This window comes from Panacibacter microcysteis, from assembly GCF_015831355.1.
Taxonomy (GTDB): Bacteria; Bacteroidota; Bacteroidia; order Chitinophagales; family Chitinophagaceae; genus Panacibacter; species Panacibacter microcysteis.
The window spans coordinates 346,027-403,697 of sequence record NZ_JADWYR010000003.1 but is presented as its reverse complement, the minus strand read 5'-3'; the positions used below and the strand labels follow the sequence as shown (position 1 = coordinate 403,697).

The window sequence follows — 57,671 nt, the reverse complement described above, 5'->3', positions numbered from 1 at the left end:
TTGGCTTTGTAAACAAAATGGACCGCAGCGGTGCTGACTTCCTGATGGTAGTTGCACAGGTTAAAGAAATGCTGGGTGCGAAAGCAGTTCCATTGCAGTTACCTATTGGTGCAGAAGACAACTTTAAAGGTGTTGTTGACCTTATTACCATGAAAGGTATTATATGGGATGATGCTACAGAGGGTATGACTTACAAAGAAATTCCTATTCCGGCAGATATGCAGGCTGAAGCTGAAGAGTGGAGGCAAAACCTGATAGAAGCAGTAGCTGAATATGATGATAAATTATTAGAGAAATTCTTTGATGACCCAACATCTATTTCTGAGAATGAAGTGCATGAGGCGATACGCAAAGCGTGTATCGACCTTAGCATTGTACCAATGATGTGCGGTTCATCTTTCAAGAATAAAGGTGTACAAACTGCACTGGATGCTGTTTGCCGCTACCTGCCTTCTCCTGTTGATATTGAAGCCATTAAAGGTACAGATCCTTCTACAGGTGAAGAACTGGTACGCAAGCCAGATCCCAAAGAACCATTCGCAGCGTTGGCGTTTAAAATTATGACCGATCCTTTCGTTGGTCGTTTGGCGTTCTTTCGTTGTTATAGCGGTCACCTTGATGCCGGTTCTTATGTATTGAACGTAAGAAGTGGCAAGAAAGAGCGTATCAGCCGTATCATGAAAATGTTTGCCAACAAGCAAAACCCGATCGATTTCATCGAAGCTGGTGATATTGCAGCAGCAGTAGGTTTTAAAGAAATCAAAACCGGTGATACATTGTGTGATGAAAACCATCCTATCACGCTGGAAAACATGTTTATTCCTGAGCCGGTAATTGCTATCGCCGTTGAGCCTAAAACACAGGCAGACGTTGACAGAATGGGTATGGCCATTGCAAAGCTGGTAGAAGAAGATCCTACACTGCGTGTAAATACAGATGAAGATACCGGTCAAACAATTTTACGTGGTATGGGTGAGCTTCACCTGGAGATCATCGTAGACCGTATGAGACGTGAGTTTAAAGTAGAAGTGAACCAAGGTGCGCCACAGGTTGCTTATAAAGAAGCATTTGCCAATACCATAACGCACCGTGAGATCCTGAAAAAACAATCTGGTGGTCGCGGTAAATTCGCCGACATACAGTTTGAAATAGGACCTGCTGATGCTGAGTGGCTGAAAGAAAATGAAGGCAAGCACTTCCAATTTATAAACGACATCTTTGGTGGTTCTATACCTAAAGAGTTCATTCCTGCGATCATGAAAGGTTTTGAAACTTCTATGAGTACAGGTGTGCTTGCAGGTTACCCTGTAAGAGATATGAAGATCCGCATATTTGATGGTAGCTACCATGATGTGGATTCTGACTCTATGTCTTTTGAACTTTGTGCAAAATCTGGTTTCCGTGAAGCTGGCCGTAAAGCAAAACCAACTTTGCTTGAACCGATCATGAAAGTAGAAGTTATCACTCCAGACCAATACATGGGTGATGTAACAGGTGACCTTAACCGTCGTCGTGGTATGCTGGAAGGCATGGATAGCCGTGGTAATGCACAGGTTATTAAAGCCAAAGTTCCATTGAGTGAAATGTTTGGTTATGTAACACAGTTACGTTCGCTTTCTTCAGGCCGTGCAACTTCTACCATGGAGTTTAGCCACTATTCACCTGCACCAAACAACATTGCAGAAGAAGTGATGGCAAAGAACAAAGGCAAAGTGAAGATTGAAGACTAGCGTGTAGTAATAAGTTTTAAGTAATAAGTGATAGGAAGCCCCGTTCAGTAATGAGCGGGGTTTTTGTTTAATGGTCTGACGGAGACCGTCAGACCATTTTTTATTCTTAGTTTTTGGATACCAGCAGTAGTATTTCATGGCATCGCCGGTTGTGTCACTCACTTGTACGTTCGGTTTTCATGGCGACTGCAGCGATGCGGATCGAAGGTGTTACATCTGCAATCTTCCAGCGGCACAAACAAATAAAACCAAACTGTAAATGTGTTGAATAAAGTTATTCAGCACAAGAGTGCGATGCAACGAAAGCTTCATAGTAGTAATACAGCCTGGCTCATAAAATCTATCAAACGATTGCATAAAGATTTGCCTGTGAAAAAGAGTAGCTTACAGCAATCAATACATGCTTATGAAAAGATGTTTATTGTTTTGCTTACTTGCCTCTATGACGCACATAACCGTGGCGCAACAACCTTCAGTGATTAGAGAATACAATAAGCCATTTATCACATATCCTTTCTCAGATCCCAATCCTATACCGCTGCTGTCTCCGGTTTATCCATATTTCAGGTTTGATGGTTTTACAGACACGCCTGTACAAAAACAATGGAAAGTAATTGAACTGGAAAATGATTATATCAAGCTGATGATTCTGCCGGAAATAGGCGGTAAAATCTGGAGCGCAACCGAAAAGAAAACGGGCAAAGAATTTTTATATAACAATCATGTTATTAAATTCAGGGATGTTGCCATGCGCGGGCCATGGACAAGCGGCGGACTGGAAGCCAACTTTGGTATAATTGGCCACACGCCCAACTGCGCAACGCCTGTAGACTACATTACAAAAACCAACAGCGATGGCAGTGTAAGCTGCATTATTGGCGTGCTTGATCTGTTGACACGCAGCAACTGGCGCATGGAAGTAAATTTACCCAAAGACAAGGCATATTTTACCACGAATGTAAACTGGTACAATTCCACACCAACAGAACAACCTTATTACCACTGGATGAATGCCGGCCTGAAAGCAGCAGGCAATCTGGAATTTGTTTACCCCGGCACAAAGTATATTGGCCATGAAGGCGAATACGCCAATTGGCCCATTAATAAAACAAACGGAAAAAAGATTTCCTGGTACGAAGAGAACAACTTCGGCGGCTACAAATCTTACCATGTGTTTGGCAAATACACAAACTTCTTTGGTGCTTACTGGCACAACGATGATTATGGAATGGCCCGGGTAGGTAATCATGATGATAAAGCCGGCAAGAAAATATGGATCTGGGGCTTGTCGCGCCAGGGTATGATTTGGGATAAACTACTTACTGACACAGACGGACAATATGTGGAAGTACAGTCTGGCAGGTTGTTCAATCAGAACTCGGCCGGCAGCACATTTACACCATTTAAACATTTAAGCTTTGCACCTTATGCAACGGATACATGGACCGAGTACTGGTACCCGGTAATGAAAATAAACGGCTTTGTAGAGGCTAATGAATATGGGGCGTTGAATGTTACTTATGAAGATGGTTGGTTGAAGGTTTACTTCTCCCCTGTTGCCATGATTGATGATGTTATAAACATAAAACAGGCGGGCAATGTTATATATTCAAAACAAATTAAACTACAACCTTTACAGGTATTTGCAGATTCAATTAAACTAACTGCCGATGCAGATAAATTAATAGCAACACTGGGGAAAACAAAAATGGTGCACGAAAGTGATCCTGTTGCAAATAACTTAAGCAGGCCTGTAGAAACGCCAAAAGACTTTGACTGGAACTCAACGTATGGTTTATGCTTACAGGGTAAAGAATACATAGATCAAAAATATTACGCAGATGCAGAGGAAAAGTTATTGGCGAGTCTTGAAAAAGACCACAACTATTTTCCATCTCTGGTAAACATGACAGCGTTGATGTATCGTAGTATGCGTTATAAAGAAGCGCTTGAATATGCACGTAAGGCATTAAGTATCGATACACATGCCGGTGACGCAAACTACTATTATGGACTTGCAAATGCAGCATTAGGCCACACAGCAGATGCCAAAGATGGTTTTGACATAGCCACCCTTTCAAGTGAATACAGAAGCGCTGCTTACACTGCACTCAGCAGGCTTCATCTAAAAGAGCAAAACGTTGAGAAAAGTCTCTGGTATGCCACCAGAGCTATTGACTATAACCGCTACAATATGGATGCCTTACAACTACAGGCGCTGGCATACAGAAAGGAGGGTAACCGTGAAAAAGCCATGCAACAACTCAATACGATCCTTATCCTCGATCCATTGAATCATTTTGCAGGTTTTGAAAAATACCTCTGGTTTGGCAATGAAAACGACAGACAACAATTTTTACAATCTGTGAAAAATGAACTACCACACGAAACCTATGCAGAGCTAGGTATATGGTATTACAATGCAGGCTTTACAGAAGACGCCGGCAAAGTGTTTTCATTAAGTACTGCAAACGCCGAAAGCAGTTACTGGCTCGCATTCTTAAGCAATTCAAAGGTTGACTGCAGCACGATCAATGCAAATCTTGCATTTCCCTTCAGATCGGAAACCGGTGCAGTGCTGGAGCAGTTATTAAAGCAACAGCAGGACTGGATATTAAAATACCACCTTGCACTTATTTACAAAGACAGAAACAGGGTGGCCGAATGTAAAAAACTGTTACAGGAGTGCGGCAATGAAAGCACCTTTGCTCCGTTGTATGCAACACGTGCCGCGATATTTAAAGACGATACGGTGCAAAGCCTGCAAGACCTGCAAAAAGCATTATCGCTGGATAAACACTGGCGCTATTATAAACTGGTCGGAGAATATTACATAACACACAATAAACCGGCAGAAGCATTGAGCCTGGTTGAACCGTACTACAAATCACACCCTGGTAATTATATCATCGGTATGCTTTACGCCAAAACATTACTACTGAATAAAAAGTATAAAGAAGTTGATGTATTGTTGAGCAAACTAAATATCATTCCCTTTGAAGGCGCTACAGACGGACGGGAACTGTACAGGGAAGCAAAACTGATGCAGGCAATAGCGGCTATGAATCAACACGCATACACAAAGGCACTGACTTTTATCAATGATGCAAGAAAATGGCCTGAGAATCTCGGTGTGGGTAAACCTTACGATGATGATATAGACACCCGGCTGGAAGACTGGATGCAGTACATATGTTATACTAAAAACCATGCAAAAGACACAGCTGCATTATTGCAAAAAATAATTGCATTTATGCCGCTTGTAGACAATACTGTCCGCAACTTTTTACCCGCCAATGCCCTGGTTACTGCATGGGCTTATGAAAAAAAAGGCGACCATACAAAAGCGGTACAATGGCTGAATGAGCAGGTAAAAAAATATCCCGGTAATAAAAGCCTTGCCTGGGCTGCACAAACTTTTGAAGGCCAAACAACGAACGATGCTGATTTGCCAGCAAAGGATGCCAACATAAGAATACTGCAACAGCTTATGTTGCCGAAAGATTAACCAAAATGCGCCTGCATCGTTTTTGCATAATCTGCAATGGCAATCTCCGGAGCATCAATTTCAGGATGCCAGAGTTTCTCCCATTCAAAGCTGTAGTAACCTTTATAATCGTCTTTGTGCAACAGGTCTATTGCTTCAAAAATGGGCACTACACCTTTTCCCATGAGTGTGTACGAAATCTTATCATTATCAAGTGTATTGTCTTTAATATGCGTGTGCTTTATATAGGGTTTTAGTTTAGGATATACTTCTGCAGGCGGTTCTTTGGTAATATTCCACATATTCGCTACATCCCAGATAAGTGCTGCATGTGCACCTGATGCATTTTTCATTATGCTTAGAATATCTGCAACCCACACCATATCTCCATGTGTTTCCATAAGTACCGTAACGTTGCTGCCTTTGGCGTAAGTAGCAAGTGTTGCCAAGCCATCTGTAATAAGTTCTATGGTCTCCTGCTTCTCCTGCTCTTTTGGAAAGTTATTCGGAAATACACGTATGTAAGGGCAATCTATTGCATGCGCAAGATCTATAAACCGTTTGCCCTCGTCTATATTTTTCTGCCTGTCTGCTGCCGCTTTAAAATGCAGTGTGGCAGATGAGCCAAGGTTTACAAACCGCAGGTTTTTATCCTGCATTATTGTCTTTGTTGCAGCAATATTGGCCTTGCTGAAAACAGGGCTTTTGGTAAGATCCATCTCCCTGAGTATGCCTCTTACTTCAAGGCCGTTGAAACTGTTGCTCTGGGCAAAGTTGGTAATTTGTTCAAACCCCCAGTCGGGACAGCCGAGTGTAGAAAAAGAAAGTAAGATGTCTTTTGCTGTAAAACCCATAAGAGAACCTGCAAATGCGGCGCCCAACAAACCTGTTGTTTGCTGTATAAATTTTCTACGGTTGTATTGTTGCATGATGTTTGTGTTTGAGGTGCAGGATAAAGTATGGTGCAAAGGTGCCAACCTGCTTCGTAAAGCTGCATAAAGCTTCTGCAGTACAAGTGAGTGACACAACAACAGCCCCATACTTATTCAACAGCCGGTTAACAAAAAAAAATTCCGGTACCAAATCTTATACACATTAAAACTATTGATTCTTTATCTTGTAACCGAATAAAATTGATGGCTATGGCAGATTTGTTTAACCGGGTAGAATGGATGTATGGCAGTAACATTTACGAGGTTAATATCAGGCAATATACACCTGAAGGCACATTCACGGCATTTGAAAAACATATACCACGCTTACAGGATATGGGCGTAAAGATTTTATGGCTGATGCCTGTTACGCCCATCAGTAAAGAAAAAAGACAAGGCACGCTTGGCAGTTATTATGCATGCAGCAGTTACACAACCATCAATCCTGAATTTGGTACACTTGATGATTTTAAACATCTTGTACACGCTGCACACAATGCAGGTATGAAGCTGATCATAGACTGGGTGGCCAACCATACAGGCTGGGATCATCACTGGTCTAAAGAACACCCTGACTGGTATTTAAAAGATGAACTTGGCAGATTTTACGACCCTAATGGATGGGAAGATGTGATAGACCTTGATTACCGGAATAACGACATGCGTAAAGCGTTAAAAGATGCCATGCTTTACTGGATAAAAGAATGCGACATTGATGGCTTTCGATGCGATATGGCACACCTCGTACCGCTTGATTTCTGGGTTGATGCACGGCTTGCATGCGATGCTGTAAAACCATTGTTCTGGCTTGCGGAATGTGATGTAATGGAATACCATAAAGTATTTGATGTGTCTTATGCCTGGGAATGGATGCGCATTACCGAAGAAATGGTAAAAAGAAGTTTATCGCTGCAAACAAAACGCGATGTGTTGCTGAAATACTCCCAATACCCCAAAGGCGCCAATAAATTGTTTTTTACTTCTAACCATGATGAAAATAGCTGGAATGGCACAGAGTATGAAAAATATGGTGCTGCTGCAAAAGCCATGGCTGTTTTTACTGTAACGTGGCCCGGCATGCCGTTGCTGTACAGCGGCCAGGAATTACCCAACCACAAGCGGTTAAAATTCTTTGAGAAAGACTGCATAGAATGGCAACCCAATATACTGCTGCACGACTTTTACAAAAAACTCTTTCACCTGCTGTATGTTAACCCCGCATTGCACAACCATGCACAGCTATACACATTGCAAACCGGTGCCGATGATAAAGTGCTTGCTTACCTGCTTGTAAGCAATGCATCTAAAGTGCTTGTGATACTTAATTTATCGGCCAATGACAAAGTAATATGCGCAGTACAGCATGAATTATTGCATGCGGATTATATCAATCTCTTTTCTGGTTTGCAGCACACACTCAACAACGCAGAGCGGTTCGAACTGCAGGCATGGGAATATGTGGTATACGCTACCGATATGTAAGAAATGATGATGGGCCAGGCTGCAGCATAAGCATTCACCTCCTGTTGCGTCGCACTCTTGTACTGTATATCGCTATGCAGCAACGATGCGGCTGTATTAACAACCAGCGGTACATACATTTTCAGAAAATCATAGAGACTTTACACTTACATCAACTTACATGAGTAACGATATAGCAAAACAAAAGGCCGGCGAATACGCTGCTACCCTGGTGGAAGACGGAATGACCATTGGTATCGGCACTGGGTCCACCGTTTATTATTTTATACATACCCTGGCCAATAAAACAAAGGAAGGTTTGCACATAACAGGCGTGCCAACTTCTGCGCAAACTGCGCAACTGGCACGTTCATTAAACATTCCGCTTGTAGACCTGAATGATGTGGCGCAACTGGATCTGACAATAGACGGCGCAGATGAAATTGACCCTTCGCTAAATCTTATCAAAGGCGGTGGAGGTGCATTGTTGCAGGAAAAAATTGTTGCAGCAGCTTCCGTACAAAACATCATCATTGCAGATGAAAGCAAGCTTGTACAAAACCTGGGTAAATTTCCGCTACCTGTTGAAGTGATAACATTTGCCTGGCGGCAAACCCAAAAACATATTGCACAACTTGGTTGCAGTAATATTGTTTTGCGCCAAAAACAGGACGGTATTTTTATATCCGATCATGGGCATTACATTCTTGATTGCCACTTTGAACAAATTGACAACCCCGCATTGTTGCAACAGCAATTGAATAATATTCCCGGTGTAGTGGAAAATGGTTTGTTTATCAACATGGCTGCCAAAGCCATAGTTGCTTATAGTGATGGCAGTGTGAAGGAGTTTGTAAAACCGTAGTAGCGCGACTCGGGTGTGACCGGGACGGTCAGACCGAAGCCCCCACCACTTCCTCGGCCAGCCCGAAACTCAGTGTCATACCATTACCGCCAAGGCCGTTTACAATGGTCACACCGTTTTCAGGTGAAAAAACAAAATCAATTGCTCCATTGGTACGTTTGGGATAAATGCCATGCCAGCTCTGTATCATCGTCCAGTCTTTAAACACCGCAAACTGTTTCATATAATCAATGATCAGGTTATTGATAAAGGCTTTATCAAAAGGGTCAAACACCAAACCATACTCGTGGCTGTCACCTATCGTAAGTTCACCTTCGGCGTTTTGAGAAACCATTACGTGAACACCCCATTTTATATAATCGGGAAGATTAGCTTCATAGAAAGCCTTTAACGCAGGTAACGATGGTGCGGACTGAAAACCTTTGTAGTGTATGAGTGATAATCCACCGCATAAAGACGGGCCAATGCGCCAGCCGTCCGGCTGCATGGTCAGCCGCATCATTTGTAGTTTGCTTTTGGTAAAATAATTGGCAGCAAATACATCAGGGTATAATGTTTCCAGGTCAGGCCCGCTGCATACGTAAATAATATCTGCTTTCCATTGCTTTTTGCCTGCGTACACTGCAGGATATTCTATACGGTTAACAGCCGTATTAAAATGGAAAGTGATGCGATATTTTTCGGAGAGGTATGCCGGCAGTTTCTCGATAGCAACCCTTGATTCGACAATCATTTCATCTGCACTCCACAACGCGCCTTTTAAATTAACCGGGTTTACTGCATCACTTTTTTTGAGTGTTGCGGGCACATCGATCGCAGTAACCGGTCTTGCATTGTTCTCTACGGCTGCAAACTGTTGCAAAACATCCCATTCAAGATCATTATAGGCAAGGTGCAGGCTGCCAACTTCATTATGCCATAAACCAGCACCTTTACAAACTGCTTTCCATATTGACCTGGATCTTAATGCCCGCTCGTACAAAGCACCAGTAGGCTGGCCGATGGGCCAAACCATTCCAAAGTTTCTTACAGATGCGCCAACTGCTTTTTCATTACGCTCAAATACGTCTACTGTATATCCTTTTTCGGCCAGGCTTCGGGCCATTGCAAGACCAACTATGCCTGCACCAATGACAATTGCGTTTTTGCTAGCCATAAATCTTTTGGGTATGTTGTATAGATAAATATTTTCTTTTGAAATAAACAGCCGCAATAGCAGTACCTGCTATGCCTGCCAGGGTAACTACAATAACAGCATTGGTAAAAAAGCTCGTCCATGAAAGTTGAACACCAATAAACTCTTTGGCAATTAAAATCAACACGCTGCCCAGGTAACCAAATGCATCTGCGATATACATAATAAAACCTACATTACTTCTTATCCTGTATGTGGCAATCATGCGCTCAAAATACAATGCATTGAAGGGCACATAACTAAGATACAGGCCTGTACCGATCATAGTCATCCAAACAATCGGGTCTAAATGATGTGCCATAAACAACAGGGTTGAAATAAGCGCTGTTGCATAACCACCCATCACGATGTAATGATTTACCAAAAATGCCCTGAAGTTGTTTTTCACGAGTATCAGTAAGCTCATGCAAAGCAGCACGATCAACGAAACAGGAATCTCTGTTTTGGTAAATATGGAGGCATCGTTGCCATACCCCAGCTCTTTGTAAAGTTCGTTGGCAAAATTATCCCTGAAATCCCGCAGAATGGTAAGCAGCACATACGTGGTTACTATGATGATTATACCAGGCAAAAAAGTTGCAAGAAAAGTTTTACGCTCTTCTTTCGTCATGGGTGGTCTTACACTTCTGTGGCGTTCGTCTTCTTTGTCAGGCGGCGGAATATGATTCAATAGCCATACCGACAAAAGCATGGGCAGCACAAATAACCCACCTGTTAAAAAAGGCATCCATGTTTCTTTTATATGCCAGTTGATGAGTAAAGATTTACCGCCAGACTTTACAACACCAGAAGAAAAGATAAAACTGATAGATAGCACTGCCCCCATAAATTCTGTAGCCTTCCGGCCTTCCACGAAGCTAAAAACCAAGCCCCAAACCATGCCTAAAGGAAACCCATTGAGCAATAAAAAAACGATGTTATAAGGTGCAGGCACAAGAGCAAACAATAGCAGCGCTGCCCATGCGCTAAGAATGAGTTTAATAATTGTTATGGCCCGCTTCTCTCCTTTCATAGCAGAAATAAAACGGATGCCATAGAATTTACTAAGCATGTAGCCAATAACCTGTGCCGTTACAAGCCACACCTTATAGTTGATATGCCAGTATGTGATACCTTCAAAACCGGCGGCTGTAAAAGGTTTCCGGAATGCATACATACAGAAATAAACACAAAACGCTGTTAATGCTGCATACAATGACAAAGCCCATGCGGGTGTACTGGCAAGTTTTTTTTGAAGGTATGCTGATGTGTACATGGATTGCTTTTGAGTACCGGTAAGAATGATGACGGTGTAGATGGGACGGCTTCGAACATTGCTGCGTTACATGTTGCAGTACAAGAGTGCGACGCAACAAAAGCTACATAGCAGCAATGCAGTCCGGCTCAAAATTTTACTGTATTATCTCAATCAGCTCTATAAGATCGTCTATTATAAAATCGGGATCATAAGGCTGCAGTGCTGCTCTTGTAAACGCGCCGGTAGTTATACCAATTGTATAGAGGCAACCTGCATTTTTACCCTCGTTTATATCGACTTCTGTATCGCCAATCTTAATGACCTGTTTTGCATCAGCAATTCCTGCCGCCTTCATCATTTTTTGAATCATGTAAGGCTGTGGCCTGCCTGCGGCTACTTCATTACTACAAACAACATAGTCGATCTTGTTGTCTTTTAGCCACCCAAGTCTTTCGATGATGATACTGGTAATATCTGTTGAGAATCCGGTATCTAGCCCAATCCTGATGTCATGCTTTTTCAGCCAGGCAAAGACCTCTTCTGCATGTGGCAATGCCTGTAACTGATCTGTTGACCGGTAGTATGCAACCATTAGAGCAATAAACCTGTCGTGAATAGCATTGATATAAGCTGTTGTTATTGCAGCCACATCAGATTCATATTCTTCGAGCATCATTCTTATTGCTTCGGGTTTCTTGTAACCCATTAACGGGTAAATTTTTTCATGCGGTATATCGTAACCGCTTTCTTTCATTGCATCGTGAAAAGCGGTAGCTATTTCTCCATGATCTTTTACCGTTGTTCCTGCAATATCAAACACTACAAGCTTAATATCTTTCATCAGTTTCTTTCTTTTAAATATTCATTGATCAGGTTGCGAAAATGACCAAGCGGCAGCATGACCATATCATGGTCTTTGCCGCCTTCATCCCATAAACGCACTTTTATAATATCATCGAAGTAAGGGTGTTGTTTAAACAATGCCGCTTCTGCATCGCTCATAGGCCCACCCTGCCACATATTGAGCGTTTGCCAACTGGCTTCTGACAATTTATTTTTGTAACCGGGGTCTGTAGCAACAAGGTAGCGTTTTGCATCTACATGTTTTTCCACCATTGCGCACACTCTTTCTGTAAAACCTTTACGGCGCAGGTATTCGCCGCCTATGCCTTCATGGTTCACTGCACCGAGACCACCCATTTCTTCCACCGCATGCTCGTGCCTTAGCAGGTGACCAACATCGTGCAGGAATGCACCGAGTATAAGTTCCATATCGCCGCCTTCTGCCATGGCCTGCATAGCACACTGTATCATGTGCGATGTTTGCGATACAGGCTCGCCATCATAGTCTTCATTACCATATTTTTCAAAAAGCGTGATGATCTCATTTGTTGTTGTTTCTGGTTTGTTCATGCCATCTATTTTAAAAGCGTTTGTAATGGTTGCATAACAGGGTGTGCAGGTTTAAACTCAAGCCCGAGCAAAGCGGCCATGGTTGTTGCAAGCTGGGCCTGGTAAAACAATTCGTCTGTTGCTGCTTCACCAGTAGGCTTTATATGCGGCCCAATGGCTGCAAACCATATCTGGCCTGCATCCTGGATCTTATCGCCGTGAGAAGTCCATTCTTCTTTTACAGCGTCTCCGCGGCCATGATCGCAGGTGATGATCAGTGTAGTATTATTTTTATAACCGGGCATCGATTGTATCGTTTGCCACAGGTCTGCAATCATAGCATCTTCTGCATGCGCACTTTTTAAATATTGATCGTACATACCCGAATGTGCAAAATCATCTGTTTCATCAAAGGCTATATACAACACTTTTGGCTTATGCTCCTGCAGGTAAGTCCTGGCAGCAAGATAAGTATTTACGTCAAGGCGTACATCGATGGGTTTGGCAGAAAGAAACTGCATATCGTTCAGCAACTTAAAAGAAGGTGATGTAAAGTGAAAACTGTCTACACCTGCATTCACATACACTTTACTTCTTTCGCTGTTGAGTATGTATGGAAAAACGTCCCATGTTGCAAAAGCAGCCACCTTACCGTTATAGCCTTTCTGCCTGTTGATAAATTCTAAAACATTTTCGTTTTTATTGGCAATTTTATCATTCGAGTTTACAGCAGTATCAGGGTAGCCGGTAAAGATTTCATTGTAACCAGGGTAAGAAAACCAGTAAGGGTTGGCATTGTTTACTTTACTGCCTTTAGTGCGGTTGCCATGCAATTGCCCGTGCCTGGCTACGGTGTTCCATAAAAAAGGAAACAGTTTTTGCCTGCGCCCCTCGGCATCGGCACTCCAAAAATTTTTTATCACCTGTTCAGAATCGCTGGTAAACTTTTTGTTTGCAATGATTGCAGAGTCTACGCCTTTAAAAACTTCCTGCCAGCGCAGACCGTCAAGCGTTACAATAACAAGGTTGTCGGTTTTGCTTTGCGCGTATGTATTGAACAGTACGGTAATAAACAATAACAGTGCTGATAATTTTTTCATGGTATAAATTTTATGAGCCAATCTTTTGTACTTTACTGATCGCCTGTTGCGTCGCACTCTTGTACGCCATAACAATATTGAGCAGTTGCCAGCCCCCGGCGAAATATCTTATAGCTGTTGCCTCTATAGTTAAGAAAAGCTATTGCTTACAAACACCGTTTGCATATGCTGAAGTGCATACTGCCGTACAAGTGAGTGACACAACGATGCTTCATAGTAGTAATGCAGCCGGTTCAATATTATTAATTATAAAAAGGCAAAGCCTCTCGGCTTTGCCAGGTTTAAGAGAACACAACACTTATTTTATGATCCACATTTCGCCATTGATGTCGTCATTACCACCAAACTGGTTTTGCAATGCTGCTTCGTAGTGGGCGGTATTTGCGGTTCTTTCATCATAAGGATATTGAAAGCGTAGCGCTATCCTGTTACTGTTTCCTGTACCGGGTCCAGTGGTAAATTCAGGCACTCCTGTTCTGCGCCATGTGTAATACGACTCGAGGCCGGAGTGACGAAACAAGGCAAGATAACGCTGCTGTAAAACCTGTGCAAGCCCTGTTGAACCGCCTGCATATTTTACGGTAGCCTGGTTGTAGTAATTATCGAAATTAACGGTAACAGTATAAGTGGTGTATTTAACATCTCCACCACCCGGACTGCCTGATTCGTAAACATGTGTAGTAATTTCTCCTGTTTCAGGAATATCGTAAAAAGCCATTGATGCTTTTATACCGGCTTTGTAATAATCTTCTGCGCCACCAAGTTTACCTGAACTGATCCAGCCGCGGTTTATTGCTTCTGCAATGTTGAAACATAATTCAGGAAAGCCAAGCTGTATAGATGGTTCTGCTGTATATGTCTGGTAATAGCGCCAGCGGTTTAATTGCGAATATTGACCATTGCCGGCTTTGTTGAACATGATACCCAGATCTTCACCGGGGCTTGCGCCAACAAAAGCATCGTAACTGGTAGGGCTTTTACCGCCGTCTACCAAAGCCGTTGCGGGCTCTGATACTATGAATGTACGTGGGTCTTTGAGCGAAGTAAGCAAGCCAAGATATGTTGCAGACATATTGTAACGCAAACCATCAAAACCATAACTATCAGGGCTGTTGGGGTAGTCATTTGTTGGATGCGTGTAAATAAACTGCAAGTTATCATCTGCACCTTCCATTACAGGGTATTTTTCACTGTCGTTTACAATTGCACCGAACTGGCCTTTGATATTTAATTCAGCATCATCGGCTTTTTTGCTTAAGGCGATGAGTAACCTGATGTGTAATGTATTGACAGCTTTCTGCCACTTTGTAAGATTATTACCGAAGTAAATATCACCGGACATTGTTTCGCCTGTGGCAATCATTGAAGCGAGCTCATTGTTTGCACTATCGAGCCATGCAAACGATTTTTGAAATACGACCTTTTGTGCATCATATGCCGGCGTAAGGTTATTTAAACCCTGCAATGCTTCAGTCATGGGTATATCTCCCATTTCAAGACTCATTTTTGTAAAGAGATAAGCCTTGAAAAATTTAGCCATTGCACCGTATGGGTTAACCTCAGGAAGACCTGCACTCAATGCTTCCTGCTCCATTTTCGTTACGTTTTTTAGCGTGGCATAATAGTCTGCACCAGAGCCAAAATCGTAACGGTTATTGCCGTAATAATCATAGTTAATGCAATAGTATTGGCACCAACGTTCGTACATGCTACCCGGTCCGTCATACATATCGTTCAAGATGCCATTCAGCAACAATGATGCAGGAACGGATGTGGGTTTATTCGGGTTTTGATACAGATCATCAAAACTTTTTTTACAACCGGTTAGTGCAAGCTGTATAATTAAAGCTGTAACCAGTATATTCAAATATTTTTTCATTGTATTATTCGTTTTCGAATGAATCAGGTTTTTTGGTATTTGCTTTTAACGACTGCAGGTAATTAAAATACTACGTTGATATTTAAACCATACCTGCGCATTGTGGGCGATTGAAGGTCTGTACCACCAGTACTGTAATTATATTGGTCTAGATCAACATCTTTGAATCTTTTGTCTTTGTAGAAGTATAAAAGATTACGGCCTACAAGCGAAACACTTAATCTGCTGATAAAACTCTTCTGCAGCCATTGTTGTGGGAAATTGTAAGTGATCGTAACCTCACGCAGCTTGGCATATGTTTTACTCATAAGGTTGGCTTCACTTACATTGTAATATTTACTTATGTAATCCTGCACAAGAGAAACCTGCGAATTAGGTGCAAATTGAAGGTCTTTATAATTCAATATTTCACCTGTTTCGGAATCAAAATTGATAGCGGTATTGTTGCTTACAGTTACACCCTCTCCTACGTAAATACCAAGATAGTCGGGGTTGCCTGCATTGTTATCATCTGATAATCTTGCCGCGCCAAAAGCACCTTGTATAGTTTCGATATTTCTTCCGCCACGCATGGTTTTGTTGTGCATGTAGTCTGTAGTTACACCACCCACACGACCATCAAACTGGAAACCAACTGAAAGATTTTTCCAGCTTACACTGTTGTAAAAACTCCAGCTAAAATCTGCATTCAGGTAACCCAGGAACTGTGATACAGGGTTAACCAGTGGCTTACCAGCCTGGTCAAATATGATTTGTCCATCTGCGGTTTTTACAAATGCGCTGCTATAAAATGCATCTACCCTATCGCCCTCGCGAAAGAATGTATTATAGGTGGTTTGTCCGGGTGGCAGCTCTGCGTATTTGTCCTGGTAGGTGCTCCAGTTTATCAATGTATTCCAGGTGAAATTCTTGGTTTTTACAGGTGTACCTGTTAAAGAAATTTCGTAACCGGTCTTCTTTGTTGTTAACGCATTCAGGTAGTAATAACTGTAGCCGGTTGAAGATGAAATAGGATTCTGCAATATTCTCGGACCGTCAACATATTGGAAGTAAGTACCGGAAAGACCGAGACGGTTTTTTAAAAACTTCATGTCCACACCACCTTCATAACTTACACGGTTGAAAGTTTTAATATTAGGATCATAAAGGTTACCTGTATAGTATGCGGCAGTTTGATTATTATATGGTTTACTGGTATTATATAAAGCAACAAGCGAATAATCCGGGCCACCGTAAGGTGACGTGTAATTATTACCATAGTCCAGCGGATAATCATACAAAGAGTTACCGGATGGGCTCGTACCAAAGGCTGTTATAGAATTAAATGGTGCAGTACCAACAGTTGCGGAAGTTGCATCGCCATGTACCGCAGCATAAGAACCTCTTACCTTTAAGAAAGAAATAACCTCAGGCATTTTCACATAATCGGATATTACAGAAGAAACAGATACGCTCGGGTAAAAATAACTGTTGTTGCCTTTAGGTAAAGCAGAAGACTTATCTACACGGCCGGTAACAGAAATTGTAGCATATTTCCCCAGCGATGCATCCAGGGAATAATAGGCGCTGTATACCCGCATATCAGCGTTGAAACTACTGGCCTGTATAGGGTTTAGAGAGTTACTAAAGCTGTACACATTGGGAATGTTCAGGTAGTCAGTTGAAGCCCAGTTTGAATTGTAACTAAACAATCTTGCATTACCGCCCACAAGGCCTGAGAGGTTTAAAAAGTTTGCAACAGTATAATTGTAGTTTAACTGCAGGTCTGTATTGTTTTCAAACAGGTCTCTCCTATCTTCCCTGTAATCTCCCATATTGCCTTCTCTGCCATAAGGGTGTGCGGAAAAGGGCATTTTTTCTGTACGCAACAGGTTGTAAGTTGAAATCTGTGTGCGCAGGTTTACATTCAGGTGGTCGTCTATTTTATAATTACCAGATACATATCCGTAGATATCACTCTTATAGTGTCCACGCAACCATTCATTAACCATAAACCATGGATTGTGATAACGCTGGTATTCTGCAAACACAGACTGTGTACCAACTTTACCAGCCTGCCACATGCCTTTAATATCAGGCGCGGTTACGTCCCAATCGGCACCCGTCCAAATTGCGACATTGTAGATCAGGCTGTTTGGACCATAATCCACATCCGGGTAGTTGGGCGTATACTGTTTATTAAAGTTTAGGTTTGCATCTATTTTTAAACGCTTGCTTACATTGTACGACCCATACATATTAAAGTTGGTTATGTTTAATTCCATATTTGGAATCATGCTCTGCTGGTAAGAGTGCGACAATGAAAAACGAAGATTATAATTATCGCCTGTAGCGCTTAATGCTACATTGTTAGTTGTTTGAAAACCAGTTCTAAGAAAATTATCGAGGTTGTTTTTGCCGCGAGCCACCCATGGTGTTGGCTCTATATTTCCGGTGTATTGATAACCGCCGGGGAAAGTTGTGGTATATGTTGTATTGGGATCATACTTACCATCGTATTGTGGCAAAAGTCGGCCATCAAAACGCGGTCCCCACACATCATAATCATTATCAAAAAGGCCACCACCCTTACCGTTGCCAAAGGCATACATCTGGTTTTCTCCCGGGCCATACTCATCCTGCAGCCTTGGAAATGCAAGAAAACCTTTGTCCATAGAATTCGTTGAGTTTAGCTCTACCGTAAACCCCTTACGCTTCAACCCTTTTTTGGTTGTGATGAGAATGGCGCCGTATTGTGCACGGCTGCCATACAATGCAGCAGCAGCAGGACCTTTTAACACCGTGTACGTTTCAATGTCATCCGGGCTTATATTCCAGGTGTCTGAACTAACCGGCACACCATCTACCACGTACAATGTTATTTCATTACCACGCAGGATAACGGTAGGCTTTCTGAGCATTTCTGCAGATGCGCCTACAGAAAGACCGGCAACTTTACCTGTTAACCCTGTTATAGGGTTTTGATCTCTTGCTTTTATCAGGTCTTCACCTTTTACTTCCTGTATTGAGTAACCCAGTCTTTTGGTTTCTTTTTTAACACCAAGAGCGGTTACAACAACGTCATTCAACTGATTGTCTGTTGCAGCAATTTCAATTGTAATAAAGCTTTCGTCCTGTACTGTAACCGATTTCGATTGGTAGCCGATAAAAATTACCGTTAGCACATCTCCCTTATTTACAGCAATGCTGAAATTTCCGTCATTGTCTGTCAACACAGATTTCTTTGTGTTGGTGTTTTCAACCGTAGCTGATGCAACCGCTTGTTTCGTTGTTGCATCTGTAATACGGCCTTTCAACTGCATGCTTTGGGCGCTGGCATGCAGCAATAAAAAAAAGGATACAAATAAAATCATGCATCCTTTCAATACGTGGTTAAAATGCTGCTTCATAACGTTAATTTGGTTAATTGGTGGCGAAATTATTTATCCATCCCTCCATATGTCACAAGCAATCATTAACAAATAGTAAAGTAATTGTAAACTTTTACTGCTTAACAATTTAATAATTTTATAAATACTATACTCAGAAATGTTTTTCTTATACTAAGAGGAAAAATTTGAAAACCGGCTGTATTACTGGCTTCAGCTCCTGTTGTGTCACTCACTTGTACGTTCAGAACATTGTTCAGCCCGGCCTGCGCACCATGCTTAAAATGTTCAGTATTACTAAACTATTTTTTCTGCAGGCAAAGCTGTTTATGAATACCTGATGAAAAAGTGACATACAGGCTTTGCTGCCCGTGTTTATGCATAAATCAACAGTTGGCAATTTCAGGCGGGTATAGCGCTAATCATGAGCAGGATGATGAGTGAAAAAATTAACGGAGGTGCACTATGCTGCATAGTGTTTTGGTGTACAAGAGTGCGACGCAAGAAAAGCCTGATAGTAGCAATGCTGCCCTGGCCCAAAAAATTATTCTTCGTCAAAAAAATAAACGACCAGCATTTCAAAGGGCTCTTCACTTAAGCACTTGGTGTGGTGTTCTTTGCGGGCATCGTAGTAGAAGGAATCGCCGGCCTCCAGCACATACTTTTTTCCTTCTATTGTGTACTGCATTTTACCTTTCAGCATGTAATCAAATTCATGCGCCTGTGTAGATACATAGCCTTTTCTTGCCGTTTTCTCCTGCTTGTACAACACTACGTCTACGAGTTTGCCCTGGTGCTTGAAAGAAGTGATGCGAAAATAATGGGTGCCTTTGGTGTATTCTTTTTCTATGGTAGATATCTCGCCGGCCCTGATAATAAGCGGCTCGTTGCTGGATGATGTATCCAGCTTGTCAAAAAAATCATTCAGATCTACATGCAGGGATTTTATGATGCTGAGTAACACTGTAAGTGAGGGAACCGTGCGGCTATTCTCTATCTGCGAGATCAGGCCTTTGGTAACGCCCACTTCCGCTGCCAGTTCCTGCAGTGTTATTTTCTGTTCTTTTCTTTTTTCTTTTATGCGGTTGCTGATCTGAAGGATTAGGTCGTTACTCATGGCTGGTTATTTATCGTTGGATAAACAAGATTAAAAAAATATTGCGAAAAAGAACCGGTCGAAAATAAAAAGTGTGGCGTATACACTATGTGATGTATTCATGACCCGTAAAAAAGAAAGCCCTTCAAAAGAAGAGCTTTACGTTAGACATAGGCTGTCATTCTGAAATACTTATATGCTATGACAAGCGGTGGTACATATTTGCATCACAGAATGACAATAATGTTGCCTGCATCTGTTGTTAGATACTAACTTGTTTTTCCAGCATCATTTTGCGCAGGTTTATTAAACCGTAACGCATTCTGCCAAGGGCAGTGTTTATGCTGCAGTTAGTAACTGCTGCGATATCTTTAAAACTCATATCACCAAAGTGGCGTAATACAATTACTTCGCGCTGCTCTTCAGGCAATGCTGAAAGCATTTGGTGCATACGGTCGTAACCTTGTTTTTTAATTATTTTCTGCTCAGCGTTTTCGTTAACCACAACGATTACATCAAATACATCTTTGTTGTCGCCGGTAACAATAGTGGGTGTTCGTTTCACCTTGCGGAAGTAATCCACACAAAGGTTGTGTGCAATACGCATTGCCCATGGAAGGAATTTACCTTCTTCATTGTAGCGTTTGCTGCGCAACGTGTCGATGATACGTACAAATGTTTCCTGGAAAAGATCTTCCGCCAGATACTTGTCTTTCACAATAAATTGGATTGAACTGAACAATTTGTCCTTATAGCGGTTGATAAGGGCCTCCAGTGCATAGGAATTGCCATCCTGGAATGCGAGCACTAGCTCGGTGTCGGAGAATTCGTTAAACTTTCTCATAATAAATATGCTTTTGTTGGATTTCAAGCATGCCGCTTAAAGTACGTTTTTTCGGTTTTTCTTGGACAGTAAGTGGCGATGGGTAAAAATTTATGCGATAGGCTATTTTGTGTGGTTTGTGAAGTTATATAGAATATTGATTTTAATTGTATGCAAATTGTAAAATAATTGTGAAGAACTAAATTAAATTGCGCTTTCGAAAAATTAAATTCAACTAAAATTCATGAGCGATAGTAATATCATAGCAACACCAAAGAAGAGCAGGAAAAAGCAGGAGAAAGAAGCTACCAATGATATTGTGGTTAAAGGTGCACGTGTACACAATCTTAAAGATATAACTGTATCATTTCCAAGAAATAAATTCATCGTTGTTACAGGTGTTTCAGGCAGTGGCAAGTCTTCACTTACGATAGACACTCTTTTTGCTGAAGGTCAGCGCCGCTATGCAGAAAGCCTTAGCGCATACGCGAGGCAATTTATGAGCCGCATGGTAAAACCTGATATTGACTATATAAAAGGTTTATGCCCGGCCATTGCCATTGAGCAAAAGGTAATTACAAGAACACCGCGGAGCACTGTTGGCAGCATGACGGAAATTTACGATTACCTGAGGCTGCTCTTTGCACGTGCAGGTAAAACCATTTCGCCTGTCAGTGGCAGGGAAGTACGTAAAGATGATGTTGCCGATGTAATCAATGCCATACAAAAACTTCCTGACGGCGAAAGAGTAATTATCCTCGTTCCGTTCAGGCAACATACAAAACGTGATATCAGGGAAGACCTCAATATACTTACCCAAAAAGGTTTCTCCAGGCTTTACATCAGCGATCAGCCCGAAAGAATTGAAGAACTGTTGGAATTAAACGATCAACAGCTTCTCGAAAAACTGAATGCCGAGAACCAGCAGCCATATATACTTGTAGACCGCATTGCCAAAAAAGCATTTGACGAAGATGATATTCACCGGCTGTCAGACTCAGTTGGCACCGCTTTTTATGAAGGCGAAGGTGAAATGTTTCTGCAAATCCAGGGCAAAGAAACACTGCACTTCAGCAATAAGTTTGAGCTTGATGGTATTCAATTTGAAGAACCCGTTCCAAATCTTTTTTCATTCAACAATCCATTTGGTGCATGCCCAACCTGTGAAGGCTTTAGCCAGGTGCTTGGTATAGATGACGACCTCGTAATTCCCGACAGGAGACTAAGTATATACGAAGGTGCCGTGGCGCCATGGAAAGGTGAAAAACTCGGCTGGTGGAAAGAGCAGTTTGTGAAGGGAGCCAAAGCCATAGATTTTCCCATCCACAAACCTGTTGCAGACCTTACACCTGCGCAATACCAGCTCTTATGGCACGGCAAAGGAACCGTGTACGGTATTCATGATTTCTTCAAAGAGGTGGAGCAAAACCTGTACAAAGTGCAGTACAGGGTGTTGCTAAGCCGTTACAGAGGCAGAACAATTTGCCATGACTGCCATGGATACCGCTTGCGCAAAGAAGCTTTATACGTAAAAGTGGGAGGCAAACACATTGGCGAACTTTGCCAGGAACAAACCCGCGACCTGAAGCAATGGTTTAATAACCTTAGCCTTTCAGAACATGATCAGCAGGTGGCCAAAAGAATATTAATTGAAATTCATCAACGTTTGCAAACACTTATTGATGTTGGTCTCGGTTATCTTACACTAAACCGGCTCGCTAATTCATTGAGCGGTGGTGAAAGCCAGCGCATTCAGCTAACACGCAGTCTTGGCAGCAACCTTACCAACTCGCTTTATATACTAGACGAACCATCTATCGGACTTCATTCAAGAGATACAGAAAGGCTGATACATGTATTAAAGCAACTACGTGATGCAGGCAACACAGTGGTGGTGGTAGAACACGATGAACTGATGATGCGCGAAGCAGATCATATTATAGATATGGGACCACTTGCATCGCATCTGGGCGGTGAAGTAATTGCAGCCGGCAACTACGATGAAATCGTTTCAAATAGCAAAAGCCTTACCGGCAAATATTTAAAAGGAGAGCTTGAGGTAAGTTTGCCAAAAGTGAACCGCAGGTATAACCGGTACATTCGTGTTGAAAATGCAAGGCACAACAACCTGAAAGATGTTACGGTCGAGTTTCCGCTTAATATGCTTTGCGTGGTAAGCGGCGTTAGCGGAAGCGGTAAAACTACCCTTGTAAAACAAATCCTTTATCCCGCGCTTAAAAAACTGAAAGGAGATTTTGCTGATAAAGTAGGCTTTCATAAAGCAATTACAGGTGATGTTGACTACATCACACAGGTAGAACTGGTTGACCAGAACCCCATCGGTAAATCATCGCGCAGCAACCCTGTAACATACATAAAAGCATACGACCAGATACGCGACTTATTTGCAAGCCAGCCACTTTCAAAAATCCGTGGCTTTCAGCCAAAGCATTTTTCCTTCAACGTAGATGGTGGCCGTTGCGATGCGTGCAAAGGCGAAGGTGAACAGGTTGTAGAAATGCAGTTCCTTGCAGATGTACACCTTACATGCGAAGTCTGTGGCGGTAAAAAATTCAAAGACGAAGTATTGGAAGTACAATACAATGGTAAAAGTATTTACGACGTTCTCGAATTAAGCGTAGATGACTCCATCGAATTTTTTAAAGAAGAGAAAACACTTGCCAAAGCGTTACAACCATTGCAGGATGTTGGTCTCGGCTATGTAAAGCTTGGCCAGAGCAGCGATACATTGAGCGGCGGCGAGGCGCAACGTGTAAAACTGGCTTCATTTCTTGGCAAAGGCAAAGCAAGCGGCCACGTGCTGTTTGTGTTTGACGAACCAACGACCGGTTTACATTTTCACGATATCAATAAGCTTCTTGCTTCGTTTAATGCCCTTATAGAGCAGGGGCATTCCATTATTGTTATTGAGCATAACACAGATGTTATTAAAAATGCAGACTGGATCATCGATCTTGGACCGGAAGCAGGCGATGCAGGCGGCAATCTTGTATTTGCCGGCAAACCCGCAGATCTGAGGAAAGTAAAAGAAAGTTATACCGCGAAATTCCTGTAGCAACATTACCCGTTAGCTGTTCATACAATTTATTTTGGTGCCAGCTGCAGTACTGCAATTAAACAGCTGTTGCGTCGCACTCTTGTACAGTATAACCATATTGGGCTATGCGGGTATTAAAGTGCATGTCCATAGCATTGCAAAAGATCATTTCATTTGCACATATTGAAGCCTGTATTTTTTCCCGATCTCTATAACCGGAGATCGGGATTTATGCATGAATGTTCCCACGGCAAAAACAGCGGCAGCAATACCAAGGCGCAAACCATTATTATCTTCAAACAATGCATCTCCATCTGACAATGTATTGATCACATTCAACAACATGTAACCGCCACTCGCCACCTGCAACAAAGTGCCGTCTTTTATATAGTTGACAGACTGGCTTCTTCTCGGAAAAGCCGCCATATCTTTGGTTGTTATTTTCATCCTGTTACGCCATAACGTATCCGTCGCAGGCATACCCCAGCTACTCACATATGGAACTATTTCAAACTCCTTCAGGAACAGGGTATCATTTTTAATATCATTTATGTATGCGTCTACCCATCTGCCACCAGCGGTACGAAATGTAATGATGTTGTCCACGTAATAAGATGCAATAGTTTTATTACGCTTTTTCAGCAAAAGAAAATCGTGTTGAGCATAAGCCTCTTTTGATAAAAATGTGATAAGTAAGACTACAATAAGCTTTGGCATATAAGCATTGTTGGGTGGCTTAAAACTACTTACACAAAAGCTAACGGAAGGTTAAATGGCAAACGCTTTAGCATCCTTTCTTAAAATGGTACAGAGCAGTTATCTTTGGCGAAATTTCTTTATTTTTAAAAACTAAATCTTTAAAAAATGAAAACAAACCTAATTGTTTCTTGCATTGCTGTTTTAACATTGATGCAATCTTGTCAAAAAGACTATGTCCAGAAAACTGAAAATGCCCTGGTTTCCACATCTCAAGAGGACTTAATTGATGCGAGGCTTAATGATTCTTCGCTCCTTTGTTACTATCCTTTCAACTCAAACCTGAAAGACAAAAGCGGTCATAATAATCATGGCGCTCTTGTAGGTAACATTTCCTTTGTTACAGACAGATTTGGAAGACCCTCCAAAGCAGCTTCTTTTGCTGCCTCGAATACTTACATCGAAGTGCCGGAAGCAGATTTTGTTGGCTTAACAGAAATGACAGTTTCTATGGATTTTTACGCAACAACATCAAACAGACAGTTGCTATTCAGCAAAATTACACACGATATTCCTTACACATCACCTGATTGGAACGCTTCTTTGGTACTGGTAATAGAGCAGGCTAATGCCGACCCAATTCAGTTTAATACAAAAAAAGAGGGTTACTGCAATTCACCGTGGGACTGGGACTGGAATACAACAATAAACAGCAATACAAACTTCGAACTTAATAAATGGAACCATATTGCTGTAACTTTTAACGACAACGAACAGAAAATGTATTTAAATGGCGTTTTAGTGGGCTCTCAGCCCAAAGTTTCTAGCCCGGTTTGCCAGGCAGAACCTCTTCGCCTGGGAGTGTGGTGGTCACAAGATCCATTATATTTTGAAGGTTACATGGATGAAGTGAGAATTTTTAACCGGGTTCTTACAGATAAAGAAATAAAAAGATTATCAACAAAGTAGTAGACAAATCCCAAATGAAAAAGGAAGCGCTTTGGCGCTTCCTTTTTCATTTGCTAAAAAACAAGCTTTTTAAAAGCTTTTTTTATTAACGTTCTGCTATCGTTATTGAAAAAAATTGAGGCAAGGTTAGAAGCTTAGCAAAACAGACTTAATTACCTGTTCGAAAAAGATAATATACTGCACTTTAGAATTGCGGGAAGAATAGAACTACCCGCAACGCTGCAGCCGCCATGAAAACCTGCAGTACAAGTGAGTGACACAACAGGCGATGCCATAAATTACTACTGCAGACTACCAAATAAAAAAAGGAGACCGTTTCCGATCTCCCTTTTTATATCGTGTATGTTGTTACTTTTTTTCTGCAGCAGCGGGCTTGTTAATATTCTGCGTCCACTCAAGGCTGATGGCAGATTTTTCAATCTTGATATAGCTGCCAGGACTTGTTTCAAGATCAATGGTACCATCATCATTTACCTTATTGATCTTGCCATGTATGCCGGCAATTGTTACAACCCTGTCTCCTTTCTGCATGTTTTCAATATACTTCTTTTGGTCTTTGGCTTTTTTTGCCTGCGGCCGAATCATAAATAACCAGAAAACAAGAATAATGGCCCCCATCATCAAAAAAGTTGGCAATGGGCTTTGATCTCCTGCCTGACCTGAAGGTGGCGCCATTAAAAGAACTGTGTTCAAAAGATTCATCATTATGTGTTTAGATTGTTATGGTATAACTACCCTTTCCTGGTGCTGTCAACATCTAATACCACACCCGAAAAAGTGAGCCGTGGCGATGGGTTTGTTGTGTTTGTTTGTACAATAATTGATTTGTGTATATCTCCGGCACTGCCATGGTTACTGTCAAACTCCGCCTTTACTTCACCGTTTTTACCGGGCAGTATGGCTTCTTTTGTATAGTCTGCTACCGTACAACCGCAGCCCGGGCGTACGTAATAAATAAACATTGGTTTTGTACCGGTATTGGTACAGGTGTACTTTATCTTCACCTTTTCACCCTTTTTAACTGTGCCAAAATTTACTGCTGTATCTAACCATTGTACGGTTGTAAAATTGGCTGAATCTGTGGCAATATTATTTGGCGCAGTTTTATCTGCGTCATTGGCACTTCCCGAATTGCAGGCATAAACAAGGGTAATCAACAGCAAGGGAAGAAAAAACAAAACCCGTTTCATATATTCATTTTAGAGCGCAAATGTAAGTTTTTCGTTACATCAGGCTTTTTGTTTGAAATCAATTTTATGAATTTTATTCTCGGCTACCAGGTCTTTGTGTATACTATCGAGAATGCCGTTGATAAACTGGCCGCTTTGCTGGGTACTGTATTCTTTTGCAATATCGATGTATTCGTTAATGGTTACTTTTGGGGGAATCGTTTCAAAGTACAAGAACTCGCAAACTCCCATCTGCATCAGTATCATATCCAGCGCAGCAATCCTGTCAGAATCCCAGTTTTTTAGTTTGGGTTTAATCAGCTCAAGTGTGTAAGCTCTTTTATTAAAAGCAGTAACCAAAAGGTCTTTTGCAAATTTCCATTTCTCTTCTCCCACCATCTGCTGCAGGTTGTATGAGCCGGGGCGTTGCAGGTAGCTCATCATTAACTGGTCTATCATTTCTGCATCATCATCCCAATTGGCAAAATGCTCTTCAATATGTTGTACAAAAGATTCATTCGGCAGCATCAGGTTAGTGAAAATAAAAACAATGATATCTTTTTCAGCCTTTTTATCACGACTTTCCGCCAGTATATAATGCTTATAATTTTCGGAAGATGCAAGATCAAGATATATCTTCCTGGTCATGTCTTCCGTATCCTCAAATGCAATCGTTTTGCCAGCGATTTCTTTTTTGAAAGACTCGTTTTCCAAAATACGCCACAGCAACTCGTTACCGGCAATTCGCGTGTTTACATTCTTGTCTGCAAAGCTGGGAAGGTTTCTCGATGCTCTTAATTTCGCATCTTTTTCCGCGTAGCGGGCAACTTCTGTAATAAAATAAAGTAGGTAAACAAACAGGTCTGTGGTAAGATCAAGGCTTTTCTTCAAAGCTTCCACGGGGTTAGCCTTTTCCTGCACCCCATCTACTTCTCTTGATTGTAACGCGTACAGTTCCTGCATTACTTTTACACGTATGTTTCTTCTGCTAATCATTCAGGAAAGAACTTTTTTTGAGGCTGCGAAGATAGGGATTTAAGGCTAAAGGCCGTTGATAGTATAGCAATGTTCATTCAATAAACATCAATAAGCAGGGGGTAGCCGGCATTATATCTTTTGGCATCGCCTGTTGCCACGCTCGGTTCATGGTTCCTCATTTATGGCATCTGTAGCGTTCTGTTTAGGCGGCAGTGTTACGGGGCATGCACTGAAAAAAAAGCCGGCATCAAATAATTGATGCCGGCCACAATCAAGGAATACAAAAAATTATTAATGCACTGCTCCTACGGGATGAAACATCAGTTCATCTCTTAAAGAAAATGCGGTTCCGCATGTAGAAGTAGCAACCTGTTTAAGATCTGTAGCTCTTCTTTTGATATCATTAAATACGTGAAAACGTTCTGTACCATTGCCCCTGGCTGCGGCATCTTTTACCTTAAACTTATCGTTGTCAGGTATACCATCAGCATCTACTGCGCCACCTCTTCCGGCAGTACCGGTTAAAAATCCTGAGAGCGTAGCTTTTGTGCCAAAAAATACAGGATCCACATGCGTAAAGAAGGTTTGCACCTCACCAGCGTGGCAACCAGAACATGCATTTCTCGAGAAAATATGTCTTGTAATAGTCAGATCAATAAAGGCGTCGGCCTGGGGATCACCTTCTGTACCATCCCAATGGTATGGCCTGGTAGGCTGGCCAACGGGTGTGTCCAGTATGGTTGATTTTCCGCCCAATAAAGGAAATCCATCGTATATAGCCGGCACATCATAATCATCAATATTTATACCCGCAGAATTTTCATTAACAAATTTTGCCATCCTGCGTACTTCAGCATTGTCTACCTGCGCATTATACCTGTCAGCCGGTACCTGTGCAACAGCACGTTGCGTTAGTGCAAGACCAGTTCCGTTTAAACCAAATTCTCTAAGTTCCCAACGCGGAGGGTTGGTGTTTGCAAGCGCTCTTTCATTTGATCTTATTGAATTAAGACTGCTCTGGTTTGTCCTGGCCGGATTACTTCCACATAAAGTGAATTGGTTGGTGATTGCCTGTAATGCATTCAGGTATTCTTCAGAACCCAGGGTTAAATCTTTCAGATCGTACCACTTCTTTGCCCAGCTTCTCAAGGAATCACAAACATCTGGTTTAGGAATACCGTATTCAAAAATAATGTTGAAGTTCTCAGCAGCATTACAATCAGCATTTACAAGGCAGAAAATAAACCTTCCTTCACCTGCAGGAATTCCTCTTGCTCTTTCACGAAGATCGAAACGGTTAACGATAGCAGTTAGTTTAAATGGTGCAAAGCGCATATCAAGAAATCCTGACGGGTTACCGGCCGCAAGGCTTTTTGCCAGCCATGGATTCAGGATTTTGTCATTCACCAGTGTTCTTGCAGCAACGGTATCTTCATTGATGATCTTTTGCACAGCCCAGTTATTTAACCAGCCTTTTACAAAATCAGAAACACGCTGGTCTGTTGCGGGCTGGGAAGGCGTTTGGGTGGCAAGATTCTTCATTAATGTTTTGAAAGTCCATGGGCCATCAACGTTACCTGTTTGCGCACAACTGTTCCAGGTGCGTGTCGGATTTTCAACTACTGAAAGATCTGTAAGAAAAATACTATTTGCCCTTACTTTGTCAAGTGCTTTTACAGTGCCTGCTTCGGCAGCGGTAAGGTTACCTATTGACACCGCTTCATTACCATCAAATTTTGCCTCACTAAAAGGGTTTTGTTCACACAAGGTGCTATAATTAAGTTCCCTGTCGGTAAACAAAGGTTCCCAGTTATTTTTTATTGTTTCTTTCAGCATGGCAATTGCCTGCTTTCTGAATTCTTTTACATCTGTAAATATTTTGGCAGTATAAATGCCATCACCTGCAACTTTATCTACACCCTTACCGTCGTCTGTCAGTGTAACTTCCTCTCCAGCGTTATTTATTTTCACAAACGGCTCATGAAATTTTCCATACGGGTACACGGCCATTACCAGCAGGTGTAAATTATCTCCCGGAATTCTTTGCACCATTACATCATCTGCAGGTGGAACTCTTTTTCTTTTACCTGCAAAATTGAAAATAGCTTCTTCGTCGTAGAAATCTTTACTAAATGTTTCGAGTGCAAGGTTTTGTGCGGTTGAAGAAATTGCGTCGTAAGCAGAACCGGGAGTGTCAGTTTTTTTGTTTTCGTTCTTTATCCAGGAAACAGAAAAAAGAACAATCACTGCCACAAGGGCCAACATTAGTTTTTGTTTTGTAGTTTCCATAAGTTTTTATTTAGGCCAGTTGAAAACTTTGAGTTTTAATTGATTAAAAAATACGGATTATCAGATAGGTATAGGATCATACACTTTATGGGTGTAAAAATACAATAATAACCATCAATTCAAAATGATATTTGTCACAATACTGGTTTACACTTACACTTTTTGGTGAGCAGTACAAATCCTTTCTTTTTCTTATAATTCAGGTGCAGTGTGTGTTTCAGCAATTTATAGATATAACGGACCATGCAGTATTCCGTAAAAGTTTCCATCGTTTCCACATGAATATGTAGTGTATACGTATGTAAAACATTATACGTTACCACACCATGTTATTGATAGTAAAAAAATAAATATATCAGCGCTGTTACAATATTTTCTGTACCATTTTTCCCTGCCAACTATCATCAATAAGGAGTGAGTGTACAACTACGACATAAGGATTCTGTCAACTAAAAAAATTCGCTTTGTTCTTCGCGTTGCTCATTATTTTTTCCAGTGTTGAAGTGTGCGACGCAACAGACGCTTCATAGTAGCAATGCAGCCCGGTACATAAAAAAACCACGGCACAATTGCCGTGGTATTATAACATAATTTAGTTGCTGTTTTCTACAGCACTGTTTTTCTTATCCTGTATCATTTGCAGTAATTGCAAACCCATTAAACCACTCAGGCTGCCATCGCTTCCGCTACCGCCGCTTACAATAAGATCCGGGATGATCTTTATGTTGCCCTTACCAATCTCTTCGGTGATCTTGAACTTTGTAAAATTATCACCACCCATGGCCTTTACCTGTAGTTCGTAAGCTTCGGCTGTTGACTTACCAATTGCCATAATTTTTTCAGCTTCTGCCAAACCGGTTTTACTGATTTTTTCCGCATCGGCAGATGCGTTGAGCTTGGTAGCTTCTGCCTGTGCTGCGGCTCTCATTTTTGTTGCTTCAGCTTCTGCATTGGCGCGCATTTTTGTTGCGGTTGCTTCTGCATCTACCTGCAGTTTTAAACTTGTGGCGTCACCTTCTGCTTTCTTAACGGTTGCATCTGCAGTACGCTGAGATATTTCCACGCTCTGTTGTGCTTTTACGATCTCTTTCTGCATATCTGCAATGGCGGTTTCTTTTTCCATGCCCTGTCTTTGCTCCTGCGCCATGCGTTGTGTCTGGTAAGTCTTTTGTTCTTCTTCTGCAATCTTTCTGTCAGTTAATGTTTTCATCAAAGCTTCCGGGGGAACGATATCACCTATCAATGTATCTACCGCGTTAACGTTATACTCGTCCAATACTGTTTTAATATGCTCCCTTGCGGCCTGTTGTCTTTCTTTTCTGGTGCTCAAGAAAGAGATCACATCACTATCCTGCGCACTGTTACGAAAGTAGTTACCAATCGTTGGCTCAAGCACCTGGCTTACCAGGTTATTCATGCTACCAAAACGTGCAATTACTTTAGGGGCTTCGTTTGCGGGTATATGTATGATCTGCGCCACATCAAGGTTAAAAGGGAAGCCGTCTTTGGAACGTACTGTGATAGTAGAGAGATTTTTATCAAGCGAATGCGCTTCACTCCGTGCATTGGCCCAGTTCAACACAAGATTTGTTGTTGGAACCATTTCTACCTTCATTGTGTATTTGTTAATGGGGTATTTACCCGGCCCAAGCGGTTCCATCCATACACCACGGAAACCTTTTGTGACAATATTACCGTGTTTGAAAGATTCACCTGTTACATCGGTACCGTCCTCCCCTATATAAGATATTACTACACCAACGTGGCCGATTGGTACATCAGTCATTGGAATTTCTTCTATCTGCACAGCCCACGGGTTTATATAGTAAGAACCTGCCAGTATTACCTGCGGCTGCAAACCCCTGCTACCATGGTTGCCAAGGAATGCATCAATATCCTGGAAGTTATTGTGGCCTTCTATATGCTTACCCGCAATTTGCCCTGCCTGTATAGGCGCACCATCCAGCGTTGTAACAATGCCGAGCATATTCTCATGAATGATACTCATGTCTGCAATAGTAATAGTAAAAGCAAATGTGTTGATACGATAAGTACCCGGCGTAAGCAGGTGGGTTTGCCGGCCTTTCTGACCGCCATTATTTAAAAAGGCTTCTGTATCCTGGAAGTTATCACAAGCCACTTTGCGCGCAAGAATATTACCGGTTGGTAGTTCAGCACCATCGTTTGACAGTACAAGGCCGATTTTGCCTTCCGGCACCACCGTAAAAGGCTGCATATCTACGCCATATTGCCAAGGCCACATACCCCAATACAAGCCCGGCGCCAGTGTTTTAGCCTGGAAGCCTGCTTCACCTTTCGTAGCAATGATACGCCCGTCCGGCAACTCCCTGTTGGCTCCTACCAACACGAATTTTTTAGTAACAAGCCCAATCCTGTTTTCCGGTACGATGACCATACCAAAAAAGACCCTCAGAATAAATTTGTAAAATAAGAGCGACAATACAAGCACCAGTATCCACCAGTAGTTTGTAACAAAATCATAAGCATTCATAATTGTTGTTTTTTATTGTTTTAAGTGTTAATTTTTTGTAGCCAGGCTGCAATAAAAGCATTAAGCTTTGGTTGCGTCGCACTCTTGTACAGCAGTACTGCATGCAGCATATGCGAAACCGTTATGTACTACACGCATGCCTTTAGTACGAGGGCACTATTCCATACAATAGTGGCGACGCATGCAAAAGCAAAGTATATACACGCCATTGTGAAGTGTATCATCAGCATTAAGGCAGTTGCGGTATTGACAATGTGGCTTCGCTTACTCTTGTTGCCGAATCATTGATCATTTCGGTAAGCGGAGGTTGCTGCGGTTGTGTTTTACCTTCCATTCTGATAGCAGTATTATGTGTATGATCGTTGTGGTGTACCAGGTGCATAACGATACCAGCACCCAGGATCACCAGAATGATTGGTTTCATGATCTGTAAATCTTGGTTTGAAAAAATACGTTGTGCGTTTTGCGCTTTGCGTGTCGGCAGAATCTTTACTGTGTAGGAAATATTACAGGCTGGAGATTTCCGGTGGTTTAACTCTTTGCCTGAAATTTGCAAAAAGAGTATCCAGAAATTTTTTGATCATTTTACGTTGGAGCTTGCTCCTGTTTGGTTTGATTGAGTAAAGATATATCGAGTTTGAATATTTCCATGGGCCTATACGGTACAAGCGGGACTTGCGGTTTCACAAGTGGTAAAGTATGTATTATGAGCGGCAAAAAGTAGTTGGTTAAAAGGTAAATATGCGGTAGGAAAGGCAATATAGCTTTTTAAACGTTGTTGCAGATCTGTTAATGCCTACCATTATCGTAGATTTTCCATGCCCTGAATTTATATATGGCTTTACCGGAGAGGTATGTTAAAGGCTTATAAACAGAAATTTGCGCAAAACATTGGCAATAAATAAATTTATTCCTACTTTTGCCGCCCATTTCCCGTATGGCTCAACAAGTGTCTCTGCAGAAAGGGACCGCCGGCAGGGAGTAATCGACAAGATTATTAAACATGCCAAAAGTAAAAACAAACTCCAGCGCAAAAAAGCGCTTCAAGGTGACAGGCACAGGCGAGATCACCTTCCAAAAAGCTTTTAAACGTCACATTCTTACTAAAAAGTCTAAAAAACGCAAAAGAGCGCTTAGAAAAGATGGTGTTGTAGGACCTGCAAACAAAGATTTTGTTATGCGTTTATTGCGTCTTAAATAAACAGCCAGTAAGAAATTCAACAATTTTAAATCATTTTGGAAGAAGGGTGTTGCACCCTTTGGCCAGTCTAAATAAGTAAACATGCCTCGTTCAAAAAATGCCGTTGCTTCAAGGGCAAGAAGAAAAAGAATTCTAAAGCAAGCCAAAGGTTTTTATGGCAAGCGTAAAAATGTATATACAGTTGCGAAAAACATTGTAGAAAAAGGACAAACCTATAGCTACGTTGGCCGTAAACTGAAAAAACGTGAATACCGCCAGTTATGGATTGCCCGTATAAACGCAGCAGTAAGAGAAGAAGGAATTACTTACAGCGAGTTTATCAACAAGCTAAATGTAAAAGGCCTGGATATTAACCGTAAAATGCTTGCAGATCTTGCCATGAACGAACCGGAAAGCTTTAAAGCGCTGGTTGCATCTGTTAAGTAACATAATATGATATTATTACATATAAACCGGTAGTTCAACGCTCCCGGTTTTTTTTATTTTGTGATAATATCAAACGTTTATTTTTGTGCGTTCAAATTTTTTCTTTACTGTAATAACTAACCCGAAGGGATGAACAATTCTTACACCTCGCTGGTGAAGCAAACCTTTCACTTTCCACAGGAAGGCTTTGATATTGGAGACAATAACTATCTTGAGTTCAACGACCTTGATCTTAAGGCACTGATAGAGAAATACGGCACCCCGATGAAGCTTACTTATTTACCCAAAATAGGTATGCAGATAAATAAAGCAAAACGAATGTTTGCCGATGCAATGAAAAAGCATAAATACGATGGCAAATATTTTTACTGTTATTGTACCAAAAGTTCGCATTTCTCTTTCGTGGTTGAAGAAGCACTGAAACACGAGATACACCTCGAAACATCTTACGCCTACGATATTGAGATCATTAACAAGCTCTACCAGCGTAAAAAGATCAATAAAGAAACCTTTATTATCTGCAACGGCTTTAAACAGAAAAGCTATACTTCAAGAATTGCCAAACTTATCAACTCCGGCTTTAAAAATGTTATCCCGGTACTGGATAATAAAGACGAACTGAATGCTTATAAAAGAAGCGTGAGACAGCCGTTTAAACTGGGTATACGAATAGCTGCGGAGGAAGAGCCTACTTTTCCGTTCTATACTTCACGTTTGGGTATAAGGGCCAAAGATATCCTCGAGTTTTATGTAGACAACATAGAAGGGTACGAGAATAAGTTTCAGCTCAAAATGCTGCATATATTCCTCAATAAAGGCATTAAAGATGATATCTATTACTGGAGTGAGCTTAATAAAATCATCAACCTTTATTGCCAGCTAAAGAAGATTTGTCCCGAACTCGATTCTATAAACATCGGTGGCGGTTTTCCTATAAAACACTCACTGGGTTTTGAGTATGATTACCAGTTCATGATCAATGAAATTGTTGGCAACATTAAAAAAGCATGCAAAAAAGCCAACGTACCTATGCCAAATATATATACAGAGTTTGGCAGCTACACAGTTGGAGAAAGCATGGCACACATATATAGTGTTATTGCCCAGAAAGTACAAAACGATCGGGAAACATGGTACATGATAGATTCTTCTTTCATAACCACACTACCAGATACCTGGGGCATTGGAGAAAAATTCCTGATGCTGCCGATCAACAAATGGGAAAACGAATATCAGCGCGTAGTACTGGGGGGCATCACCTGCGATAGTCACGATTATTATGATTCAGAAGAACACATCAACGAAGTGTTTTTGCCTAAGATCTCTGAAAACAATGGCAAACCACAGCCTTACGGCATAAGCAATACACAGTCTGACGATAAAGAGCCGTTGTACGTTGGTTTTTTTCATACCGGTGCGTACCAGGACCAAATCAGTGGTTACGGAGGCATTAAACACTGTCTAATACCTTCACCCAAACATATCATTGTTGGCCACGACAAAAATGGCAAACTGGTAGACTGGGTGTATGCAAAAGAACAAACAGCGCAGAGCATGCTTAAAATTCTTGGTTACATGTAATTGTTTTGTAGTAATACCGGCAGCAGTTTTTCATGGCATCACCTGTTGCGTCGCAATCCTTTCATCTGCAGTACAAATGGCATCAAAAAAATTACAGCCATCCTCCGGGATGGCTTTTTTATGAATGGTGCATCATTCGCAAATAATAATACTATTTTGTTCCAAAATTCTTTATGCAAAAAAAACTGCTGCTGCTGGTTGGTGTTTTCAGTTTTGCGTTTTCAGCAAAATCTCAGACAACAACAGAAGATTCAATCAAAACCGTGATCAACAACTTTTTTGAAGCTATGCGTAACGCAGATGCCAAAGCACTCACGGCCTGTTTTACAGATAGTGCCATATTACAATCTGTACATGTAAAAGATGGTAACACCACCATAGCCAATGAAACAGTAAAAGCATTTGCAGATGCCATTGCTGCCATTAAGAAAGGAGATGCTGATGAACGGATAAGGTTTGATGTAATAAAAACAGATGGCGCCCTCGCTGTTGCATGGACGCCATACGAATTTTACTACAAAGGTAACTTTAGCCATTGCGGCGCAGACTCTTACCAGCTTGTAAGGATCAATGGCAACTGGAAAATACAGTACCTGATCGATACAAAAAGAAAAACAGGCTGCCGCTAATTACGCAATCGTTTACACAACTACGTAATAATAGCCAGTACCGCTGACACTAAAAGTGCACAATAGCCTAAAGAAAACCACAATAAATTTCTGTAAGAATAAAGCGGATTTGTACTCTTCTGCCTGGTAGAAAATCCATCTTCATTCAAATGCCTTTTCAATATCCTGAATGAAAAAGCATTGTCCGTTGTTAGTTGCTTGTTCATACGCTTGGGGAGCAATCGTTTACGATAATTAGTTCTGCTCCTTAAATATAAGTATGTTATTTATTATTTATGCCTGTTTTTATAAACATTTGTGCAGAATGTTAAGTATTACTACAACTTGTCACGGTTTGTACTACAAAAACCGCGGTTTAGTCTATACCGGTATAGCGATTACTGTAAAAAGGGTCACCTTCTTTAACTGCCCAAAATAGTAATCCATTACGTTGTTGCGCTACAGGGTGCCGGGCTTTTTGCTGCAGTACAAGAGTGCGACGCAACAACAGCTCAATCATCATTCAAATGCCGGGTTCATTAATGCCTTTTTTCCTTCGTTCTTCCATACAATACAAAACCCTTACTTTTGCGGCAAACACTTGTTAGTATGTGGCTCAATAATATTTTAGAAACCATTGGAAACACTCCGCTTATTAAGTTAAACAAAGTTGTAAAAGATATACCAGGTACCATACTTGCCAAGGTAGACTACTTCAACCCGGGCAATTCCATCAAAGATCGTATGGCATTAAAAATGGTAGAAGTGGCTGAGCAGGAAGGCAAGCTTAAACCAGGCGGAACCATTATTGAATGCACCAGCGGCAATACAGGCATGGGACTGGCACTTGCGGCATGTGTAAAGGGTTATAAATGCATTTTTACCACCACAGATAAACAGAGTAAAGAAAAAATGGATATTCTGAAGGCTGTAGGCGCAGAAGTAATCGTGTGCCCTACCAACGTAGAGCCCGATGACCCGCGCAGCTATTACTCTGTAGCAAGAAGGCTTGAAAAAGAAATTCCCAACGCTTACCTCTGCAACCAGTACGACAACCTGGCCAACCGCGTGGCACATTACGAAACTACAGGCCCTGAAATATGGCAACAGACAGAAGGTAAAATAACACACCTGCTATGTACTGCCGGAACCGGTGGCACAGTTACAGGCACCGCAATGTACCTCAAAGAAAAAAATCCTGGCATACAGGTTTGGGCAATTGATGTGTACGGCTCTTTGCTCACCAAATATTACCAGACCGGCGAGGTGGACATGAGCCAGGTGCACCCGTACATCAGTGAAGGTTTTGGAGAGGACTTTGTACCGCAGAATTACGACATGTCTGTAATAGATCATTTTGAGCAGGTAACAGACAAAGACGGCGCTGTAATGGCAAGGCGCATTGCCAAAGAAGAGGGTATTTTTATTGGCTACAGTGCCGGCAGTTGCCTGCAGGGCTTAATGCAATTAAAAGAGCGCCTGAAAAAAGATGATGTGGTAGTTTGCATTTTCCACGATCATGGAAGCCGCTATGTGGCAAAGATCTACAACGATCAATGGATGATGGAACGAGGTTTTCTTGACGTAAAAACATTTAAAGACATCGTTAACAGCAGGGCCGGGAAGAAACTGGTAACTGTGCAGCCAACACACACAGTTGCAGAAGCAGTGGAGTTAATGAAAAAGTACGATATTGATCAGGTGCCGGTAATGAATGGTAATGGGCCGGTTGGCGCAGTTAGTGAAAATGGGTTATTCAAAAAGGTTTTTAATAACCCCGAAATAAAAACGGCGTCAATACAAAGCGTTATAGAACCGCCCTACCCTGTTGTGGCTTTTGATACACCCGTAGAGCGCCTGGGCAGTCTTATAACCAAAGAGAATGGTGCCGTGCTTGCCAAAGATGACAAAGGAGATTATCACATTGTAACGCGCTACGACGTTATACAAAGCCTGGCCAAATAGAACTGGTTTGATTTTTTGGTACCCGGCAACTGTATTTTATGGCATCGCCTGTTGCGTCGCACACTTGTACTTTCGGTTCAATAGTCAGCAGCGGCCGGCGCACTAAAGCAAACAGTTAAGCGTTACAGTAACAATTATAAAAGCCCGGCTAATAAAGCCGGGCTTTCTATTATCATATGTAATGAATACTACTTAATAACCAAAGCCTTGTCTATCAGAAATTGCAGGTTTGCACGATGTGCCTTTGTTTGCTCATTACCTGCAGCGGCTTTCGCCAGTTTATCCTTTACATTTTTTATTGCACCAAGAGCAGCGGCTTTCGAAGCATCATCATAATCATCTCCTTTATTAATAATCTTTGCCAGCATGGTAACGTATGCGGTTTGCAGGTTTTGCCGGTAAAGATTTACATCGCCTTTCAGGTCAGCATCAAAGATGTTAGCAGTAAGGTCATTCAATATGTTTGCAGGCGCGTATGTATTGCCGTAAAGTGTTGTACGGTTTGCCCTTGCCAGTGTTGAAGCATCCAGTATTTCTTCCAGTACTGCCGTTTGTAAGAAGAAAACATTTTTATCCGGTTTCGGGTCTTCGGGATTACCAAAGAAATTATACCCACGGCGCTGCATTTGCAGGTAAGGAATCAGGTAAGTATCTGCATCAAATGCAGCGGGCGCAAATACATAGGTATTCAAAACCTCCATTGCCTTTTTCTGGTAATCGGCAGGTACAGGCGTAAATGGCACCGCGGAAGCATCCTGGCCTACAAAGCTTCTGTCTACGTAAACGCCACCTACATACATTGCCAGCGGGAGTGCCATAGAATACCGCTGACCGAATAACATGTTGTAGCTACGCCTCATGCTTGCGTACGAAGCGCCGGGTACGGCGTACTTATCTTTTACTTTGCCCATTAATTCGTTTACAAGCTGAAAACGGTTAGCGCTGTAGGTAACCATATCATTACTCATATCCCAGGTTGTTACACGCGGGTCAATACCTCCGCCGGGAAAAGCAATATCTGCATCGTTTCCAAAAATTAATTTAGGCTCGGTGCTGCGGCTTAATATTTTTTGCAAACCTGCATTCTCTTCTGCAGGGGTAAATTGCCGGTAACCATATTCAATAGCCCAGTCATCATACGGCCCGGGAACGGTTGTATAATAATCTCCCTGCTTGCTGCGGTCAAGTGCGGCATTTACGGTTGAATAATCCATTACAGAGCCCGTTACACCATATTTCCTCGTAATACTTTTATCGTTCAGTTCGGCAGGGCTCAGCATCTGGCTTGATTTCATATTGTGGTTGAGCCCCATAGTATGGCCCATTTCATGCAATACCAGTTCGGTAAAGAATTGCTCTTTCAAGGTTACCAGCTCTTCCGGAGCAGTATCAAAACATTCCACCATGGCTACGCCTGCCCCATATTGCATTTGCAAACCCTTGAGCATGTCACAACCCATAAAATGATTGCGCACATTTGCCGGCAGCATTTCCTTCCTGCTCAATGCAGGGAAACCAGTTGGTTTAAATAAATCCTGCTCCCTGTCTATACCTCCCATAAAACCGTAATCGATAGTAATATCAGAACCCAAAATTTCACCTGTTCTCGGGTTAACAAAGCTCGGACCAATAGCATAGCCCAGGTCTGAAGAAACCCAACGGATTACGTTATAGCGTATATCTGCCGGGTCCCATGTTGCTGTATCGGGCATCAGCTTCATTACCACGGCGTTTTTGAAACCTGCCTTTTCAAATGCGAGATTCCATTTGTTACCTGCGTCTAAAATAACCTGCCGTAATTCAACGGGCGTAGTATTCTCCACCCACCACACTATTGGTTTTACGGGTTCACTTATCGCCGCATTGGGATCTTTCTTTACGAGGTTCCAGCGGTTAATGAGATCATGGTAAGGCGTGGCTTTTGTAGAGGTCATGTCATCCTGCTCCTGCGTAAAGAAACCTATCCGCGGGTCATCAAAACGTGGCTTATAATCGTTCTGCGGCATTTCAATAAAACTATGCTGCATTTTTACCCGCACATACCGTGCATCTGTAATCGATTTATCACCATAATTCATGGGTGCGGGATTATCGTAAGCCAGGGAAACAATCACATCTGTATTTTCAGGAAACGAGCGGATCTTCTCATAGCCGGATTTATCCGGTACAAGGCTTCCTACATTAAATAAAACCCCGGGTGGTATATTGGGTGGAAAGTTTGGCTTTACCGGATCAAGCTTCTCGCCGATAAACAAGCCATCTGCATTTACAAGATAACCGAGTGAATCTTCTGCCACTACTTTGTCTGCATAAAACACCGCATCGCTTACATCAACGTTGGCGGCTTTACTTACTGCATTCCCGGGATCGTAATAAAAGTTGGTATTACACCGCATAAAATCAAGCCGGTTGTAAGTCTTCCTTATTTTAAATACCCATGTTTCTCTCAGCATGTTTTGATTGAGGAACAAACTGCCGGGCCCGCCTAATGAAAAGCTCTGATAAATAAATTCTTTGCCAACCTGGTCTTTTTTAATATACAGCTGCAATGTGCCGGTTACGGTATCCTGGTACAATGTAAATAAGCCCCCGATTTTCTTTTTGTCTTTGATCGTAGAAGACCAAATGGAATCTCTCTTTGCAGCAGCAGAATCAATAATTATTTTTGGTTTTGCAGATGCGGGCTTTTTTACCTGCGCCTGTAACATAAAGCATGTACTGCCGAGTACCGCGCACAAGGCAAACGATCTTATTTGCATATAGAATTGGTTTATTTTAGGTGGTATTATAAAAGAATTGATATTAAAGTAATAAATGTCTTAGTCAATTACGAATAAAAATTACAAATGCCGAAACTTTTTTGTGCCCTGCGGCTGCTTACTGCCATAACTGGTTGCATCAAAGAAGCGGTGGTTGTTATTTCTGCGGCTAAAAGTATTAAAGTAGCCAATGATGAACAAATTTCTACCTGCCCGGTTATTACCATCAATGTTTGTTAATTTTAGCACCTTACTTCAATTGTCTCTTTATGAAAAAAATATGCTGCTTTGCCACTGTACTGCTTTGTATGTCTTTCGTGGTTTGCAATAGTGCATCGGCCCAAAAAAATCCTGACCGCGAATATTATAAGATAGTAATCTACCATTATAAAACTGCAGACCAGGAAAAACAACTCGATCAGTATCTCGAAAACGCATTGCTGCCCGCCCTACACAGGCAAAAGGTTGCAGACGTAGGTGTTTTTAAACCGCTTGCCAATGACACAGCCGCGGATAAACAACTTTACATGTTTATGCCATTTAAATCTTTAAAAGACATGGCCGGCGTTGATGCTGATGTAAAAAACGACAAATCTTACCAGGCTGCCGGCACCAGCTACATCAACGCTGTGTATGACAACCCGCCGTATACAAGACTCGAGACAATCATCATTTATGCATTTTCTATGGCGCCAAAAATGCAATTACCACAACTGAAAGCTGCAGCAAATGAAAGAGTATATGAATTACGCAGTTACGAGAGTGCCACAGAAAAAATATTTGCCAACAAAGTACACATGTTCAACGAAGGTGGTGAGGTGCCGCTTTTTAAACGACTTAACTTCAATGCCGTTTTTTATGGCGAAGTTGTTGCCGGTTCTAAAATGCCCAACCTGATGTACATGACCACTTTCGAAAATATGGCCGACAGAGATGCACATTGGAAATCTTTTGGTGAAGACGCGGAATGGAAGCAACTTTCCGCAAAACCCGAGTACCAAAAAAATGTACAGCACATCGATATTATCTTTTTACGCCCGACTACTTATTCAGATTTTTAGTTTGTACAACTTTACTGTTATTTGAAAAGCGTTGCCCACCTTTGGCCAACGCTTTTTATTTTGCCGGTATATGTGCGCATGAAATTAAGTACCCAAAAACACACGCTGATCGTGCCTTGCTGAATATTGATATGCAGCACAAGAGTGCGACGCAAGGAACGCTTTACAGTAGCAATGGTGCCTGGTTCAAAAAAAAATATGGATACCAGCTAATCACCCTGGTTGGGCATCGTTGCGTCGCAATCCGTTCATCTGCAAAACACCTATTGGGCTTCAGTTTCAGGGCACAGCCAACGCAAAAAAGAAAAAGGCCATCCGAAACCGGACAGCCTTTTTTTATGGTTCTCATGTGTGTGTTTATTCTTTTACAATCCTTGAAGTATACACTACTTTGCCGGTATTGTCTGTAACCTTTACAAAATAAACGCCTGCGCTTACTTTAGACAGGTCAATTTTAGCAGTATGTGTGTTTGCACTTAGTGCTGCAACAGCCACACCGTTTACATCATACACCCTTACTTCGTGCTTAACAGAAGAGGCCGGTAGATTGATGTACAGGAAGGAAGTAACCGGGTTTGGATAGACTTTTACCGCACCACCATTATTCAGGGTTATTGCTTCATTGACTGCCGCATTTACACTACGTGATGCAGTACCTGTTGTTACTTTCAATACATAACAATTAGCCGCGTCAAATGCACTGTTTTTAGCAGTTACGCGTACAGCATAGTTGCCCGGTGTTAATGTTGTATTGATTGTTTCATTTGCTGTGCCTGCATTTTTAGATTGCCCAACAATTGTATTGGCACTGTTGATGAGCGCAAGATCACAGTTGATCGGCAGGTTAGTAAGTGTGATGGAAACAGTACCGCCATTTGTTACAGTAAAACGATAAAAGTCTTTATCACCTGCCACGCTTATATTGCCATACACATCTGTGTTGAATGGAATTACTGCACCATTGGCCGCTTTGTTGTTGTTGTTTGTATCGTACTGGCCAAGGCATGAAGGACCTGTACCGCCAATAGCAAAATTTGCATTGGAAATATCGAAGAAGATATTGCCAACAGCCTCTACTTTTATACGGCAGGTGCTGCTGGTTACATTGGGTAATGTTACCACCTCACTTCCATCATTAGCAGTATTTGCAGCCAGTACGGTATTGAAATTAAGACCGCCGTCTGTAGAGAGGCTGATCTTTACATTCGCACAATTGATTGGGGCAGCATTGGTACCTGCCACGTCCCAGGTAATGGTTTGTTGCGTACCACCATTCCAGCTAACATTTGTGTTTGGCTGTGTAACCACAAACGGACCAGCAGTTGCAGCCACAGTTACGGTCATTTCATCGCTCATGTTGTTACCACCGCCTACATGGTTGTCTCTTACTGTAAAGCGGAAGTTAAGATCACGCGCTACAGAAGGTAAAGCTTCCCAGGTAGAAGTGGTTTGCCCGGCGAGTATTGTTGGCAATGCCGGGAAAACTCTTACCGGCAAAATGCTGTCGTTATATACGCGGAATACGGGGCCTGTTGTTGAAGTGGCAGAAGGGAATTTATTAGAAGTGCCACCTTCAAAAACATCAACCTGCTCCCAAATATAAGTGAGTGCATCGCCGCCGTTTACGTCAGCACCAGCGCCCGTTAAAGCAAAAGGTGTTGATTTTGGTATGGTATAGTTTGCACCTGCATTGGCAGTTGGTGCAGTATTGCCTGTATTTACTGTAACCGGGCATGTACTACCATTACCTGTTTTTGTATAGTTAGAAACCTGTGCAATGCTTACCACGCTAAAGAGGTCATCTGAATGCGCCTGTACATCGGTGCTGCCGGTAATACCTGCATAGCCCATGATGGTAGAGCCGCTGCCTGGTTCGATGTTTGCGCCGGAGCCTTCATTGCTGTAAGTAAATGTATGGTTGGCGCCAAACTGGTGACCCATTTCATGTGTCCAGTAGTCTATGACCATGTATTCGATAAGTGAAGGATCGTAATAGGCAGTAAAACCGCTGCCTTTGGACGAGTTGGTACAAACACAGCCAATACAGCCTGCATTACCGTTGTTATCACCAAAGGTTGGTACTTTACCAAGCAGGTGACCTACATCGTAATTACCACTTCCAATGCGTTCGTCAATTGTTTGTTGCGTTTTCGAGTTCCAGGAAGAACCAAACAATGGTGGTTTTGTTGGCCATGGATCGGTTGCAGGATCGAGAAACACGAGTGTATCTTCATCTGCAACATATTGCAGCCTTGCACCAAAATCTCTTTCATATACTGCATTGGCTCTTACGATGCATGTAGTAAGTACATCCATCACCTTTGCAATTCTTTGTGCGTCGCTCGTTTCTGTACCATCCAGGAAGAATTGGGAAAATTCACCGTTTACACAAAGTGCAAGGTCATATGTACGAAGTTTGCCATCATCTGCATTGCCGGTTAAAGCTGATGACCTTGCTGTATTACCTAACGAAGCTGCTACCGCTTTATCCATCTCGCATTTAAAACCTGCAGACCTGTCTGCCTCGTTTCTTGCATTTACCACATAAACACTGTTTGCTTTATCGGCAGGGTTTATATAGTAAGTAGGTTTTGTAGCAGATACCACCATTGCGTGAAAGCCTGAAGGTGTAACATCAAAATATATTGATGCGGTTTTGTCATCAATACCCTGGCCAATGTAAGTTTTGATACCCGGATATTTTGCAGCTAGTTTCGGAGCCATTACAGAAGATTCAGTGATGCGGAATTGTTCAAACCTGCCTTCTGCATTTGGAACGGAGATGGTCTTTGACGATTTTGAAACCGGGATCGCTTTCTCAGACAATGTGTTTAGCAGATTGCTTTTTAGTTCCGCCTCCTGCAACCTGAAAAAGCGAAAATCTGCTGGTTTAAAGTGCTTGTTGAATGCAGTTTTTGCTTGCTGGCTAAGCGATGACTCAGTAGCCTGTTTCCATAAGTCCTTATCATTCTGAGCATGTACGGATGCTGTAAATCCTCCACATACTAATGACAGGAGTAGAAGTCTTCTCATTTGATTTGGTTTTGGTTTAAAATTATTACAGGGGCATAAACTGGTTATCCAGGGTACGTCTCTGTTTGCAATTTAAATGATTTGAAACAGGATGAAATTGAAAATTTTTTAAGCCATGATAAAAAATATCAAACAAAACCGCGATTTATTTAATTATTTTTCTTTTCACTAAACAGATCGCAAAAAAATTTAAAGCAATAAAAAAGCAAAAGCCCGCTTACGCAGGCTTTTGCACAATATGTTTTCAATAACCCGTTAACTAACCCCGGTAACCTGCACAGTTTTATCAATTTTAAGGATCAGGCCCTGTAAAACTTTACCTGGACCAACTTCTGTAAATTGAGTGGCCCCGTCTGCAACCATTGCCTGTACACTCTGCGTCCATTTTACTGCGCCGGTAAGCTGGTCAATAAGGTTTGTTTTAATTTCTGCGGCCGAAGAAACTGCCCTTGCAACTACATTCTGGTACACCGGGCAGGAAGGCTCATTAAAATGCGTATTCTGAATAGCTGCAGCCAGTTCTTCCCTGGCCGGTGCCATAAGAGGGGAATGGAAAGCACCGCCTACAGGTAATACCAACGCTCTCTTTGCACCTGCAGCCTTCATTCTGTCGCAGGCTATTTCAATACCTTTTACAGAGCCGCTTATTACAAGCTGACCCGGGCAGTTATAATTTGCAGCAACAACTACCTCGCCTGTTTCTGCCTGCACGGCTGCACAAATCTCTTCCACTTTTACATCGTCCAATGCCAATACAGCCGCCATGGTAGAAGGTGCAACATCGCAGGCTTTTTGCATGGCGCCTGCCCGTATGCTTACCAGCTTTAACGCATCTTCGAAACTTAATGTATTGTTGGCTACGAGCGCAGAAAATTCACCGAGTGAGTGACCTGCAACCATATCGGGCGAAGCGCCACCGATGGTTTTGTAGGCTATAACAGAATGGAGAAAAACTGCAGGCTGTGTTACGTTGGTTTGTTTTAGCTGTTCATCTGTACCGGTAAACATGATCTCACTTATGCGAAAACCCAGTATATCGTTGGCCTGCTCAAATAACTGCTTAGCATTTTCATTGCTTTCGTACAGGTTTTTTCCCATGCCGCTGAACTGTGCGCCCTGGCCGGGAAATACAAATGCGTGTTTACTCATATATCATTATTAAGTGGTCAAAAATAAACAGGTTAATGGTATAAACAATGAATGAGGTAATGGTTGTACAATCCGGGATTTTTGCAGGTAAAATTTGCGGTGATCGCAGCACATGCAAGCACTGGTTACACCTGCTTTCAAAATTAATGGGGCAATAAAAAAGGGATAGCACTCGCATCCCTTGTTGAATATTTCAGTTAAACATCATCTTGCGTGGACTGGTGACCTGATCGCTACAGTTGCCACATAAACGGAACGCACAAGTGAGTGACACAACAGGCGATGCCACATGTGCCAATGCCTGTAACATTACCTGCTAAGATCTGCACTGATGAGCTTTACAAACTCGCTGCGCGTGGTATCTTTTTCAAACTCACCATAAAATGCTGAAGTGGTAGTAACAGAGTTTTGCTTTTGCACGCCACGCATCATCATACACAAATGTTTGGCTTCTATAACAACCGCAACGCCAAGCGGGTTAAGGCTTTCGCGAATGGCGTCCATTACCTGCACGGTTAAACGCTCCTGCACCTGCAGCCTTCGTGCAAACACATCTACCACACGTGCAATCTTACTTAAACCCGTAATCCATCCGTTTGGAATATAGGCTACGTGCGCCTTGCCAATGAATGGCAACATATGGTGTTCGCACATACTGTATATTTCAATGTCTTTTACAATAACCATCTCGCTGATAGGCTCATGAAATTTGGCAGAGTTAAGGATATCAACCGCATTTAGAGAATAGCCCTGCGTTAAATACTGCATGGCCTTTGCAATGCGCTCCGGCGTTTTCAGCAGCCCTTCACGGTCAGCATCTTCGCCAATCAATTCCAGTATATTTTTATAATTAACCACCAGGTTTTCTGTAACCTGCTCATCGTATGTTTCTTTTTTTGTGTAACCCATTGTAGTTTTTATTTTTTGTGAGCCAGACTTTTGAATAAGTATTAAGCACCTGTTGCGTCGCACTCTTGTACACCGTATCATGCATCAGCTCTTCCGGGTGTATCAGCGTTTAACGTGGAAAGCTGTTTACAATGCAAGTGCGTTTCATCACTGTCAAACCGGGAATTCAACAAAGTTGCGTGGTGTTTCGTACAGCCGCACCTGCAGATCGAAGCGTGTATCGATCCTGGCACGCAACAAGTCGTAAATAACCATTACAATATTTTCTGCTGTCGGGTTCAGCGTTTTGAATTCGGCAGTATCGAGATTGAGGTTTTTATGGTCAAATCTTTCCAGCACATGTGTGTTGATGATGTTGCTGAGTTCTTTCATATCGATCACATAGCCTGTATCGGGGTTTGGTTCGCCGGTAACTTTTACTTCCAGTTCATAATTATGCCCGTGATAGTTAGGGTTGTTGCATTTGCCAAACACTTTGTCATTCATTTCATTGCTCCACGCAGCGTTGTGCAACCTGTGCGCTGCATTGAAATGCTCCTTCCTGTATACTGCTACTTTTCTGCTCATAATATTTAAATTAAGGAATTACTGTTTTACCTGCAGTTAATTTCCTTATTTCTTCAAGTGCCACTAATAACAGGGCGAACGTTAAAAAGTTTAGTCACCATAATATTCTACGTAAATACGGGGTGTTTCATACAACTTTATACAGTGCAACTGTACATTGGCGGGTAAATGAGGAGTTAACTGGTTCCATATTCCTATGGCAAGATTTTCTGTACTACACATTTTATCAGCAAGGAATGCAACATCGAGGTTGAGATTTTTATGGTCCACTTTTGCAATTACATGTTCTTTTATAATAACCTTGAGCTTCTTTACATCCATCAGGAAACCCGTGTCAGCATCGGGTTCTCCTTTGATTGTTACAAACAGGTCGAAGTTGTGACCATGCCAGTTTTCATTGGCACATGGGCCAAACATTTCTTCATTCTTTTCTTTACTCCACTTTGGATTGTAAAGTTTATGTGCGGCGTTAAAGTGTTCTAATCTTGTGAGGTAAACCATCTCGCTCAGGAAAATTTTGGCAAAGGTAATGCAATGAAATAAAATGAGGTGTTGCTGCAAAACACAGTGCCTTCTACTGCTTCATTATTGGCAGTTACCTGTATTTTTTTATGCTTATGTGGTCAAATAAAAAAACTTCTTGCATATGTTGGCGGGTAAACTTATCTTACAGCAGTTTTTTAAGGGTTTAGGGTTGAAAAAAGCCGCGATAGTCTTATCGTGGCTATTTTTTTGCACCTAAGTAAAATTTGTTTTTCGCCACAATAAACAGGTATTTACTACACAAAAAAAAGCCCCTCACGAATGTGAAGGGCATTAGCAAAGCAAGCAACAGCAGAAAAAAATCAAAATACATTGTATCCAAAACTTACATAGTATAATCCGCCTATGTAAGGATTACCAAATGCGTTGCGGTAATAATTGTTGAAAAGGTTTGTAGCACCCAGCTTGACAAGGTTTTTGCTTTTGCCGAGTTTATAACTCAGTAAAAGGTCCATCGTACCAAAAGATGGTATGGTACCGGAACCGAATGTACCTTCCCAACTTACATCGTCCTGCCATTTATAAAGTACGTTAAAGCCAAGGCCTTTGTAAACATTTGCATTACCAAAACCAAGGTTGTAACGAATCTTAGGTGTGTTGAAGAACGTTACAAAATCTTCCGGTACGTCCTGCAGCTGATCTCCATAAACATTGCCTTTAATGGTATAACCTTTACCCGCAGAGTACTCAGCTCCAAAACCCCAGCCGGTTGCTTTTACAGGTGTAGGACTGTTTTTAACGAAAGAGTAATTCGTCGAAGTAAACGGACTCAGCAGTTCGCCGTAAGTAGCGGCCTCGCTCATACTTTGGCCACCTGCTACTGCTTCTCTTCCTATAAAGTTTTTATACTTGCTGGTATAAAAATAAGCGTCTATCAAAAGTTTTTTGGCGATGATACCGCGATAACCGATTTCAAAAGACTGCATCGATTCCGGAACAACCGTTTTTAACTGCACACGTTCCAGCAATGTAGGATCGGCAACACCGGTTTGGGCGTAGGCTGCCCGGTAATTAACCACGCTCTGTGCGGAAAATACGGGATTTGAAGTAGAGAATTTATAATAGTCATTAAAGCCTGGTAAGCAACCTATCAGGATACTGCCTGGTGTTCTGAGATTGATCCACTGATCCTGGTTTGTAGGAAACCGATAGGCTTGTTGATAAGAAAGCCTGATGTGATTGTCTTTAGCAACTTTTACAGACGCCGTTATGCGGGGAGTGAACCGGCCTTCAAAGTTTTGATTTTTATCAAATCTTCCGGAAGCAGACAACTTGAGAACATCTTTCAGCAGTGATTTCTGCAACTGCATAAATGCACCAACCTCTGAAATTTTTATGGACCCAAGGCTGTCGGGATCGTCTGCGAAAATAGTGCCGTTAGATTTAAGATCGTACCACCGATAACTTGCCCCAACCAAAACATCTATCACCTTTATATATGGGGTAAGATTATACTGCCCTTCAAAATGGTAAACGCCTGATTTATCTTTAAACTGAGAGCCACCCTCTCCTATTGATGTAGTGGTTGCTTTATTAAACGCATCCTGGAATTCTTTGGAGCCGGGTGCGAATCTACCTTGATCCGCATAGCCCCTAGCTGTAGTATGTGCTTGTGCTGAAGGCAGTCCGGATAATACAGCATCAGTATAAACAGCAGTATATTGTTGAAACCAGACAGAGTTTGCCTTCCAGGCATTATTTATAGATAGTGCGGTTAACGTTGAAGCATACGAGTCGCCAGAGTTCTCCTGTGTTGTGTATGCTCTAAACAGCCAGTTTGGGTTTTTTATCTCAAATTTATACTGTCCAATCCTGAAGTTTTTTAATGAATACCTGTCTGCTCCAGTATAAACACTTGTCCCTGACCCCCAATTGGCTGTTAACGACATTTGAGTAGATGGGGTAATGTTAAAATATAATCCAGCATTAAATTTGAGGTTTTTAGCATCGTAATCTACAATATCTTTTTCCTGATAGCCTGTGCGACTTACAGCCTGAGCACCATATACGTCCTTATACTGAGCAGGATTTAATGACGGACCAAAATATCCTGCATAAAATGGAAGGAAAGCATTTAAAGGAGCAGTAGCAGGATTCGCTGCGAGAGTAGCTTTAACATCCGTATAAGGCATGGAACTAATTAACTGATTCAACAAATCCGTTGTACCTGGTGGCAATGTAGGAACACCTTGAAAGACCGCAACTTGTGCAAAACTTTTAAGTCCAGCGCTTGCTTCATCACCGAAAATATTTACACCATCATAATTTGGATCTGAAGCTCTCGTTCCACCGTTTGGATCTATTTTACTTAAAACGTTGTTACGCAAAAGATTGGTGCTGTCATTTGCCTGCCAGTCATTTGCCTTTATATATTCGGCGCCCACTTTAAACGCGAATTTTTCTGACACCTTTTTACCCCATCTGAAACTCCAGTCATAAAAAGGTGCAGCATTATGTCTTGAATCATTAATATGGTTTACTCCCTGCTTGATTTGGAAACTTACACCCTGGTATTTAAAAGGATCTTTACTGGATACAAGCAACGTACCGTTCATGCCCCCCGAACCATAGAGTGCAGAAGATGCACCGGACAACAATTCCATATTATCAACATCCAGTTCAGAAAGCCCGATCACATTACCCACAGAAAAATTAAGGCTTGGTGCCGCGTTGTCCATACCATCTACCAATTGGTTGAAACGTAAATTACCGCTGCCATTAAACCCTCTTGTACTAACTGTTTTAAAAGTATAGCTGGATGTTGTAATGTCAACACCTTTTAAGTTATTCAATGCATCATAATAACTGGCACCCGGCGTGTTTCTTATAGTTGATGCGTTAACACGCTCTATTGAAACCGGTGCTTCCATTATTCTTTGCGGTAATTTGGTTGCAGCTACCACGATATCCTGGCCAAGTGCATAAGAAACATTTAATTCTACAGTAACTTCTCCCCCGTTGTATTCCACTTCTTTTGTTTCAAAGCTGATAGCGCTTACCACTAATGTAAACGGAGGCTTTTGTGAAGTAGTAAATTTAAAGTTTCCCTTGTCATCGGTATATGCACCTATTGCTGAACCTTTGATAACGACAGATACCGCGGAAACAGATTCCTTGGTAGTGCTGTTTAAAATCTTTCCTGATACTGTTGTTGTTTGAGCAAAACTTTTAAAACTGATTAACAGGGCGACAAAGCAAATCACTGGAATGCACTGACTCTTTCTCATGAGGATGTTAGTTTAAATTAAGTTGAACAGGCAATGATAACAATTGTTATTTTTCTCGTAAAATTTTTATTGTCCACATTTGTGCAGATAAATTACGCTATTTAATCTGTAATACCATGCTGTAAACCCATAAAGAGATAATTTTGGCACATGGCAAACTTTACATTCCCTCACCAAACCTCCTTTTATAAAGGAAAAGTAAGAGACGTTTATACTATTAATAATCAATGGCTGGTAATGATAGCGAGCAACCGTATTTCTGCCTTCGATGTTATTTTACCAAGACCGATACCTTATAAAGGACAGGTTTTAAATCAAATAGCTGCTTACATGCTGGGGGCCACCCAGGATATTTGTCAAAACTGGTTATACGCCACCCCTGCGCCCAATGTTGCCATCGGCAAAAAATGCGAACCATTCAAAATTGAAATGGTCGTGCGTGGCAACCTTACGGGGCATGCATGGCGCACCTACAACGCTGGCAAAAGAACACTTTGCGGTGTACAAATGCCGGAAGGTCTAAAAGAAAACGACTTTTTCCCCTCTCCTATTATAACGCCTTCCACAAAAGCTTCTGAAGGCCACGATGAAGACATCTCAGCAGAAGAAATTATCGCCGGTGGCCTTGCAACAAAAGATGAGTGGGAAACGCTTTGCAAATACACTTTGGCTCTTTTTGCCAGGGGTAAAGAAATTGCTGCCAAACGCGGCCTTATACTCGTGGATACGAAATACGAATTTGGCAAACTGAAAGACCAGATTGTTTTGATGGATGAAATTCATACACCCGATTCATCGCGCTATTTCTATGCAGATGGTTATGAAGAACGCCAGCAAAAAGGCGAACGCCAGAAGCAACTTAGCAAAGAGTTTGTACGCGAATGGCTTATTGCCAACAACTTTATGGGCAAGGAAGGGCAAACAGTGCCTGACATGACTGATGAATGGGTTGACACCATCTCCAAACGCTACATAGAATTATACGAGCAGGTTATTGGCGAGCCTTTTAAACCGAAGGAACTGAGCGACGAAGAAACATACGAATGCATCATTTCAAGCCTCAGCAACTTTAGCGCTTAACACCAATACCAGTTTACAGCAACCATACAACTGCCCATGCAACTGAATACGGCTATTTTCGATATGGACGGACTTTTGATCGACAGCGAACCACTCTGGAACGAAGCAGCAGCAGAAGTTTTCAGGATGTACGGCGTTTCCCTTTCTGAAGAACAATATCATTCCACTACAGGTTTGCGTACAAAAGAATTTGTGCAATGGTGGTTTCAGCATTTCAACCTGGGCGATGCAGAACATGCCCGTGCAGAAAAACTGATCTTCGAAAAAGTAATTGAAAAAATAGAACAGAAAGGCAGAGTTATGCCGGGCGTGCCGTACATCTTCCGCTTCTTTCATGAGCGCGGTTTTAAAATAGGCATTGCATCTTCTTCACCGCTGGGTATGATTGATAAGGCTATTGAAATGTGCGGTCTGCAACAGTTTGTGCAGGCAAAGGCGTCGGCAGAAAACTTACCCCATGGCAAGCCACACCCACAGGTTTACCTGGATTGTGCCCTTGCATTAAATGCAGACCCGCTGGAATGTATTTGTTTCGAAGATTCATTTCCCGGTCTTATTGCCGTAAAAGCAGCCCGCATGAAATGCGTGGTGGTGCCACATTTCAGCCAGCAAAAGAGTGAGAAATGGGTTATTGCAGATCTCAGGATTTCATCATTACAAAATTTTGGCGAGCTGCATTTAAACCTGATGCAGTAAGTTTTTGTAACCGGCAATCGTTTTTCATGGCATCGCCGGTTGTGTCACTCACTTGTACTGATGGTTTTTATGGCATCTTTTCGTTGCGCTTTCCTCCCACTTCCTTATGATCACTCTTCTTTATTAAGTTTTGCAACACCGCAAATAAAATGGTTGTAAAAAGCTTACGCCGGTAGCACCTTGCTGCATAATGATATGCAGTACAAGCGTGCGACGCAACCAAAGTTTAATAGCAGCACTGCTGCCGGGTACATAAAAAAAACTCCCGCAAAAATTGCAGGAGTTTCGATAAAAAAATATGATTAACTAAGCAACTGCATTTTTAACGAGGTCAGCAGCTTCGCTTAACTGAATTGCACTCTGTACTTTAAGACCACTTTCATCTATAAGCTTCTTTGCTTCTGCTGCATTGGTGCCCTGTAAACGAACAATGATAGGAATGTTGATATTGCCCAGTTTGTTATATGCTTCAATAACACCGGCCGCAACCCTGTCGCAACGCACAATACCGCCAAAAATGTTGATGAGGATGGCTTTTACATTTGGGTCTTTCATGATTATGCGGAAACCGGCTTCTACCGTTTGCGCATTTGCGGTACCGCCTACATCAAGAAAGTTGGCAGGCTCTCCGCCACTCAGTTTGATCATATCCATCGTAGCCATGGCCAGGCCTGCGCCGTTTACCATACAGCCAACATTACCATCAAGTTTTACAAAGTTGAGGTTAAACTGACCTGCTTCTACTTCTGTAGGGTCTTCTTCTGTAATATCTCTCATTGCTGCAAGATCCGGGTGACGCATCAATGCATTCTCATCAAGATTCATTTTACAGTCAACCGCAATTATCTTCTCATCACTTGTTTTGAAAAGCGGGTTAATCTCAAGCATGGAGCAATCGAGCCCCACATACGCGTTGTACAGGTTGGTTACAAACTTTACACAGTTTTTAAAAGCCTCGCCGCTAAGACCGAGGTTGAAGGCAATCTTTCTTGCCTGGAAACCCTGCAGGCCACCACCCGGGTGTACCCATTCTTTATAAATTTTCTCAGGTGTGCTGTGCGCAACTTCTTCAATATCCATTCCGCCTTCTGTACTGTACATAATTACATTTTGTCCTTTTGCACGATCGAGAAGGATAGACAGGTAAAATTCTTTTACAGGGTTTGGACCGGGATAATACACATCCTGTGCTACCAGTATCTTGTTTACCTTTTTACCCGCAGCACCTGTTTGAATGGTTACCAATGTATGACCTAAAATATTTTTGGCAATGCTGCTGATATCTTCAAGGCTCTTTGCCACGGCTACACCGCGCTGTTCAGTGCCCTCTATTTTACCTTTACCACGGCCACCCGCATGAATCTGGGCTTTAACCACGGCAAAATTGTTTCCTGTTTGTGTTTTAATCTGGCGATACGCTTCTTCGGCGCTCATTACATTATCCACCGCAATGCCTTCCTGTACGGGCACATTGTATTTTTTCAGCAGTTCTTTTGCCTGGTATTCATGTAGGTTCATACTGTAAAATTTGGTTGCGAAGATAGGAGTAAATGAAACAAGTTACAAGCCGTGAAAAAACGATCAAATCTGTTATTTGGTTTACGTTGCAAAAACAGTTTTATGCTGCCTGCAAACATTACTCAATATTTTTTTACAACCCGGTTAAACGTGATCTATGCTATGTCTGCTTCAAATAACCTTGTGCCCGGTTTTTAATTTACAACGGGAATTTATATCTTGCCTATGTAACAATCGTAAAGCCTGCAAAACAACGATACCCGAAAGAAAGATTTTACTGTTCCTTACCCGTACATGTTGACTGCAGGCTGATACGCACATGAATGGCACAATTTTTCCTGAACAAAAGTTTTCCTGTTAAGAGTTTCTCTGTTTAAGCAACCAACTGTTCAATACCTCCATCTTTCTATACCTATGATGACTGCATCTTATTTACCACGCATGTGGACACACCAAATAATTGTATTATGACCAAAACACTTACCCAACTAACATTTGTACTGTCGCTTCTGCTTTTCTCATCTTTGCTGCGTGCACAACAAAAGCCCAATGTTATTTTTATCGTAGTAGATGATCTTGGGGCCGTATTTGAGGCATACGGCAACAGCGACGTGCCTACACCTAATTTCTACCGGCTCATGGAACACGGCACAATGTTTAAACAGGTGTATTGCCAATACGCGCTGTGCAGCCCAAGCCGGGCAACACTCCTTAGCGGCAAAAGACCAAACTCTACCGGCGTACTAAACAATGGCACCAGTATTCGTGTAAAACTGGGCGCCGATTATAAATTTTTACCGGAGTACTTTCAAAGCCTTGGCTATTATACTGCCAAATTTGGGAAAATGACCTGTGGGCACGAAGAAGAAATAGCCTGGAACTATTACTACGACAGCGTTTCGGGAGATGGCATTTCCGGTATTGGCGGCTCGCCCAAATGGTGGGTAGATACATCCCGCAAAATAGTGGAAGACACGAGGAGCGGCGTATTTACAACAGCTATGATCAGGCATATGCAGCAACCCGGAACAGGCAAACCCTATTTCTACGCACTGGGCCTGGAAGCGCACAATGAATTTGATCCCATTCTGTCTGCATGGAACAAAATTGGCGATGCTGCAACACAGCAATTATTGCCTGTAGACCTTGCAGGCACTAAAACAAACGTATACGGAAACGGGTCTGGCAACATTACGCTGCCCAATACCCCGGTAAACGACGCAGACGACATACCGCTACCGGCGCTGAAAAGCCTGGAACAATATCCCCCGGATGAGTGGCGCAACATAAGGCATGCATACTACGCCGAAATAACACAGGTGGATGATTTGATCGGTAAGGTAATGGACGAACTGGACACCGAAGATGCGTGGAAGAATACCGTGGTAGTATTTACAAGTGATCATGGCATACAAACAGGCGAGCACAACGGCCTTTGGTTTAAACAAACACTGTTTGAAGGAGCGTTAAGAGTTCCGCTCGTGGTATGCGCGCCGGGTAAGCCTGCAGGCATTCACAACAGCCCGGTCGAATTGGTTGACCTATACGCGACTCTCGCAGAACTTTGCAGCCTGCCCATACCTGCAGACCAGGAAGGTTCGAGCCTGGTACCGTTGCTTGACAGGCAAAATGTGCGCTGGAAAGCCGCAGCCTTTGCACAGGTAAGAAGGGTTGACAGGCAAGGCAGCAGCGACACTACACTTTCCGATGCGGTAAGAACAACTCAATACCATTATAACTCATGGGGTGTAGATGGAGAAGAACTCTACGACATCATTAATGACCCTGATGAATTTACCAATCTTGTTACCAACCCCCAATATGCAGGTGTGTTGGATACCATGCGTAATTTATTAGTGAATAACTGGCAGGGGGCAAAACCACCAAAGTATAAGACAAAAACATTTTACAGGGATGCAGATGGCGATACATACGGCACAAGAGCAGACACCATTATTGCATATTTTGCCCACAAAGGGTATGTGTCAACACCGGGCGACTGTAACGATACAAAAGCTTCTGTAAACCCGGGCGCTGCAGAAAAGACCTGCAATGGCTTAGATGATAACTGTAACGAGATAATTGATGAAGGAAAGGTTTTACCAAAAATAGCACCTACCGGCAGCCTTGATATTTGTATCACAGATTCTGTTTTACTTACCGTTAGTAACCCGTTGCCAAACTCTGCTTATCAATGGAGCAGGGGCAATGTAGATATTGCCGGTGCAACGGGCATCTCGTTTACAGCAAAACTGGTGGGGAATTACCGGGTGGTTGCAACCAATACCAAAGCTGGGTGCAGCAGCACTTCCGGCGTTACAAAGGTTACCAATTCCTGTCCTGCAACAGCATTGTCGGCTGTTGGCAGTAACGCAGTAACAACAACTGTACAACCCATGGCTCACACGTTGTACCCAAATCCATCCAAAGGTGTGATCAATGTACAATATACAGCCCTGACCAACCGGGACATTAACCTGCAGGTGACAGACCTGGCAGGCAAAACATTGTTCACCCAAAAACGCAGCAGCAGCAAAGGTGCAAACACCTTTAGTCTCGATCTGTTGTCACTTACCTCGGGTGTTTACTATCTCTACATAACAGAAGATGTCAATCACAGCCGGATGAAATTTATTATACAGCATTAATACTGCCAGAATATTATTCCTTAAAGAAGCGCCGCTCATACATACGGCGCTTCTTTTTTACAGTATTTTTGATGTATGAACCGTATAGAAAAATTACAGGCTTACCTGGAGAAATCTCCTGATGATAATTTTCTGAAACACGCACTTGCACTGGAGTTCAGGAAAATGAATGACGATGCCATGGCGAGAAAGCTTTTTGAAGATATTCTTACAAAAGATCCGTCTTACGTTGGCTCTTATTACCAGTTGGGAAAACTGCTCGAAGAACTGGGCGAAAAAGAAAACGCTGTTGCATGGTATGAGAAAGGCATGACTGCTGCAAGAACGGCGAAAGATAATCACGCATACAACGAACTGAGAAGCGCATATGAAGAACTTATTGATTAAATTAGCATACTACCGCGGAAGTAGCTCACCTGGTAGAGCGACAGCTTCCCAAGCTGTAGGCAGCGGGTTCGAGTCCC

At 42.1% G+C, this 57,671-nt stretch carries 42 protein-coding genes and 1 tRNA gene (2 of these 43 only partly in view); 18 read left to right on the top strand and 25 right to left on the bottom strand.

Annotation, left to right across the window (positions count from 1 at the left end; all coding sequences use genetic code 11):
- Positions 1 to 1,730, top strand: the 3' portion of a protein-coding gene (gene fusA, locus I5907_RS21065) for an elongation factor G (RefSeq protein ID WP_196992825.1). 421 nt of this gene lie to the left of the window's left edge; the window shows 1,730 of its 2,151 coding nt (coding positions 422–2,151); its start codon lies beyond the left edge, outside the window; it ends in the stop codon at positions 1,728 to 1,730.
- A 406-nt stretch (positions 1,731 to 2,136) separates the two neighbouring features.
- Positions 2,137 to 5,238: a DUF5107 domain-containing protein gene (locus tag I5907_RS21060; RefSeq protein ID WP_196992824.1), complete on the top strand. Its 3,102-nt coding sequence runs from the start codon at positions 2,137 to 2,139 to the stop codon at positions 5,236 to 5,238.
- Here the strand turns inward: I5907_RS21060 and I5907_RS21055 are convergent.
- Entirely contained in the window at positions 5,235 to 6,146 is a 912-nt protein-coding gene (locus tag I5907_RS21055) for a sugar phosphate isomerase/epimerase family protein (RefSeq protein ID WP_196992823.1), read from the bottom strand. The two genes, I5907_RS21060 and I5907_RS21055, sit on opposite strands and share 4 nt — an antisense overlap.
- 213 nt (positions 6,147 to 6,359) lie before the next feature.
- On the opposite strand from I5907_RS21055, the gene I5907_RS21050 reads away from it, so the two are divergent.
- Both I5907_RS21050 and rpiA read left to right on the top strand, forming a co-directional pair.
- A complete protein-coding gene (locus I5907_RS21050) occupies positions 6,360 to 7,631 on the top strand; it encodes an alpha-amylase family glycosyl hydrolase (protein ID WP_196992822.1) in 1,272 nt (423 codons plus the stop codon).
- Between the two features lie 160 nt (positions 7,632 to 7,791).
- Complete coding sequence (rpiA, locus tag I5907_RS21045) at positions 7,792 to 8,475, top strand: ribose-5-phosphate isomerase RpiA (protein ID WP_196992821.1); 684 nt, start codon at positions 7,792 to 7,794, stop codon at positions 8,473 to 8,475.
- 28 nt (positions 8,476 to 8,503) lie between these two features.
- Here rpiA and I5907_RS21040 read toward each other — a convergent pair whose 3' ends face one another.
- The 9 genes from I5907_RS21040 to I5907_RS21000 form a co-directional block, all read right to left on the bottom strand.
- Positions 8,504 to 9,631 (bottom strand): TIGR03364 family FAD-dependent oxidoreductase, encoded by a 1,128-nt coding sequence (locus I5907_RS21040; RefSeq protein ID WP_196992820.1) that lies wholly within the window; start codon positions 9,629 to 9,631, stop codon positions 8,504 to 8,506.
- Positions 9,624 to 10,925 (bottom strand): DUF5690 family protein, encoded by a 1,302-nt coding sequence (locus I5907_RS21035; protein WP_196992819.1) that lies wholly within the window; start codon positions 10,923 to 10,925, stop codon positions 9,624 to 9,626. Before I5907_RS21035 ends, I5907_RS21040 begins: the two co-directional genes overlap by 8 nt.
- 136 nt (positions 10,926 to 11,061) lie before the next feature.
- Entirely contained in the window at positions 11,062 to 11,748 is a 687-nt protein-coding gene (locus I5907_RS21030; RefSeq protein ID WP_196992818.1) for an HAD-IA family hydrolase, read from the bottom strand.
- Positions 11,748 to 12,320, bottom strand: coding sequence for an HD domain-containing protein (locus I5907_RS21025; RefSeq protein ID WP_196992817.1), 573 nt, complete (start codon positions 12,318 to 12,320; stop codon positions 11,748 to 11,750). The genes I5907_RS21030 and I5907_RS21025 overlap by 1 nt, the downstream gene beginning before the upstream one ends.
- A 5-nt stretch (positions 12,321 to 12,325) precedes the next feature.
- On the bottom strand, positions 12,326 to 13,399 hold the full coding sequence (locus I5907_RS21020) for an alkaline phosphatase family protein (protein ID WP_196992816.1): 1,074 nt from the start codon (positions 13,397 to 13,399) through the stop codon (positions 12,326 to 12,328).
- Positions 13,400 to 13,697: 298 nt separating this feature from the next.
- Positions 13,698 to 15,278, bottom strand: a complete 1,581-nt coding sequence (locus I5907_RS21015; protein ID WP_196992815.1) for a SusD/RagB family nutrient-binding outer membrane lipoprotein — start codon at positions 15,276 to 15,278, stop codon at positions 13,698 to 13,700.
- A gap of 62 nt (positions 15,279 to 15,340) precedes the next feature.
- Positions 15,341 to 18,667: a SusC/RagA family TonB-linked outer membrane protein gene (locus I5907_RS21010; RefSeq protein WP_231402214.1), complete on the bottom strand. Its 3,327-nt coding sequence runs from the start codon at positions 18,665 to 18,667 to the stop codon at positions 15,341 to 15,343.
- Positions 18,668 to 19,190: 523 nt separating this feature from the next.
- Positions 19,191 to 19,763 (bottom strand): cupin domain-containing protein, encoded by a 573-nt coding sequence (locus I5907_RS21005; RefSeq protein WP_196992814.1) that lies wholly within the window; start codon positions 19,761 to 19,763, stop codon positions 19,191 to 19,193.
- 241 nt (positions 19,764 to 20,004) lie between these two features.
- Positions 20,005 to 20,586: an RNA polymerase sigma factor gene (locus I5907_RS21000; protein ID WP_196992813.1), complete on the bottom strand. Its 582-nt coding sequence runs from the start codon at positions 20,584 to 20,586 to the stop codon at positions 20,005 to 20,007.
- A 223-nt stretch (positions 20,587 to 20,809) separates the two neighbouring features.
- Between I5907_RS21000 and uvrA the strand changes: the two genes are divergently transcribed.
- Positions 20,810 to 23,641, top strand: coding sequence for an excinuclease ABC subunit UvrA (uvrA, locus tag I5907_RS20995; RefSeq protein WP_196992812.1), 2,832 nt, complete (start codon positions 20,810 to 20,812; stop codon positions 23,639 to 23,641).
- A 147-nt stretch (positions 23,642 to 23,788) separates the two neighbouring features.
- Here uvrA and I5907_RS20990 read toward each other — a convergent pair whose 3' ends face one another.
- Positions 23,789 to 24,340 carry a hypothetical protein gene (locus I5907_RS20990; protein WP_196992811.1) on the bottom strand — a complete coding sequence of 184 codons (552 nt, stop codon included), beginning with the start codon at positions 24,338 to 24,340 and terminating at the stop codon, positions 23,789 to 23,791.
- Positions 24,341 to 24,487: 147 nt separating this feature from the next.
- Between I5907_RS20990 and I5907_RS20985 the strand changes: the two genes are divergently transcribed.
- Positions 24,488 to 25,288, top strand: a complete 801-nt coding sequence (locus I5907_RS20985) for a LamG domain-containing protein (RefSeq protein WP_196992810.1) — start codon at positions 24,488 to 24,490, stop codon at positions 25,286 to 25,288.
- Between the two features lie 348 nt (positions 25,289 to 25,636).
- On the opposite strand, the gene yajC is transcribed toward I5907_RS20985, so the two are convergent.
- From yajC to I5907_RS20955, 6 genes are all read right to left on the bottom strand, one after another.
- Entirely contained in the window at positions 25,637 to 25,990 is a 354-nt protein-coding gene (gene yajC, locus I5907_RS20980; protein WP_428842564.1) for a preprotein translocase subunit YajC, read from the bottom strand.
- Between the two features lie 29 nt (positions 25,991 to 26,019).
- Positions 26,020 to 26,478: a DUF1573 domain-containing protein gene (locus I5907_RS20975; RefSeq protein ID WP_196992809.1), complete on the bottom strand. Its 459-nt coding sequence runs from the start codon at positions 26,476 to 26,478 to the stop codon at positions 26,020 to 26,022.
- A gap of 39 nt (positions 26,479 to 26,517) precedes the next feature.
- Complete coding sequence (gene nusB, locus I5907_RS20970; protein ID WP_196992808.1) at positions 26,518 to 27,453, bottom strand: transcription antitermination factor NusB; 936 nt, start codon at positions 27,451 to 27,453, stop codon at positions 26,518 to 26,520.
- A 273-nt stretch (positions 27,454 to 27,726) separates the two neighbouring features.
- Positions 27,727 to 29,724, bottom strand: coding sequence for a choice-of-anchor X domain-containing protein (locus tag I5907_RS20965; RefSeq protein ID WP_196992807.1), 1,998 nt, complete (start codon positions 29,722 to 29,724; stop codon positions 27,727 to 27,729).
- A 592-nt stretch (positions 29,725 to 30,316) separates the two neighbouring features.
- Positions 30,317 to 32,236, bottom strand: a complete 1,920-nt coding sequence (locus I5907_RS20960) for an SPFH domain-containing protein (RefSeq protein WP_196992806.1) — start codon at positions 32,234 to 32,236, stop codon at positions 30,317 to 30,319.
- 229 nt (positions 32,237 to 32,465) lie between these two features.
- Entirely contained in the window at positions 32,466 to 32,660 is a 195-nt protein-coding gene (locus I5907_RS20955; RefSeq protein WP_196992805.1) for a hypothetical protein, read from the bottom strand.
- Between the two features lie 579 nt (positions 32,661 to 33,239).
- Between I5907_RS20955 and rpmI the strand changes: the two genes are divergently transcribed.
- The 5 genes from rpmI to I5907_RS20930 all read left to right on the top strand — a co-directional run bounded on the left by rpmI (position 33,240) and on the right by I5907_RS20930 (position 38,017).
- Positions 33,240 to 33,437 carry a 50S ribosomal protein L35 gene (rpmI, locus tag I5907_RS20950; protein ID WP_196992804.1) on the top strand — a complete coding sequence of 66 codons (198 nt, stop codon included), beginning with the start codon at positions 33,240 to 33,242 and terminating at the stop codon, positions 33,435 to 33,437.
- Between the two features lie 81 nt (positions 33,438 to 33,518).
- Positions 33,519 to 33,863, top strand: a complete 345-nt coding sequence (gene rplT / locus I5907_RS20945; protein ID WP_196992803.1) for a 50S ribosomal protein L20 — start codon at positions 33,519 to 33,521, stop codon at positions 33,861 to 33,863.
- A 129-nt stretch (positions 33,864 to 33,992) separates the two neighbouring features.
- Positions 33,993 to 35,444, top strand: coding sequence for a type III PLP-dependent enzyme domain-containing protein (locus tag I5907_RS20940; protein WP_196992802.1), 1,452 nt, complete (start codon positions 33,993 to 33,995; stop codon positions 35,442 to 35,444).
- A gap of 173 nt (positions 35,445 to 35,617) precedes the next feature.
- Entirely contained in the window at positions 35,618 to 36,073 is a 456-nt protein-coding gene (locus I5907_RS20935; protein ID WP_196992801.1) for a nuclear transport factor 2 family protein, read from the top strand.
- Positions 36,074 to 36,661: 588 nt separating this feature from the next.
- Positions 36,662 to 38,017 carry a pyridoxal-phosphate dependent enzyme gene (locus tag I5907_RS20930; protein ID WP_196992800.1) on the top strand — a complete coding sequence of 452 codons (1,356 nt, stop codon included), beginning with the start codon at positions 36,662 to 36,664 and terminating at the stop codon, positions 38,015 to 38,017.
- Positions 38,018 to 38,205: 188 nt separating this feature from the next.
- On the opposite strand, the gene I5907_RS20925 is transcribed toward I5907_RS20930, so the two are convergent.
- On the bottom strand, positions 38,206 to 40,776 hold the full coding sequence (locus I5907_RS20925; protein WP_196992799.1) for a zinc-dependent metalloprotease: 2,571 nt from the start codon (positions 40,774 to 40,776) through the stop codon (positions 38,206 to 38,208).
- An 87-nt stretch (positions 40,777 to 40,863) separates the two neighbouring features.
- Here I5907_RS20925 and I5907_RS20920 point away from each other — a divergent pair, with 87 nt between their 5' ends.
- Together I5907_RS20920 and I5907_RS20915 are read left to right on the top strand one after the other, a co-directional pair.
- Positions 40,864 to 41,016: a hypothetical protein gene (locus I5907_RS20920; RefSeq protein ID WP_196992798.1), complete on the top strand. Its 153-nt coding sequence runs from the start codon at positions 40,864 to 40,866 to the stop codon at positions 41,014 to 41,016.
- Between the two features lie 29 nt (positions 41,017 to 41,045).
- Complete coding sequence (locus tag I5907_RS20915) at positions 41,046 to 41,837, top strand: NIPSNAP family protein (RefSeq protein ID WP_196992797.1); 792 nt, start codon at positions 41,046 to 41,048, stop codon at positions 41,835 to 41,837.
- Between the two features lie 357 nt (positions 41,838 to 42,194).
- On the opposite strand, the gene I5907_RS20910 is transcribed toward I5907_RS20915, so the two are convergent.
- The 6 genes from I5907_RS20910 to I5907_RS20885 all read right to left on the bottom strand — a co-directional run bounded on the left by I5907_RS20910 (position 42,195) and on the right by I5907_RS20885 (position 51,265).
- Positions 42,195 to 44,870: a reprolysin-like metallopeptidase gene (locus tag I5907_RS20910; protein ID WP_196992796.1), complete on the bottom strand. Its 2,676-nt coding sequence runs from the start codon at positions 44,868 to 44,870 to the stop codon at positions 42,195 to 42,197.
- Positions 44,871 to 45,125: 255 nt separating this feature from the next.
- Positions 45,126 to 46,019 carry an ACP S-malonyltransferase gene (gene fabD, locus I5907_RS20905; RefSeq protein ID WP_196992795.1) on the bottom strand — a complete coding sequence of 298 codons (894 nt, stop codon included), beginning with the start codon at positions 46,017 to 46,019 and terminating at the stop codon, positions 45,126 to 45,128.
- A 309-nt stretch (positions 46,020 to 46,328) separates the two neighbouring features.
- Positions 46,329 to 46,928, bottom strand: a complete 600-nt coding sequence (gene folE, locus I5907_RS20900; RefSeq protein WP_196992794.1) for a GTP cyclohydrolase I FolE — start codon at positions 46,926 to 46,928, stop codon at positions 46,329 to 46,331.
- Between the two features lie 153 nt (positions 46,929 to 47,081).
- Positions 47,082 to 47,495 (bottom strand): 6-pyruvoyl trahydropterin synthase family protein, encoded by a 414-nt coding sequence (locus I5907_RS20895; protein ID WP_196992793.1) that lies wholly within the window; start codon positions 47,493 to 47,495, stop codon positions 47,082 to 47,084.
- A 90-nt stretch (positions 47,496 to 47,585) separates the two neighbouring features.
- The gene (locus I5907_RS20890; RefSeq protein ID WP_196992792.1) at positions 47,586 to 47,996 is read right to left on the bottom strand and encodes a 6-pyruvoyl trahydropterin synthase family protein; all 411 of its coding nucleotides are present in this window, start codon (positions 47,994 to 47,996) and stop codon (positions 47,586 to 47,588) included.
- 344 nt (positions 47,997 to 48,340) lie between these two features.
- Entirely contained in the window at positions 48,341 to 51,265 is a 2,925-nt protein-coding gene (locus I5907_RS20885; protein ID WP_196992791.1) for a TonB-dependent receptor domain-containing protein, read from the bottom strand.
- Positions 51,266 to 51,415: 150 nt separating this feature from the next.
- Between I5907_RS20885 and I5907_RS20880 the strand changes: the two genes are divergently transcribed.
- Together I5907_RS20880 and hxpB are read left to right on the top strand one after the other, a co-directional pair.
- On the top strand, positions 51,416 to 52,345 hold the full coding sequence (locus I5907_RS20880) for a phosphoribosylaminoimidazolesuccinocarboxamide synthase (RefSeq protein WP_196992790.1): 930 nt from the start codon (positions 51,416 to 51,418) through the stop codon (positions 52,343 to 52,345).
- Between the two features lie 36 nt (positions 52,346 to 52,381).
- Complete coding sequence (gene hxpB, locus I5907_RS20875) at positions 52,382 to 53,041, top strand: hexitol phosphatase HxpB (protein ID WP_196992789.1); 660 nt, start codon at positions 52,382 to 52,384, stop codon at positions 53,039 to 53,041.
- Between the two features lie 306 nt (positions 53,042 to 53,347).
- Here hxpB and sucC read toward each other — a convergent pair whose 3' ends face one another.
- Entirely contained in the window at positions 53,348 to 54,559 is a 1,212-nt protein-coding gene (gene sucC / locus I5907_RS20870) for an ADP-forming succinate--CoA ligase subunit beta (RefSeq protein WP_196992788.1), read from the bottom strand.
- Between the two features lie 467 nt (positions 54,560 to 55,026).
- Here sucC and I5907_RS20865 point away from each other — a divergent pair, with 467 nt between their 5' ends.
- The 3 genes from I5907_RS20865 to I5907_RS20855 form a co-directional block, all read left to right on the top strand.
- Positions 55,027 to 57,207, top strand: coding sequence for a sulfatase-like hydrolase/transferase (locus I5907_RS20865; RefSeq protein ID WP_196992787.1), 2,181 nt, complete (start codon positions 55,027 to 55,029; stop codon positions 57,205 to 57,207).
- 75 nt (positions 57,208 to 57,282) lie between these two features.
- The gene (locus tag I5907_RS20860; protein WP_196992786.1) at positions 57,283 to 57,594 is read left to right on the top strand and encodes a tetratricopeptide repeat protein; all 312 of its coding nucleotides are present in this window, start codon (positions 57,283 to 57,285) and stop codon (positions 57,592 to 57,594) included.
- Between the two features lie 14 nt (positions 57,595 to 57,608).
- A tRNA-Gly gene (locus tag I5907_RS20855) sits at positions 57,609 to 57,671 on the top strand; it runs 10 nt beyond the window's last position.

Coding starts and splice junctions, on each gene's coding strand:
- I5907_RS21060 (WP_196992824.1), top strand. CDS start 2,137: ATGAAAAGATGTTTATTGTTTTGCTTACTTGCCTCTATGACGCACATA.
- I5907_RS21055 (WP_196992823.1), bottom strand. CDS start 6,146: ATGCAACAATACAACCGTAGAAAATTTATACAGCAAACAACAGGTTTG.
- I5907_RS21050 (WP_196992822.1), top strand. CDS start 6,360: ATGGCAGATTTGTTTAACCGGGTAGAATGGATGTATGGCAGTAACATT.
- rpiA (WP_196992821.1), top strand. CDS start 7,792: ATGAGTAACGATATAGCAAAACAAAAGGCCGGCGAATACGCTGCTACC.
- I5907_RS21040 (WP_196992820.1), bottom strand. CDS start 9,631: ATGGCTAGCAAAAACGCAATTGTCATTGGTGCAGGCATAGTTGGTCTT.
- I5907_RS21035 (WP_196992819.1), bottom strand. CDS start 10,925: ATGTACACATCAGCATACCTTCAAAAAAAACTTGCCAGTACACCCGCA.
- I5907_RS21030 (WP_196992818.1), bottom strand. CDS start 11,748: ATGAAAGATATTAAGCTTGTAGTGTTTGATATTGCAGGAACAACGGTA.
- I5907_RS21025 (WP_196992817.1), bottom strand. CDS start 12,320: ATGAACAAACCAGAAACAACAACAAATGAGATCATCACGCTTTTTGAA.
- I5907_RS21020 (WP_196992816.1), bottom strand. CDS start 13,399: ATGAAAAAATTATCAGCACTGTTATTGTTTATTACCGTACTGTTCAAT.
- I5907_RS21015 (WP_196992815.1), bottom strand. CDS start 15,278: ATGAAAAAATATTTGAATATACTGGTTACAGCTTTAATTATACAGCTT.
- I5907_RS21010 (WP_231402214.1), bottom strand. CDS start 18,667: ATGAAGCAGCATTTTAACCACGTATTGAAAGGATGCATGATTTTATTT.
- I5907_RS21005 (WP_196992814.1), bottom strand. CDS start 19,763: ATGAGTAACGACCTAATCCTTCAGATCAGCAACCGCATAAAAGAAAAA.
- I5907_RS21000 (WP_196992813.1), bottom strand. CDS start 20,586: ATGAGAAAGTTTAACGAATTCTCCGACACCGAGCTAGTGCTCGCATTC.
- uvrA (WP_196992812.1), top strand. CDS start 20,810: ATGAGCGATAGTAATATCATAGCAACACCAAAGAAGAGCAGGAAAAAG.
- I5907_RS20990 (WP_196992811.1), bottom strand. CDS start 24,340: ATGCCAAAGCTTATTGTAGTCTTACTTATCACATTTTTATCAAAAGAG.
- I5907_RS20985 (WP_196992810.1), top strand. CDS start 24,488: ATGAAAACAAACCTAATTGTTTCTTGCATTGCTGTTTTAACATTGATG.
- yajC (WP_428842564.1), bottom strand. CDS start 25,990: ATGAATCTTTTGAACACAGTTCTTTTAATGGCGCCACCTTCAGGTCAG.
- I5907_RS20975 (WP_196992809.1), bottom strand. CDS start 26,478: ATGAAACGGGTTTTGTTTTTTCTTCCCTTGCTGTTGATTACCCTTGTT.
- nusB (WP_196992808.1), bottom strand. CDS start 27,453: ATGATTAGCAGAAGAAACATACGTGTAAAAGTAATGCAGGAACTGTAC.
- I5907_RS20965 (WP_196992807.1), bottom strand. CDS start 29,724: ATGGAAACTACAAAACAAAAACTAATGTTGGCCCTTGTGGCAGTGATT.
- I5907_RS20960 (WP_196992806.1), bottom strand. CDS start 32,236: ATGAATGCTTATGATTTTGTTACAAACTACTGGTGGATACTGGTGCTT.
- I5907_RS20955 (WP_196992805.1), bottom strand. CDS start 32,660: ATGAAACCAATCATTCTGGTGATCCTGGGTGCTGGTATCGTTATGCAC.
- rpmI (WP_196992804.1), top strand. CDS start 33,240: ATGCCAAAAGTAAAAACAAACTCCAGCGCAAAAAAGCGCTTCAAGGTG.
- rplT (WP_196992803.1), top strand. CDS start 33,519: ATGCCTCGTTCAAAAAATGCCGTTGCTTCAAGGGCAAGAAGAAAAAGA.
- I5907_RS20940 (WP_196992802.1), top strand. CDS start 33,993: ATGAACAATTCTTACACCTCGCTGGTGAAGCAAACCTTTCACTTTCCA.
- I5907_RS20935 (WP_196992801.1), top strand. CDS start 35,618: ATGCAAAAAAAACTGCTGCTGCTGGTTGGTGTTTTCAGTTTTGCGTTT.
- I5907_RS20930 (WP_196992800.1), top strand. CDS start 36,662: ATGTGGCTCAATAATATTTTAGAAACCATTGGAAACACTCCGCTTATT.
- I5907_RS20925 (WP_196992799.1), bottom strand. CDS start 40,776: ATGCAAATAAGATCGTTTGCCTTGTGCGCGGTACTCGGCAGTACATGC.
- I5907_RS20920 (WP_196992798.1), top strand. CDS start 40,864: ATGCCGAAACTTTTTTGTGCCCTGCGGCTGCTTACTGCCATAACTGGT.
- I5907_RS20915 (WP_196992797.1), top strand. CDS start 41,046: ATGAAAAAAATATGCTGCTTTGCCACTGTACTGCTTTGTATGTCTTTC.
- I5907_RS20910 (WP_196992796.1), bottom strand. CDS start 44,870: ATGAGAAGACTTCTACTCCTGTCATTAGTATGTGGAGGATTTACAGCA.
- fabD (WP_196992795.1), bottom strand. CDS start 46,019: ATGAGTAAACACGCATTTGTATTTCCCGGCCAGGGCGCACAGTTCAGC.
- folE (WP_196992794.1), bottom strand. CDS start 46,928: ATGGGTTACACAAAAAAAGAAACATACGATGAGCAGGTTACAGAAAAC.
- I5907_RS20895 (WP_196992793.1), bottom strand. CDS start 47,495: ATGAGCAGAAAAGTAGCAGTATACAGGAAGGAGCATTTCAATGCAGCG.
- I5907_RS20890 (WP_196992792.1), bottom strand. CDS start 47,996: ATGGTTTACCTCACAAGATTAGAACACTTTAACGCCGCACATAAACTT.
- I5907_RS20885 (WP_196992791.1), bottom strand. CDS start 51,265: ATGAGAAAGAGTCAGTGCATTCCAGTGATTTGCTTTGTCGCCCTGTTA.
- I5907_RS20880 (WP_196992790.1), top strand. CDS start 51,416: ATGGCAAACTTTACATTCCCTCACCAAACCTCCTTTTATAAAGGAAAA.
- hxpB (WP_196992789.1), top strand. CDS start 52,382: ATGCAACTGAATACGGCTATTTTCGATATGGACGGACTTTTGATCGAC.
- sucC (WP_196992788.1), bottom strand. CDS start 54,559: ATGAACCTACATGAATACCAGGCAAAAGAACTGCTGAAAAAATACAAT.
- I5907_RS20865 (WP_196992787.1), top strand. CDS start 55,027: ATGACCAAAACACTTACCCAACTAACATTTGTACTGTCGCTTCTGCTT.
- I5907_RS20860 (WP_196992786.1), top strand. CDS start 57,283: ATGAACCGTATAGAAAAATTACAGGCTTACCTGGAGAAATCTCCTGAT.